Below are 55,920 nucleotides of genomic sequence, written 5' to 3'. Positions count from 1 at the left end.
GGGCCTCCCAGTGCGCAGCCCCGTAGGCGGTGCGGAAGAGGCGGGGCAGCTCCAGGAGCTGGCGCAGCACGGCGGCCCGGCCCGCGCGGAAGGCCTCGTCGGGGACGAAGCCGTACTCGGCGCGGACGGCTGCCGCGTAGGCGGCGTACTCCTCGGGCGTGCCAGCGAGGACGCCGAGGTCGGCGTCGCAGAGGAGCTCGCCGTTGGCGTCGCCGGGCGCGGGGTCGTGGGTGATCGTGAGCCGGACCAGGCGGGCCACCTCGGCGGTGCGGGCCCCGTCGATGCCGAGCTCGGGGAGGGCGCGCTCGGCGAGGGCGGCGCTGCGCTCCTCGTTCTCGGAGCGGTCGGGGCGGTACACGGCGTCGTGGAACCAGGCGGCGAGGTCCACGGCGGGGCGGTCCGGTGTCCCTTCCTGCGGGTGCTGCATGAGTACGTCGACGCGTGCGAGTACGTCGGCCAGGTGCGCGGTGGTGTGGTACTTGCGCTGCGGCTCCGCCCAGGCGGTGAGGAGGCGGTCGGCGTAGGGGGCGGGGTCGCGGTCGGGGGCGGCTCCGGCCGCGGCGGTGGTGGCGTGCCAGCGGGCGCGGAGGTTCTGTTCGCGGTGCGTGTCGGAACTCGTGGCGGATGTCATGCGCACATTGTGGTGGTGGCGTGATTGTGCTGGTGAAGGGTGGGCGAAGGCCCGTACCCTGAATATTGGACTAGACCTATTTTCAATGCCGGACGAAGGATGGGATTACATGAGCAACCGTGCGCTCCTGGAGGTGATCGCCCTCGACGCGGAGGACGCGGTCGCGGCCCAGGCCGGTGGAGCGGACCGACTCGAGCTGGTCACCGACATGGCCGCCGACGGGCTCACCCCGCCGCGCGAGACCTTCGCGGCGATCCGGGCGGCGGTCGACATCCGGCTGCGCGTGATGCTCCGGAAGGCGGACGGCTTCGCGGCGGGTTCCGCGCAGGACGTGGAACGCCTCGTGGAGGAGGCGCGGGCGCTGCGTGCGGAGGGGGCGGAGGAGTTCGTGCTCGGCTTCCTGAACCCCGACGGCAGCCCCGACCTCGCCGCCGTCGAGGCGGTCGTGGCGGAGCTGGGCGGTTGCGGGTGGACGTTCCACCGGGCGATCGACCGGGCGGCCGACCGTGACCAGCTCCGCAAGGCGGTCGCGGATCTGCCCGGGCTCGACACCTACCTGACCGCGGGTGCGGCGGGTGGGGTCGACGAGGGGCTGCCGGTGCTCTTGGCCGAGGCCGCGCGGGCGGGTACCCCCGGGTACGAGCAGCGGATCCTGGTCGGCGGCGGGCTGGCCCTCACCCACCTGCCGGTGCTGCGGGAGGCCGGTGTCGATGCGTTTCACATCGGTGGTGCGGCTAGGCCTCACGGGTGGGGTCGGCCGGTGTCCGCGGCGGCGGTGTCGTCCTGGCGGACGGCGCTGGGCTGACCCGCCCGTCGGGTGCGGCGCCGTTGCCGGGGACTCTGTCCCCGGGCCCCTGCGCCTCAAGCGCCGGCGGGGCTGGGTTGTGCCGGTGCACGGGCTGGCTGCGTGGGGTGGGGCGGTGCCGGGGTCGGGGTGGGGTGTTGGCCTGGACTGCATGATTTAGGCGCCCTGTCCCTTACGTTCGACAGTTTTGGCTTCCTTTAGCGCCACAAATCACGCTCTACGTCCAGGCCAACACCCCACCCCGCCCCCGTCCCCGCCCCTGCCGTCCGCAGCCACCCACCCGGGCGGGGAGCATCGACCTCGGGCGATGTGGGTCTTTGACCCCGGCCAGGTGGCATCGGCCCCGGCCGGGTGGTCTCTTGCCCCGGTCAGGGTTTGTCTTTTCAGCCGTCCGGCGTTTGAGGACCGGGGTCCGGGGCGGAGCCCCGGGGGTTTGGGCGCAGCCTGGTTCCTCGTTTTCGGTCGGGCTGCGCCAAATTCAGCCCCGCCGGCGTTTGAGGACCGGGGTCCGGGGCGGAGCCCCGGGGGTTCGGGCGCAGTCCGGCTCCCCGTTTTCGGTGGGGCTGCGCCAAATTCAGCCTCGCCGGCGTTTGAGGCGCGGGGTCTGGGGCGGAGCCCCAGGGGGGCCGGGCGCAGCCCGGGGCCCCTTCAGCCTGGCCGGCGTTTGAGGGCCGGGGTCCGGGCTGGCCCGGGGAACGGTGGAAGGGCGGGTAGGGGAACTCCGCCCCGGGCAGCGGTTAGGGGTGCCCTCGGGGACTTGGCCCGGGCAGCGGTTAGGGGTGCCCTCGGGGGGTTGGCCCGGGCAGCCGTTAGGGGGTTGTGGGGGTCAGGGGCTTTGGGAGGGGGGTGGTGTGGAGGACGGTGAGGCCGGAGACGGCTCGGGTGAGGCAGACGTAGAGGCGGCGCAGGCCGGTGCGTTCGTCGGGCTCGCCCGCGACGACCTCCGCCGGCTCGTGGAGGACGACGTAGTCGTACTCCAGGCCCTTGGCCAGGGACGCCGGCACCAGCGTGAGGCGGGACTCCGCAGTGGTCTCCTCGCCGGGCGAGAGGTAGGGCAGGCCGGCGGCCAGGAGGGCTTCGCCGAGCTCCGGGATGCGTGCGTCCGCCGCGATCAGGCCGATCGACCCTTCGTGGACGAGTGAGGCCCGGCAGGCCGCGATGACCGCCGAGGGGAGGTCGGAGGCGACCTCCGAGACGATCAGTGAGCCGGGGGTCTCTCGGACCGAGGAGACCGGGGACAGGCCGGGCGAGATCGAGGGCAGCAGCCGTGAGGCGTAGGCGATCACCTCGCGCGGCACGCGGAAGCCCGCCGTGAGTTCCTCCAGCACCGCGCCGGGCTTGCCCAGGTGCCCCAGCGCCTCGTCCCAGCTGCGCGTGGCCCACGGGGTGGTGCCCTGGGCGAGGTCGCCGAGGACGGTCGCCGAGCCGGTCGTGCAGCGCCGGCCGACCGCCCGGTACTGCATGGGGGACAGGTCCTGCGCCTCGTCGATGACGACGTGGCCGAGGGAGTGGGTCCGCTCCACCAGGTCCGTCGTCTCGTCGATGAGGACGAGGTCCGCCGCCGACCATTTCGCCGTTTTCGTGCTGCGCGCCGGCTTGGCCCAGAGGAGGAGTTCTTGTTCCGCGGCCGACAGGATTCCGTCCGCGTGCGCGGCGAGGAACTCCGGGTCGGAGAGGAGGCGCAGGACCAGCTTGGGCGGTTCGACCAGCGGCCACACCGCCTTGACCACGGCCTTTACCGCGGGGTTGCGCGCCACCGCGTCCTGGACCCGGTCGTCGGGGGCTTCGCCGGCCTGTTCCATGCGGACGAGGACCGCGTGCGCGATGCGCTGGGGGAGGGCGTCGCGGGCGGCGCCGTAGCGGATGTCGCGGTTCTGGAGTTCGGTGACGATCTCGGCGATCTCGTACGCGGGCACCCGCCAGCGGCGCGATCCGCGGACCACCATCAGCGGTTCGACGGGCTCCGACACGTGCGAGTGGACGGCGCGGCGCAGGACCTCCGCCATCCGGGCGTCGCCCTTGACCACGGCGGTTTCGGCGGGGTCCGTGCCGCGGACCTCCAGGTCCGCGCGGGCGACCAGGTCGTCGACCGTGGCCTGCTTGACCTCCAGCTCGCCCAGCGCGGGCAGGACCTGCTCGATGTAGTGCAGGAAGGAACGGTTCGGTCCGATGACCAGGGTGCCGGTGCGGGCCAGGCGGTCGCGGTGTGCGTAGAGGAGGTAGGCGACACGGTGCAGGCCGACGGCCGTCTTTCCGGTGCCGGGGCCGCCCTGGACGCAGACGGATCCGGACAGGCCGGAGCGGACGATCTCGTCCTGCTCGGGCTGGATTGTCGCCACGATGTCGCGCATGGGGCCGACGCGCGGGCGCTCGATCTCCTGCTGGAGCAGCTTGCTGACGGCCGCCGCCTCGGCGGGGTCGGAGAGGTGCTCGTCCTCGTACGCGGTCAGCTCGCCGCCCGTGTAACCGAAGCGGCGGCGCAGCCCGATGTCCTGCGGGTCGTTCTTGGAGGCCCGGTAGAAGGGCTGGGAGACGGGCGCGCGCCAGTCGATGACCATGGGGTCGCCGCCGGCGTCGTGGACGTGGCGGCGGCCGATGTAGAACTGCTCGCCCTCCGCGCCCTCGGCGAGCTCCGCGCCGGGCGCGTGCAGGTAGTTGAGGCGGCCGAAGAAGAGGGGGGTGTGGGCGAGGTCGGCGAGGGCCTTGATCCGGTCGTTGATCTGGGCCTGGAGGACGATCGCGTTGACCCAGTTCGCGGTGACGTCGCGGATGTCGAGGTTCTCCACGTCCTCGCGCATCGCGCGGAGCGCGGAGCGGGAGGCGGCGAGGTGGGCCCGCTCGCGGCCCAGGGGGTCGGTGGCGGCGGGTGCGTCGGCGGGGTCGGTGACGTGGGCGTGCGCGGGCACGGAACTGCCTCCATCTGCTGAGGACCTGCGTGATGCGGGCGGACGGGCCCGCCGGTTTCCGAGCGGCGGGCGGCGCTCCCGGTGACGCGGCGGGAGGCGGCAAGAGCGGAGATTCTAGCCATCGCGGCGGCTCTGCGCGAATGGATTCGACGGGATCCGGGAGGGCCGGAAGTCCTTTGTCGGGGTGGCCCCGTACGGGGGGTGTTCGGGCCGTGTCCTCCTTCGGGCAGAGCCCGTAGGGGGAGGCATGGGCCGGGAGGAGGAGGCCGGAGAGCCGGAGGTTCAGCCCTCAGGGCGATGTGACAAGCCGGGCGAAAACCGACCATGGATACATGAGCACCGCAACCTGCACCCCGGTCCAGGGTCGCCGCCCTCGCGGCGCCACCGCCACCTCCGCCACCCGCCGCCCCCGCCACAACGCCGGCAGCGTCCTGCGCGCCGCCAAGGTCTTCGCGGCGACCGCCGTGAGCGTCGTCGTCCTCGGTGAATACGCCGAGGACGCGGGCGTCATACGCCGCTGAGGCACCTGCACGCCAGGGCCGGGGCGTTGATCCACTAGGGTCGCGCCGTGACCCGGAGTTCCGAGCCCAGCCGCTCTCCGTCGCCCCGCGCCGGTGTGCTGCTCGCGGGCCTGCTGCTCGTGCTCGGCGTGCTCTGCGTCGCCCTGCGCATCCCGGTGGCCGATGCCCTCGCCCCCGGCCTCTCCGCCGCCGAGTGGAGCCCGCCCGCCGCATATCCGCCGTTCGCGGCCATCCTCTTCGCCCCGGCCGCCTGGCTGCCGACCGGCGTACTGAAGGCCGTCCTGGTCGGGGGCAGTGCGGGGCTGTTCGCCCTGCTGGTCCTGCTGTCGTGCCGGCTGACGCGGCTGCGGGCCCGGCCGGGCGCCGTCCTGGCCGCCACCGTCGCCGGGCTGTGTCTGGAGCCGCTGTTCCGGAGCCCGCTGTCCGGGCAGGTCGCCCTGGCCCTGGCCTGCCTGGTCCTGTGGGACTTGCACCGGCCGTGCGGTGCGCTCGGCAAGGGCTTCGCGCTGGGCACGGCCGCCGGGATCACCCTGGCCCCGGCGCTGCTCATCCCGTACCTCCTGCTGACCGGCCGGGTCCGGACCGGGCTGACCGCCCTGGCCGCCTTCGCGGGCAGCTGCCTGCTCGGGCTGCTGGTCCTCCCCGGGGCCTCCGCGGAGTTCTGGTCCCGCCACCCGCCCACGGGCGGCCGCTCGCTCCTGCTGGACCGGCCCCACCTGTGGGTCTGGGCCGTCCCGCTGCTCACGGCCCTGCTCGCGGCGGCCCTGCGCCACCGGTCCCGCTCCCGGCGGCGGCAGGTCCGCCCCGTCCGTCAGTCCCCGGCCAGCAGCTCGTCGGCGTCCATGATCCGGTAGGCGTAGCCCTGTTCGGCCAGGAAGCGCTGGCGGTGCGCGGCGAAGTCCTGGTCGATGGTGTCGCGCGCGACGACCGAGTAGAAGCGCGCCTCGTGGCCGTCCGCCTTCGGTCGCAGCACGCGGCCGAGGCGCTGGGCCTCCTCCTGGCGGGAGCCGAAGGTGCCGGACACCTGGATGGCGACCGTGGCCTCGGGCAGGTCGATGGAGAAGTTCGCGACCTTCGAGACGACCAGCACGCTGATCTCGCCCTCACGGAAGGCGTTGAAGAGCTTCTCGCGCTGCGCGTTGGAGGTCTCGCCCTTGATGACGGGCGCGTCGAGGTGCTCGCCGAGCTCGTCGAGCTGGTCGATGTACTGCCCGATGACCAGGGTCTGCTCGCCCGCGTGCTTGGCGACCAGCGCCTCGGTGACCTTCCGCTTGGTGGCGGTGGTCGCGCAGAAGCGGTACTTCTCCTCCGTCTCGGCGGTCGCGTAGGCGAGGCGTTCCGACTCGGTGAGGTTCACGCGGACCTCGACGCAGTCGGCCGGCGCGATGTAGCCCTGCGCCTCGATCTCCTTCCACGGGGCGTCGAACCGCTTGGGCCCGATCAGCGAGAACACGTCCGACTCGCGGCCGTCCTCGCGCACCAGCGTCGCCGTCAGCCCGAGGCGGCGGCGCGCCTGGAGGTCGGCGGTGAACTTGAACACCGGGGCCGGCAGCAGGTGCACCTCGTCGTAGAGGATCAGGCCCCAGTCCCGGGAGTCGAAGAGCTCCAGGTGCGGGTAGATGCCCTTCCGCTTCGTCGTGAGGACCTGGTACGTGGCGATCGTGACGGGCCGGATCTCCTTGCGCGTACCGGAGTACTCGCCGATCTCCTCCTCCGTCAGCGAGGTCCGCTTGATCAGCTCGTGCTTCCACTGGCGGGCGGAGACGGTGTTCGTGACGAGGATCAGCGTGGTGGCCTTGGCCTTGGCCATCGCCCCGGCGCCGACCAGCGTCTTGCCGGCGCCGCAGGGCAGCACGACCACGCCGGAGCCGCCGTGCCAGAAGCCCTCGACGGCCTGCTGCTGGTAGGGGCGCAGCGCCCAGCCGGTTTCGTCGAGCTCGATCGGGTGGGCTTCGCCGTCCACGTACCCGGCAAGGTCCTCGGCGGGCCAGCCCAGCTTGAGCAGGGTCTGCTTGATCTGTCCGCGCTCGGAGGGGTGCACGGCGACGGTGTCGGCGTCGAGGCGCGCGCCGACCAGCGGGGCGATGCGCTTCGACCGCAGGATCTCCTCCAGCACCGGCCGGTCGGTGCTGGTGAGGACCAGCCCGTGGACGGGGTGCTTGGACAGGGTGAGCCGGCCGTACCGGGCCATGGTCTCGGCGACGTCGACGAGCAGGGCGTGCGGCACGGGGTAGCGGGAGAACTCCACGAGCGCGTCGACGACCTGCTCGGCGTCGTGCCCGGCGGCTCGCGCGTTCCACAGCCCGAGGGGCGTGATCCGGTAGGTGTGGATGTGCTCGGGAGCACGCTCCAGCTCGGCGAAGGGCGCGATGGCGCGCCGCGCGGCCGCGGAGAGCTCGTGGTCGATCTCGAGGAGGAGCGTTTTGTCGCTCTGGACGATCAGTGGACCATTCACACGCAGCGCCCCGTTTCACTCTGGCCAAACCTCCAGTGTGCCGCATCCCCGCATGTTCAGGAACATGGCGCTCGGAGCACGCCGGACGCCGGGCGGTGCTACGCCCCGCCGGTGGCGAAGGCGAGGATCTCGGGGGCGGCCTCGCGCAGGGTGGGGAAGTGGCGGTGGGCCTCGGGGTGGGGCGCGGGGGTGTTGACCGTCCACACCGTCATGCCCGCCGCGAGGCCCGACCGGACCCCCGAGGGGGCGTCCTCGATGACCAGGCAGTGGGCGGGGTCGGCGCCGAGGAGGGCCGCGCCCCGCAGGTACGGGACCGGCGAGGGCTTGCCCTCGGTGACGGCGGCGGCGTCCACGAGCACCTGCGGCACGGGCAGGCCGGTGCGGTCGAAGCGGCCGCGCACCCGGTGCTCGTAGTTGGAGGTGACCAGGCCCCAGCTGCCCGCGGGCAGGGCGGACAGCAGCCCGGCCGCGCCGTCGAAGGCGGCGTAGCTGCCGGTGCGGACGTCCTCGTCCTCGAGTGCGTGCAGCGCGGCCAGGCACGCGTGCGGGTCCCGGTCCGGGGCGACGGCGGCGAAGGTTTCCATCGGGCGGGTGCGCAGGGCCACGGCGTACACCGCGTCCGGGTCCAGTCCGTGGCGGGCGGCCCAGGTGGCCCAGACCCGGCGCTGATTGGCGACGGCGTCGACGAGGGTGCCGTCGACGTCGAACAGGACGAACCGGGGCGCCGTAACGGGCGGGACGGACGGGACTGCCAGGACGGACGGGACGGGAGCGGTGGTTGCGTTGGTCACCGGCGGATCATGCCAGGCCGCGCAGGAGCAGCTCCAGGCCGCCCTCGAACTCCCGGTCCGGGGTGACCGAGCGGGCGTCGCGGGCGGTGGCCGTCATGTACGGGAACTCGTCCGGGGGGAGACCGGCGATGGCGGTGGTTCCGGGACCGGACAGCGGCCCGAGGTGTTCCAGCTGCGTGGCGCCGAGCACGTAGGAGATGAGCGCGCGCAGCGCGACCACCCGCGCCTCGGCCTCGATGCCTGCCTCGGTGAGGACGCCGAGCACGGTTTCCGACCAGCGCAGCCCGCTGGGCGAGCGGTGCCGGTGCGTCAGGGAGAGCGGCAGGACCTCCGGGTGGGCGCTCATGGTGTCGCGCAGGCGGCGGGCCAGGACCGTGATCCGCCCGGGCCACGGCCCGGAGGGCGGCGGGGTGGTGTCGACGCGGCTGAGGACGAGTTCCACGACGAGCGCTTCGAGTTCCTCGCGGCCCGGGACGTAGCGGTACAGGGCCATGGGGCTGGTGCCCAGTTCGGTGGCGACGGCGCGCATGGAGAGGCCGGCGAGTCCGTCGCGGTCGATGACGGCGAGGGCGGCGGCGGCCAGCTGGTCCGGGGTGTGCGAGCGGGGGCGCGGCATGAGGTTGACAGCGTACGGCATACGCCTACGCTGGAGAGGTAGGCGTACGTCATACGCCTACGCCTGTCGAGGAAGGGTCTCCCATGCTCGAACCCGGTTCCGTGATCCCCGCACGCCTGCTCACACCCGTCACACCCGTCACACCCGTCGCCGAAGGAGCCGCCCCCGTCCCCGTCCCCGTCCCCGATCCGGAGCGGCTCGTCCACCTGCAGTTCCGGCGCTTCGCCGGCTGTCCCGTCTGCCACCTCCACCTGCGCTCCGTCGTCCGGCGGCACGCCGAGATCGAGGCCGCCGGGATCCGCGAGGTCGTCCTCTTCCACTCCTCCGCCGAGGAACTGCGCACGCACACCGCCGGTTTCCCCTTCGCCGTCGTCGCCGATCCGCGGCAGCGGCTGTACCGGGAGTTCGGTGTCGAGTCCTCCCCGCGCTCCCTGCTGGACCCGCGCGCCTGGGGCCCGGTGCTGTGGGCGATCGTCCGGTCGGCGGTCGAAGTGGTGCGCGGCCGGGAGCGGCTCCCGGCCCCGCGGCAGCCGGCCGGACGGCTCGGGCTGCCCGCCGATCTGCTGATCGGGCCGGACGGCAGGGTCGTGGCCGCCAAGTACGGGGAGCACGTCTACGACCAGTGGTCCGTCGACGAGCTGCTCCGGCTGGCGTCGGCGGCCCGGAACCGCGTGGGCACCCGGGGAGCGCCTGCGTAGGGTCGTGGCATGAGCAGCGATCAGCAGAGCTTCGTACCGCCGGCCGAGGTGTTCGAGGTGCCCGTCCGGCTCGTCGGGGAGGGCTTCCGGCTGGAGCCCCTCGGGCCCGAGCACAACGAGGGGGACCTCGCCGCCTGGAGCGGGAGCATCGACCACGTGCGGGCGACGCCCGGCTTCCTGGGGGACTGGCCGCCGGAGGAGGGGATGAGCCCGGAGTCCAACCTCGCCGACCTGGTGCGCCACGCACGGGACTTCGCCGAGCGGCGCGGATTCACGTACAGCGTCCTGGAGGGCGAGCGGGACGGTACGGGCGAGGTCATCGGGTGCCTCTACATCTACCCCGCGCGGGAGCAGCCGGAGCGCGTGCACGTCACCTCCTGGGTGCGCGGCGACCGGGTCGCCTTCGACAAGGCGGTGTACGACACCGTCACGCGCTGGCTGGCCGAGGTCTGGCCGTTCGACGCGGAGCACATCGACTACGCGGCGAGGTGAGCCACGCCGAAGAGGCCCGGCCCACGCGGTGCGTGGACCGGGCCCCTTCGTGCCGTCGTACGGGGTGACTAGCCGCGGACGGTGCGCCGGCGGCGGCTGAACCAGGCGGCCGCGCCGCCGAGGCCGATGAGGACGGCGGCCAGACCGGAGTAGAGGGCGGTGTTGGAGTCGGCGCCGGTGTGGGCGAGGGAGCCGTTCGGGGCGGGGGTGTTGGCGGTGGCCGGGGTCGTCGCGGTCACCGGGACGGTGGTCGCGGAGCCGGTCGGGGCCGGGGTGGTGGGCGCCGGGGAGGTCGGCGCGGGGGAGGTCGGGGCCGGCGAGGTGGGCGCCGGGGTCGTCGGCGTGGTGGCCGGGGTGAGCTGGAACTGGGTGTCGGCGCCGGCGAACTCGTAGGTGTTGCCGTCGGCCAGGCCGACCGTCGCCTGCAGCTTGACGGTGGTGGCCTTCTTGAAGTCCGTGTTCGGGCCGAAGCTGGTGCGCAGGTGCAGGACACGCTCGCCGGCGGCGGCGCTGAAGCCCTTCGGGATCGTCGGCAGCATGAAGTTGTAGGGGTCGGAGGTGCCGTAGCCGACCCACTTGCCGTCGACCAGCACCTCCACCTGGAGGTTGGGGTTCTGGGCGTCCTGGTCGAAGCCCAGGCCCAGGTTGGTGGCGAGGGCCTCGCCGAACTCGCCGTCGCCGGTGAGCCGGTAGGTCAGGTCCATCTCCTTGCACTGGGGCGACGGGACCTTGCAGGCGCCGACGTTCTTGAAGGAGGTCTCCAGCTTGCCGGTCTTGACCGCCGGGTCCGTCTTGAAGGTCAGGGAGGCCGCGTTGGCGTCCGCGACCTCACCGGCGAAGCTCGCCGCGCGCAGCGTGAAGTCGCCGTTGGTCGTGGGGTAGCTCTTGGCGAGGCCGATCGTGATCTTCCAGGTGAGCTTTCCGCCGGCCGGGATCTCGAAGCCGTCGCTCGACTTCTTGCCGGCCGGGTAGAACAGGCCCTGCCACTCGCCGTCCTGCTGCCCGATCGTGTAGGTGGTGGCCGGGGCGCTCAGCGGCTCGACCTTGTAGACCACGTCGCTCTGCTGGAGCGGGCTGGCGCCGGTCGGGTCCAGGAGCATCCACGGGTGGTAGGAGGAAGACTTGTCCGTCGTGTTCGTCACCGTCAGGTCGAAGGTCTCCGTCGCGCCGCCGCGGGTGAGCGGGCCGCTCGGGACCGGAGCGCTCATGGTGGTCTTCAGCGCCTGGGGGTTGCCCTCGTCGGCGGAGGCGGTCATCGGCATCAGGACGGTACCGGCGATGGCGGCGGCGACGACGGCGGCGGAGGCGGTGCGGAGGGCGGCGGTGCGAGCGGACATGGTGGACTCCCCCAGGAATCTTCAAGATCAGACGGCAGTGGCGGCCGAGAGGCCGAGAGGCAGAGCGGAGGTTGAGCGGCCGAGCGAGGTGGCCGGCGGTAGAACGCCGGTCCGGTGGTGCTGGGTTCTCGCCGGCGGTCCGGTTTCTTTCCTCCCGGTCGCTGCTGCGATGAACTGATCTTCACACAGACCACATCCCCAATCCGTCGCCGGAATGTCACCGCCGTGCAACAGCCGAATGCGCTTCTTTGGGCGGCCTGACCTGCGGAGACAGCGGAACGGGCGGGACCTCTTCCACGCCGTCCGCTACGCGCCCAAGTGCTCCAGCGGCCCGGCCGGATAGGGGGTCTCCACCGGGAGCAGGACCCGCGCCGCTTCCGGTTCGCCGGAGCGCAGCAGTCCGTGGATCTCCCGCGCCAGCGGGGTCACATCGCGGATGGCGACCGTCCACTCGTCGGCGTAGGCGCGCGAGGCCGTTCCGGACAGGCCCAGTTGGAGCGAGCGGTACGGCAGCGGGTTCAGGTGCAGATCGCGCTCCGGGTCCCACTGCACCCGGGCGGGGGCGGTGCGCAGCGCCCGCTTCCAGGCCTCGCGGTCGGCGTGCACGCCGGGGACGTAGTGCGACAGGCAGGCGGAGTTCAGCGCCCGGTCGAAGCCGGCGCGGGTGATCTCGACGGCCAGGACCGTCTCCTGGTCGGCCTTGGCGGCCCAGCCGCAGCGGTACATCATCCACAGGAACGAAGGCTTCACCCAGGTCATCCGCTCCCGCTTCCAGGCGGGCGGGAAACGGCCCTCGCGGGCGGCCGGCACCCCGATCCGGGGGTGGTACGCCTGGTACACGGTGAGGGTGTCGGCGGTGTGCGCGGCGCGGATCTGATGGCGGGGGACGGGGTGGGCGCTCGCTTCGGTCATGGCCCCAGGGTGCGGGGCCGCGCCCCGTCCCTGCCAGGGGATTTCCCCGTCGCCCTCCCGCCCGGACGCCGACTAGATCTGGTCCTCCTCCAGTTCCGCTACCCCCGTGATCCGGTGCAGTGCGAAGGTCCGTACCTCGTCCGCCGTGTGGTCGTAGCCGGTGACGAAGCCGCCCTCGACCCGGACCGGGGCGATGACCCGCTGGCTCGCCGCCCCGTCGGCGTTGACGTAGCCGATCCACACCGCCGACCCGGTGAGCGCGGCCGCCTGCACGGTCGCCAGGGTCTCCGCCGCGCTCGTGCGCGGGAGTTCGCCCGGAGCGGCGGAGCCGCCCGCGCCGGAACCGGAGGGCCCGGCCGGGTCCTTGCGGACCGCCGTCGCCGCCAGGTCGCCCGCGCGGATGGCCCGTACGGCCGCCCCCAGCAGCGTCGGGTCCGGGACCGGCGGACCGTCCGGGACCGGTACGGGCAGGGCGCGGGCCGGAGTGCGGTGGGCATCGGCGCGGGAGACCAGGACGTCACCCGTACGGGATTCCGCGGCCGGGGCGTAGCCCATGGCCCGCAACCCGTCGAGCAGCGAGGTCGGTTCGGCCTGCGCGGCCAGTACGGTCGGCGCGAGGCGGCGCAGCCCGAGGCCCGCGGACCGCTTGTCGGCGAGGATCTCGTTCAGCATGCCGTCGTCGTCGCAGCGCACGTACGAGGAGGCCGCGCCGACCCGGAGGTGCCCGTGCCGCCGGGCCACGTCGTCGATGAGGTACGACAGCGGCTGCGGCACCGGGGTGCGGCTGTGCTCGGTGAGGAAGGACTGCAGGTCGACCGCGGTGTGCCCGGCGTCCAGCGCGCGGCGCACCGACCCGGGCGTGAAGCGGTACACGGTGGCCCCGCCCTTGGACTCCACCTCCGCCAGTACGGCCAGCACCTCGGCGAGCGCCCGCCGCAGCGGCCCGGGGGCCACCGCCGTCAGATCGGCCTGGAGCAGTACGTGGTCCACGGGCTCCGGCAGCAGCGGCGCGAGCAGCGGGGCCGGGTCGCGCCCCTCCAGCAGCGCCCGGCCGGGCGCGGCGAGCGCACCCCGGCCGGTGACCCCGAGGACCTCCGCCTCGGTCAGGGTCCAGCGGGCGAGGCGGGCGCGCAGTTCGCTCGTCCCGCGCACCGGGCGCTCCCAGTCCAGGCGGGCGAGGAGCGCGGCCGGATCGGGGGAGCCGCCCTCGGGGAGGCCGGCGAGCAGGCCGAGGATGCGGCGGCGGACCTCGGGGGCGGCGGAGCGGTCCAGTTCGGCGCCGAGCGCGGACAGGGTGCGGCCCTTGGCGTCCTGTTCGCCGACCAGGCCCGGGGTCCGGGTGGCGGTCAGCCAGGCCGCGGCCAGCACCGACCAGCGCTCGGCGGGCGGGAGTTCGAGCCAGCCGTCGAAGGCCGGGGTCGGGGCGTACCGTTCGTCGGCCTCGCCGTCGCTGGCCAGCAGCCCGGCCGCGTAGGACAGCTCGACCCAGAACGCCGCCGACGGCTCGTCGGTGTCGAGCGTCGACGCCGTCCGCTTCAGGTCGCGTACGGAGAGCCCGCCCGCCCGGAGCACGGCCGGACCGGCGTGCTCCCAGGACTTCACCAGCTCCTCGACCGTCGACAGCGCCGCCAGGGCCTGGCCGGCCGCGTTCGCGTCCACCAGGTGGGGACGGTGCTCGCGGTGTACGGGAACGGCCGGGGGCAGCGGCTCCGTCACCCGGTGCGCGAGCCCGCCGCGCAGGTACAGCGCCACCTCGCGGGGCAGCAGCACCGTGCGCGCCGAGGCCGGCAGCAGCAGCCCGCGGTCGCGCAGCCAGCGCACCGGAGGCGTCGGATGGGGCGTCACTTCCCCGTACGGCGGCCCCCACACGAGCCGGCCCAGCACCTGGTGCGCCTCCGCCGGAGCCTCGTCGAGCAGCGCCGACATCCGCTGCGGGTCGGTGAACAGGGCCGTCAGCGCGGTCACCGCCGACACCGGGTCGTGCGTCGCGGGCAGCCCGACGGCCGCCACGATCTCCTGGATCCGGGTCGGCGACATGCCGGCCGTGGCCTCGGCGACGGTGGGGCCGAGGCCGGTGGGCGAGGGCCGGGTGGCGGAGGGGGCGAGCAGCTCGCGGGCGGTGCGGACCAGGCGCAGCCGTTCGTCGTCGCCCCAGACCAGGGCCTGCTCGCGCAGGGTGGCCAGGGCCCGGGGGAGTTCGGCGCGGGCCCCGTTGTCGGCGCCGGAGGTGGTGCCGGTGTCACCGCTGAGCAGGGACTCCAGTACCGCGTACGGGCAAGGCTCCGGGCCCACCGCGAGGGCCTCGGCGGCCTGCAGGGCGAACCGGTCCAGGCGGTCCAGCGCGCGCACCACCGAAGCCCGCGTCCCGGCCCGGGTGGCGAGCTGCGTCACGTCTCCGGGAACCGGGCTCAGCAGGTCCGGCCGGGCGCGCAGCAGGGCGCCGAGCCCGTCGTCGTCACGGGCGCGCAGCGCTTCGGCGAGGGAGCGCGGAGCGCTTCCCGCGGTGCTCGGGTCAGGCACGGTCGTCGCCTCCTGGTCGCGTCGGCCGGTCAGTCGGCCGGTCCCCATCCGGTCAACGGTATCCGCTGCGCCCCCGGCCGCTCCACGGGCGTACGCGCTACCTTCGCTGGAGGTGGCACGGGAGGAGCCGGGGCGTGGGGATCGAGAGCGACCATCTGGTCTACGAATATCTCAGCCGGGTCGGGGACTTGGCGCAGCGCAGGCAGCTGTCGTCGGGGGACCGGATGCGGCTGGTGGCGGGGCTGCGGGACGAGATCGACCGGAGCCGGGCGAAGTACGAACCGGAGACGCCGGCGGCGGTGCGGCGCATCTTGCAGCGGATCGGGACGCCGGAGGAGGTGCTCGACGCGCGGTCCGCGGCGGGCGGGTCGGGGCCGTCGGATGCCTTTTCCGCCTCCTCCGCCGCCTCCCCCGCCCCTGCTGCGTCGGCGGTGCCCGTGCAGCGGGGGGCGGCGCCGCCGCATCTCGCGGGGCTCGACGAACTGGGGGCGGGGGAGCGGCTGGAGCCCGACTGGTGGACGGTCGGGCCGGGGTCGACGGTGGAGGGCTTCGTGGGCGGGATCGAGATCCCGGAGCTCCTGAAGGCCCCGGCGACGGAGGCTGACGCGGACTCCGACTCCGGCTCCGCGTCCGCCTCCGACGGGCAGCCTGCGGCGGGCCGGAGCACGCTCATGGGCTACCTCCGGGAGCGGCGGCGCCGGGCGAAGGAGGAAGCCGCGGTGGCCGTGGCGGCTGCGCCGCGGCCGAAGCCGTACGCGTTCCTGCTGCTCGCGGCGGTGGCGCTGCTGGCGGGGGCCGTCTCCGGCTACTGGCTGCTGCTCGCCGCGGGCTGGCTGCTGGCGTACGCCTCGCGGGTGCTGGGTCCTGCGGAGCGGAAGTGGGTGGTCTTCGGGCTGCCCGGGGTGGTGTTCGCGGGGGCGGTGGTGTGGCTGTGGGGCCGGCTGAACGGGCGCTGGGGTGCGGCGCTGGCGTCCGAGGCGCTGAGCGGGACGTTCCAGGACCTGCTGCCCTGGCTGGCGCGGGCTGCGGCGGTTGCCTCGGCGCTGTATCTGCTCTGGCGCTCGCGCCGCCGCTGACGCCCGTCGGGTGCGGCGCCGTTGCCGGGGACTCTGTCCCCGGGCCCCTGCGCCTCAAGCGCCGGCGGGGCTGGGGTTGGCCTGGGCGCGGGCTGGCTGCGGCTGGGGGTCGGTGCCGGGGGCGGGGTGGGGTGTTGGCCTGGACTGCATGATTTAGGCGCCCTGTCCTTTACGTTCGACAGTTGTGGCTTCCTTTAGCGCCACAAATCACGCTCTACGTCCAGGCCAACACCCCACCCCGCCCCCGTCCCCGCCCCTGCCGCAGCTGCCGACACCGGCCGGGTGACATTCGGTCCCGGCCAGGTGACCCCGGGTGGGTGGTCTCTTGCCCCGGGCGGGGTTTGTCTTTTCAGCCGTCCGGCGTTTGAGGACCGGGGTCCGGGGCGGAGCCCCGGGGGTTTGGGCGCAGCCTGGTTTCCCGTTTTCGGTGGGGCTGCGCCAAATTCAGCCTCGCCGGCGTTTGAGGCGCGGGGTCTGGGGCGGAGCCCCAGGGGGTCCGGGCGCAGCCCGGGACCCCTTCCCAGCCCGGCCGGCGTTTGAGGGCCGGGGTCCGGGCAGCGCCCGGGGAACGGTGGAAGGGCGGGTAGGGGACTTCGCCCCGCAGGGTCGACCGTGCAGGGGGGCGGCGGAGTCGGGAAGCGCGGGCCGCGGTGGGCCAGTGGTGCGTCAGGTAGGGGGTGGGGGCGTCCACGGGGATGTGGGGACGATCAGGGGGGAGCCTGTCACCGGGTCGGGGATGACGATCGAGGTGAGGCCGAAGACCTCCTGGACCAGGGTGGCGGTGACGACCTGCGAGGGCGGGCCCTCCGCGACGACGCGGCCCGATTTCATCGCCACGAGGTGGTCCGCGTACCGCGCGGCCTGGTTGAGGTCGTGGAGGACGGCGACGACGGTGCGGCCCCGTTCGTGGTTCAGGCGGCGGACCAGGTCGAGCACCTCGACCTGGTGGGCGATGTCCAGGAAGGTCGTCGGTTCGTCCAGGAGCAGGATGTCGGTGTCCTGCGCGAGGGCCATCGCGATCCAGACCCGCTGCCGCTGTCCGCCGGACAGCGCGTCCACGGGCCGGTCCGCGAGGTCCGCGACGGAGGTCCGGGCCATCGCGTCGGCGACGGCCCGTTCGTCCGCCTCCGACCACTGCTGCCACCAGTGCTGGTGCGGCTGGCGTCCGCGCGCGACGAGGTCGGCGACGGTGATCGCCTCGGGGGCGGAGGGGGACTGGGGGAGCAGTCCGACGGTCTGGGCGATCCGCCGGGTGGGGAGGGAGGCGAGGGCTTCGCCGTCCAGGACCACCGATCCCGAGCGGGGGCGCAGGAGGCGGCCCAGGGCGCGCAGGGTCGTCGATTTGCCGCAGGCGTTCGGGCCGACGATCACCGTGACCTTGCCGTCGGGGACGGACAGGTCCAGGTCCTCGACGACGACCCGGTCTTCGTAGGCCAGGGTCAGGCCCTGCGCGGACAGGCGGCTCACGGCTTGCCTCCACTACGGCTGCGCATGATCAGCCAGATCAGGTACGGGGCTCCGACGGCGGCGGTCAGGACGCCCACCGGGAGTTCGGTCGGGGAGAGGAGCTTGCGGGCGAGGAGGTCGCCGAGGACGACGATCACCGCACCGGTCAGGGCGGAGCAGAGGAGCGGGATCTGGGCGGTGCGGGTCATCCGGCGGGCGATCTGCGGGGCGAGGAGGGCCACGAAGTCCACCGGGCCGGCCGCGCCCGTGGCCACGGAGGCGAGGATCACGCCGAGGGCGACGAGGCCGAGGCGGATCCGGCCGAGCCGGATGCCGAGGGCGGTGGCGGTGTCGTCGTCGAGGGAGACCGTGCGCTGGGCGCGGGCCGCCCACAGGATGCCGGGGAGGAGGGCGAGCAGGACCCAGGCGAGGGGGGTGGCCACGTCCCAGCCGCGGCCGTTGAGGGAGCCCGTCATCCAGATCTGTGCCTGCTGCGCGACGAGGTAGTCGCCCTTGGTCATGAGGAGGGTGGTGACCGACCGCAGGGCGATGGCGAAGCCGATGCCGATGAGGACGAAGCGGGTGGCGTGCAGGCCGCCCCGCCAGGCGAAGAGGTACACGAGCGCGGCCGCGGCCGTTCCGCCGAGCACCGAGAGGTAGGGCAGGACGGTGTACGAGGTGACGCCGAAGGTCAGGGCTGCGACCGTGACGGCGCTCGCGCCCTGGCTGATGCCGATGATGTCGGGGGAGGCGAGCGGGTTGCGGGCGACGGTCTGGATCAGTGCGCCGGCCACGCCGAAGGCCAGGCCGACGAGGAGGCCGACCGTCATGCGGGGCAGCCGCAGGGTGCCGACGACCAGGTCGTCGGGGGAGGGCTGTCCGAGGAGGACCTTGACCACTTCGGCGGGGGAGACGAAGGACTCGCCGAGGGAGAGGTACGCGACGCAGACCGCTGCGAGGAGTGCGGTCAGGCCGAGCGCGACGGCTGCCGCGCGGCGGTGCAGGAGGAAGGAGCCGCGGCCGGAGCGGGGGCGGACGAGGGCGTAGCCGGCGGGGAGGACCCGCGGTGCGGCGGTCATGCCGCCACCGTCTTGCGGCGCACGAGGGTGATCAGGAAGGGGACCCCGATCAGGGCGGTCATCACCCCGGCGGGGACCTCGCCGGGCGGTACGACGATCCGGCCGAGGACGTCGGCGACGAGGAGCATCACGGGGCCGATGAGGGCGGCCATCGGCAGTACCCACCGGTGGTCGCTGCCGACCAGGGCCCGGGCGAGGTGGGGGACGGCCAGCCCGATGAAGGCGATCGGTCCGGCGGCCGCGACTGCGGCGCCGGTGAGGACGGTGGCTCCGAGGCCGCCGACGATGCGTACGGCGGCGACGTTCTGCCCGAGTCCCTTCGCGAGGTCCTCGCCGAGGGAGAGGGCGTCGAGGCCGCGGGCCACCGACACCACGAGGACCGCGCCGATCAGGAGGAAGGGCCAGATCTGGTGGACCACGGCGGCATCGCGCCCGGCGATCGAGCCGACCTGCCAGAAGCGGAACTCGTCCAGGGCCGAGGCCTTCGTCGTGAGGACGCCCATGGTGACCGACACCAGCAGGGCGTTGATCGCGGCCCCGGCCAGGGCCAGCTTCACGGGGGTCGCTCCGCCGCGGCCGCCGGCGGCGACGGCGTACACGGCCACCGAGGCGATCCCGGCGCCCGCGAAGGCGAACCACACGTAGCCGCTGAGGGTGTGCACCCCGGCGAAGGCGATGGCGCAGACGACCGCGACCCCGGCTCCCTGGCTGATGCCGAGGATGCCGGGGTCGGCGATCGGGTTGCGGGTGATGCCCTGGAGGGCGGTGCCGGCGAGGGCGAGGCCCGCGCCGACCATCAGGGCTATGAGGGTGCGCGGTACGCGCAGGGTGCGGACGACCTCGGCGTTCGGTCCGGTCGCGCCGCGGAAGAGCGCGTCGAAGACCTCGCCGGGCGCGATGGGGCGGGAGCCGACGGCGAGGCTGAGGAGCACCGCGCACAGCAGTGCGGCGAGGCCGGCCGCCGTCCATGCGGTGCGACGGGCCGTCAGGGCGCGCCGGACCACGGCGGGGGCCGCGGGGACGGGCTGCGCGGGAGCCGCGGGAGCGGGGGCTGACATGTCACCAAATTTCACTGTCTGGTAAGGCAAGCCTCAGTCTACGTTCCCGTCGGTGGAGCCCCTCTCGGCACAATGGGGGCATGAGCTCTGATACGCAGCTGACCGTCGGATTCGACCTCGACATGACCCTCATCGACTCCCGGCCGGGCATCAAGGCGGCCTTCCAGGCGCTTTCGGCCGAGACGGGCACGTTCATCGACGCCGACCAGGCCATCACGCGTCTGGGTCCGCCGCTGGACCAGGAGCTCGCGTACTGGTTCCCGGAGGCGGAGATCCCCGTCATGGCCGACCGCTACCGGGAGATCTATCCCACACACGCCATCGGGCCGACCCCGGCGATGCCCGGCGCCCGCGAGGCGGTCGAAGCGGTCCGGGCCCTCGGCGGCCGCGCGATCGTGGTCACCGCCAAGCACGAGCCCAACGCCCGCCTGCACCTGGACCACCTGGGCATCAAGCCCGACGCGGTCGTCGGCTCGCTGTGGGCGGAGGCCAAGGCGGTCGCCCTGCGCGAGTACGCCGCCCAGGTCTACGTCGGCGACCACGTCGGCGACGTCCGCGGCGCCCGCACCGCCGGAGCGCTCTCGGTGACGGTGCCGACCGGCCCGTGCCCGGAGCCGGAACTGCGGGAGGCGGGCGCGGACGTGGTCCTGGCGGACCTCACGGAGCTGCCGGCCTGGCTCGCGGAGTACGAGCGCACCCGGACCGCGTAGCCGCCCGATGGGCAGGCCGTACTAGGCCTGCGAGGCGCGGGCCGCCGTGCGCTGCGCGGCGGCCGAGCGCAGCACGCCCGCCGCCGAGATCAGGAAGCCGACGCCCATGAGCATGCACACGGCCCATGCGTACGAGGGGAACGGGTCCACGTCGAGGAAGAGCGGGGTCATCGTGGCGAGCGTGGCGACGGCGCCGGCGATGAAGACGATGCCGCCGGCCTTGACGAGCGCGTCGCCGGGGCGGGCCGCGTCGGGGCCCGCGTCGGGAGCTGTGCCGGGACCGGGCTGAGGAGTAACAGTCACCCGACCAGGGTAGTTCCCTGGCCGGAGCGGTCACCCGCGAAGGACCGGGGAACGTCTTGTCACCCGGAGAGGGCCAACTAGCCTGAGAGGTGCGGGTCCGAGGGCCCGCTTCCCACCCGACGAACGCAAGGACAGAGGACGGACGTGCCTACCGGCAAGGTCAAGTGGTTCAACAGTGAGAAGGGCTTCGGCTTCCTCTCCCGCGACGACGGCGGCGACGTCTTCGTCCACTCGTCGGTGCTCCCCGACGGGTTGGACGCGCTCAAGCCCGGCCAGCGCGTCGAGTTCGGTGTCGTCGCAGGGCAGCGCGGTGACCAGGCACTTTCGGTGATCGTCCTGGATCCGGCCCCGTCCGTCGCGGCCGCGCAGCGGCGCAAGCCGGACGAACTCGCGTCCATCGTGCAGGACCTCACGACCCTGCTGGAGAACGTCACGCAGCAGCTGGAGCGGGGCCGGTACCCCGACAAGGCGCACGGCGGGAAGATCGCCGACATGCTGCGCGCGGTGGCCGACCAGCTCGACGTCTGACCTCTGCGCACGACCGTGCCCCGCCGCCCACGTGGGCCGCGGGGCACGTCCGTGTCCTACGGGAAGGCCAGCGCGTCGGCGGCGATGGCCGGAACGAGCCCCTCGGCGGCCGCCCGGGTCAGCAGCCCGCGCACCGCCGCGTAGCCGGCTTCGCCGAGATCGGCGGTGAACTCGTTGACGTACAGCCCGATGTGCTGGTCGGCGACGGCCGGGTCCAGCTCCTGGGCGTGCGCCCGGACGTAGGGCCGGGACGCCTCCGGGTCCGCCCAGGCCATCCGGACCGAGGTACGGGCCGACTCGGCGAGCGCGCGCAGCGCGTCCGCGCCCAGGGAGCGCTTGGCGATGATCGCGCCGAGCGGGATCGGCAGGCCGGTCGTGGACTCCCAGTGCTCGCCCATGTCGGCCAGGCAGTGCAGTCCGTAGTCCTGGTAGGTGAAGCGGGCCTCGTGGATGACCAGTCCGGCGTCCACCCGGCCGTCGCGCACGGCGGGCATGATCTCGTGGAAGGGGAGGACGACCACCTTGCCGACCCCTTCGGGCAGCACGTCGGCGGCCCACAGCCGGAACAGCAGGTAGGCGGTGGAGCGTTCGCTCGGGACGGCGACCGTCTTGCCGGTCAGGTCGAGCCCCGGCTCCCGCGTGAGCACCAGCGGTCCGCAGCCGCGGCCCAGTGCGCCGCCGCAGGGGAGCAGCGCGTACTCCTCCAGCACCCACGGCAGGACGGCGTAGGACACCTTCAGCACGTCGAGCTCGCCGCGCTCGGCCATGCCGTTGGTGATGTCGATGTCGGCGAAGGTGACGTCGAGGGCGGGCGCGCCGGGCACCCGTCCGTGGGCCCAGGCGTCGAAGACGAAGGTGTCGTTCGGGCAGGGCGAGTACGCGATCCGTACGGGCGCTGCGGCATCGGCTGCGGTCATGAAGGTCCTCCCCAGGAAGCGAGTACGGGGCCCAGGGCCCGGAAGCCGTCGGCCAGCGCCGTCAGCGCCTCGCCGATCCGCCAGGCGTCGCGGTCCCGCGGGCCCACGGCGTTGGAGACGGCACGGACCTCCAGTACGGGCAGCCCGTGGGCGGCGGCGGCCTCCGCGACCCCGAACCCCTCCATCGCCTCGGCCCCGGCGAGCGGGTGGCGGGCGGCGAGCTCGGCCGTACGGGCGGTGGTGCCGGTGACGGTGGAGACGGTCAGGACGGGCGCGAGCAGCGCCCCGGTCGCCTCGGCGGCGCGCGCGGCGAGCTCTGCGGGAGGCAGGTGCACGCTGCGGCCGAAGCCGAGTTCGGTGACGGTCAGGAACCCCTGCGGGGTCCCGGCGCCCAGATCGGCGGCGACGATCGCGTCGGCGACCACGAGGGAGCCGATCGGGGCGGCGGGCGCGAACCCGCCGCCGATGCCGGCGGAGACGACGAGGCCGTAGCCGTCGGGGGCGGGCGCGAGCGCCAGCGCGGTCGCGGTACCGGCGGCCGCGGCGGCCGGGCCGACACCGGCGACCAGCACGTCGAAGGCTCCCCGGCGGTGGATGAGGTAACCGCCGGGGAGGGTGCGCGGCCCGTGGCCGTCTTCGCGGGCGTGGTCCGGGCCGGGGGTGTGGTCCGGATGAGGGACCGGACCGGACAGGCCTCGGACGACGGAGTCCGCCTCCGCCGTCACCGCGGTCACGATGAGCGCGCGCATGGTGGGTACGTGACTACTTGAGCTTGACGTTGAAGGCCCAGACGGCGAGGGGCTTGCCGTCCTCGGAGACCTGGACGATGTTCAGCTTCTTGGAGGCCGGGGCCTCGCCCTGGCCGCCGGTGGCGAACAGGTCGGCGCCGGGGAAGCTGCGGTACGTGTTGGAGGAGGGCTCGGTGATCGGCTGTCCGTCGAGGACCGCCTGCCACTTCTTGCCGTCCTCGACGACGTCCGGCTCCACACCGAGGCGCAGCGTGTCGCCGCGGCCGTAGTCGATGTTCTTGGCGTGCTTGAGGTCGGCGAAGCACTCCTGGACCTTGTCGGCCGTGAGCTCCTTGCCGTCGCTGCAGGCGGCTTCGGCGGACACCGACGAGGTGCCGACCGTCACGGTCGCCAGCGGCGTCGGCTTGTCACAGGCGGACAGGAGGAGGAGGCCGGCGGAAACGGCTCCGAGGGCCGCGACGCTGCGGCGGGCCCTACCCGAGAAAAGCGGTGCGGTCATGAGCCGAAGGCTATCGGGCGGGTGGCGTGCCTTGCTGCACGGGGTCCTACGGTGCGGCGTGCTGCGCGGGCGGGGCGTGCATCGGGTGCGGCGCCGTGGCGCGGAGCGCCCCCGGCTGCGCCGGGCTTTCCGGGGCGCCGCCCCGGACCCCGCTCCTCGAACGCCGGAGGGGCTGGATCGGGCTGATGCCGTCCCACACCCGGGGTCCCCTACGCCACCCGCGGCCGTGAGGACGTGTGCTGCTGGTTCCGTGAGGACGTGAGGAAGCCGCGCAGGGCCATCGTCGTGCCGAGGGCCACCATCACGGCGGCGACGGCCATGCCCAGGACGCCGTTGAGGGGGAGGGCGATGCCGATCGATCCGCCCAGCACCCAGGCCACCTGGAGCAGGGTCTCCGAACGGGCGAAGGCCGACGTGCGGACGGCCTCGGGCACGTCGCGCTGGATCATCGCGTCCAGCGAGAGCTTCGCGAGGGCCTGGCAGAAGCCGGCCACGGCCGCCAGGATGGCCATGAACACCCCGCTGAAGAAGACCGCCGCGAGGACGGCCACCGCCAGGGTCAGGGACAGGACGGCGGCGATGATCGCCTCGGGCGCGCGGGCCCGGAGCCAGGCCCCGACGGCGGTCCCGCAGGCGTTGCCGACGCCCGCCGAGACGCCGACGATGCCCAGGGACACCGCCGCGCTCTGCCCGGCGAGCGGGTGCTCGCGCAGCAGGAACGCCAGGAAGAAGATCAGGAATCCGGACAGTCCGCGCATCGACGCGTTCGCCAGCAGCCCGCACAGCACCGGCCGGCTGACCGTCCGCAGCCCCGGCCGCTTCGAGTGCGCCTCGTGGGTGGAGAGCCGGGCCCGGCGCTCGCCCTTCGCCTCGTCGACCTTGTGCGGCAGCGTGAACGCCGCGAAGGCGCCCCAGATGAAGATCGCGCACGCCCCGTAGAGCGGCCACGGCGGACCGATCGAGTGCAGGGCGGCGCCCACGGGCGCGGCGGCGCCGGTGGCCAGCAGACCGGCGAGGGTCACCCGGGAGTTCGCCTTGACCAGGGAGAACCCCGGTGGGAGGAGCCGGGGGACCACGGCGCTGCGCACCACCCCGTAGGCCTTGGAGGCGACGAGGACGCCGAGGGCGGCCGGGTACAGCTCCAGGCCGCCGGTGGCCACCGCGCCCGACATCATCACGGCCAGCAGGGCCCGTGTGAGCATCGCGCCGGCCATCGCGGCCCGCCGTCCGTGCGGCAACCGGTCCAGCAGGGGGCCGATCACCGGGGCCAGCAGGGTGAAGGGGGCCATCGTGATGGCGAGGTACAGGGCCACCCGGCCGCGCGCCTCGTCCGTGGGGACGGAGAAGAAGACGGTGGAGGCCAGCGCGACTGTGATCATCACATCACCGGCGCCGTTGATCGCGTGCAGCTCGATCAGTTTCCCGAGGCCCGATTCACCCGCGCCGTGCGCGTGCGTGGCCCGCCGGATTCCGCGCGCCGTACCGGTGAACGGCAGGTGCAGGGCACGCCCCATGGCCCGGCCGGCCCGCCTGGCCGGTCCCGAGCCGTCATCGGACGACCGTACGGGTGCCACGTGGCCATAGTGCCCCACTTGGTCGTCCGGAACCTGCTTCCGGCGCGTCGCGGGGACCCGGCCGGGCCCCGGGTTGGCCTCCGGTGTCCGCGAATCGGACCTTGCATGTGGGCCGGAGGCGCCGGAGGAGGTAGCGTGCGTAGCGCGCCACCGGCGGTTGCTCCTGGCCGCGCGCCTCTTCGCGATCCCGCAGAATGGATCGCAGGTAGGTGCGCCCTGGAACCCGATCGGGCGCGGACGTCGACGCGGCCCCCAGGTCCGCTCCGCCCGCGCTACGTAGGGACAGCCGACGGGTCGTTGTGGACGACAAGACGGACGGCGCACTCGTGAGACGGCGTAGGAGAGAACGAGACCTGTGAGTGCTGCGACGACGCGAAGCCGTACCCCCGACCGCCTGTGCGTCGAGGCGGTAGACCTCGCCCGAGCGGCGGCCGAAGAGGCCGCCTACCCCGGAGTGGTGGGCGAGCACACTGCCGCCCTCGCGGAAGGTGACCGGGTCGTCACGCACTTCTTCGAGTGCAAGGACCCCGGCTACCGCGGCTGGCGCTGGGCCGTGACGGTGACGCGTGCGTCCCGCGCGAAGAACGTCACCCTCGACGAAACTGTGCTCCTCCCGGGCGACGACGCGCTGCTCGCGCCCGAGTGGGTGCCGTGGAGCGAGCGGCTGCGGCCGGGCGACATGGGGCCGGGCGACCTGCTCCCCACGGACGCCGAGGACCTGCGGCTGGAGCCCGGCTGGTCGGGCGAGGACGCCCCGCCGCCGAACTCGGTGGTGTCCAGCGAGATGGCCGAGCTGGTCGAGGCCGAGGACGCCGACGTCACCGACCGCGCGGTGGTGCCCGTACGCGGCTCCATCACCTCGGTGGCCGAGGAGCTGGGCATGCGCCGCGCGCGGGTCCTCTCCCGCTACGGGCTGCACAGCGCGGCCGACCGTTGGGACGAGTCCTTCGGCGCGAAGACCCCGATGGCGCAGGCCGCCCCGGCCTCCTGCGTCTCCTGCGGGTTCCTCGTCGCGATCGGCGGCTCGCTGGGCCAGGCCTTCGGCATCTGCGCGAACGAGTTCGGACCGGCCGACGGCCGGCTGGTCTCCCTGTCCTACGGCTGCGGCGGCCACTCGGAAGCCGCGGTCATGCCGAAGCCCCCGCGACCGGCGCCGCCCGTCCTGGACTCGATGGGCTCGGACGAGTTCTCCCTCCGCCCGTCCGCCGACACGGGCTCGGTCCCGACGGCGGACGAGCTGGCCGCGGACCTCGGCCACTCGTAGCGGCCCCGCCCCGCGCGGGCACCATCCCGGCGCGGCCCCGCCCCGCGCGGACCCCGTCCCGGCGCGGCCCCGCCCCGGCGCGGCCCCGTCTCGCCCGGTTGGGCGACTCGGGGCGCGACGGGCCGTCAGGCGTGATCCGCTGGGCGGGATGAAGACCTCCGTACGCCCCGAGACCCACACCGGCCAGGCGCCCCCCACCCGGACCCGCCTGTCCTGGGTGGACTTCGCCGTGGCGGCGGCCTTCCTGGTGCTCGGGTACGCGATCCTCCAGGTCGGCAAGGGCACCACGGTCAACTTCGACCCCGCCGACGTCCCCGACGTGGACACGGACCCCTCGAAGCTCCCGTACTACGCCGCCCGCAGCGTCCTGCGCATGTTCATCGCGCTGATCGCCTCCGTCGTCTTCACCTTCGGCTACGCCTACGCCGCCGCCCGCAGCCGCCGCCTGGAACGGGTGCTGATCCCGGCCCTGGACATCCTCCAGTCCGTCCCCGTCCTCGGCTTCCTCTCGGTCCTCGTCACCTTCTTCGTCGCCCTGTTCCCCGGCTCGCTCCTCGGCCTGGAGTGCGCCGTCGTCTTCGCCATCTTCACCTCGCAGGCCTGGAACATGACCTTCGGGTTCTACGCCACCCTGACCTCGCTGCCCCGCGAACTCGACGAGGTGTCGCGCTCGTTCGGCTTCACCCGCTGGATCCGCTTCTGGCGGGTGGAGGTCCCCGCCGGGGTCATCGACCTGGTGTGGAACGGCATGATGAGCTTCGCCGGCGGCTGGTTCATGCTCGTGGCCTCCGAGGCCGTCTCCGTCTCCGGGCAGCAGTACGCCGTCCCCGGCCTCGGCTCGTACGCGGGCACGGCGATCGGCGAGGGAGACCTCGGCAAGGTCGGCTGGGTCATCCTCGCGATGACCGTCACCATCGTCACCGTCAACTTCCTCTTCTGGCGGCCCCTCACGGCCTGGGCGGAGAAGTACAAGAACGAGCAGTCGGAGTCCACCGACGTCCAGCGCAGCTACGTCCTGGACTTCCTGCGCCGCTCCCACTGGCCCCGCCTCCTCGGCCGCGCCACCGCCCCCGCCCGCGACGCCACCGGCCGGGCCGCCCGGGTGCTGGGCCGCGACGACATGGCGCTGTCCGTGGACCCGGCGCGCCGCCGGACCGGAGACGTGGTCTTCGCCGTCGTCGCCGGAGCCGTCATCCTGTGGGGCCTGTACGACCTGGTGCGCTACCTCCAGCGCGAGACCGGCCTCGGAGTGTTCGGGGAGCCGCTGCTGCTCGGGCTGATCACCTTCGTCCGGGTGATCGTGCTCGTCGCCGCCGCCACCGTCGTGTGGGTGCCCGTGGGCGTGTGGATCGGCTCCTCGCCCCGGCTCACCAAGATCGCCCAGCCCGTGGTGCAGGTCCTGGCGAGCTTCCCCGCCAACCTGCTCTTCCCGGTGGCCGTCTGGTTCTTCCTCAGGACCGGGCTGAACATCAACATCGGCTGCGTCCTGCTGATGGCCCTCGGCGCCCAGTGGTACATCCTCTTCAACGCCATCGCCGGAGCCATGGCCATCCCCTCCGACCTCAAGGAGGCCATGGACGACCTCGGCGTCCGCGGGCTCCAGCGCTGGAAGCGCCTGATTGTCCCGGCCGTGTTCCCCTCGTACGTCACCGGCGGCATCACCGCCTCGGGCGGCGCCTGGAACGCCTCCATCGTCGGCGAGGTCGTCACCTTCGCCGGGACCACGCTGTCCGCGACCGGCCTGGGCGCGTACATCTTCCACGCCACCGAGGCCGGGGACTTCCCGAAGCTGATCGCCGGGATCGCCGTCATGAGCCTGTACGTGGTCGGCCTCAACCGGCTGTTCTGGCGGCCCCTGTACCGGCTGGCGGAGCGCCGCTACTCCCTCTGAAGCCCGCTGCCGAAGCCCGCAGCCGAAGCCCGCAGCCGAAGCCCGCCGACCGCCCGACCGACCCGAGGAGCCCGCACCGATGACCGCGCCCCCGTCCGCGCCCCCGTCCGCGACCACGATCCTCCGGGCCGCCGCCCTCACCAAGTCCTACGCGGGCGCCGACGGGGAACTGCCCGTGCTCGGCGGCATCGACCTGGAGATCCGCGAGGGCGAGATCGTCGCCCTCCTCGGCAAGTCCGGCAGCGGCAAGTCCACCCTGCTGCGCTGCCTCGCCGGACTGATCCCCGCCAGCTCCGGCTCGGTCACCTACCGGGGCGAGGAGCTGCGCGGAGCCAACCCGGGCACGGCGATGGTGTTCCAGACCTTCGCGCTGCTGCCCTGGCTGACGGTGCAGCAGAACGTGGAACTGGGCCTGGAAGCCAAGGGCATGGACCGCGAGGCCCGGGCCCGGCAGGCGGTGGAGGCCATCGACCTGATCGGCCTGGACGGCTTCGAGTCGGCCTACCCGAAGGAGCTCAGCGGCGGGATGCGCCAGCGCGTCGGCTTCGCCCGGGCGCTGGTCGTGGAGCCGGACGTGCTGATGATGGACGAGCCGTTCTCCGCCCTGGACGTGCTCACCGCCGAGAACCTGCGCGGCGAGCTGATGGAGCTGTGGGCCTCCGACCGCTTCCCCGCCAAGGCGGTCGTTCTGGTCACGCACAACATCGAGGAGGCCGTGCTGATGGCCGACCGGGTGGTGGTGCTGGGATCGCGGCCCTACGGAACCATCAAGGAGACCTTCGCCGTGGACCTGGCCCGCCCCCGGGACCGGTCCGGCGCCGACTTCGAGCGGATCGTGGACGCCGTGTACGCGGTGATGACCGGCCGCACCGCCCAGACCACCGCCAGCACGCCCACCGCCCCGCCGGCCAAGCGCACCCCGGCCAACACCCCGCTCCCGGCGGCCAGCGTCGACGGGATGGCGGGACTCGCCGAGATCGTGCTCCAGCGGGGCACCGGCGACGGCAGCGTGGACCTGGCCGACCTCGCCGAGGAACTGGGCCTGGAGGTGGACGACGTACTGCCCCAGGTGGACGGGCTGGAACTGCTCGGCCTGGCCGAGGTACGGGACCTGCACCTGGTGCTGACCGCCCGCGGCACCGCCTTCGCGGGGGCCGACGTACAGGAGTCGAAGGAACTGTTCGCCGAGGGGGCCATGGAGGTCCCGCTGGTCCACCTGATCCACACCACCCTGGAGCGCTCGCGGGGCGGCACCCAGCGGGCCGGCTTCTTCCGCGACCTGCTCTCGCACCACTACACGAGCGAGCAGGTGGAACAGCAGCTGGAGACGGCCACGGACTGGGGCCGCTACGGGGAGCTGTACGGCTACCACGCCGACGGCGAGGAATACCGGCTCGACGAGGACCCCGGCCGGGGGTAGCCCCGTACGCTCGGTGCATGGGGGAATCGGACATGGTGGGACTGGACGGCCGGGTCACCGGAACGGTCGGGCCGGGGCTGGTCGGCGAGGTCATCGTGCGCATCCGGGGCGGAGCCGAGCACTTCCTCGCGCACCCGGCACCGGGGACGGGCCGGCTGGCGGTCGGGACGGTGATCACGGTGGTCGAGTACCTGCCGCCGCGGACGGTCTACGTGATGGCCGCGTACGGGGACGGCTGACCGTATCAAGATGGCGACAAGATTCGGCCGCCGTCTTCACGCCGCCCTGACGCGGGCGCACACTCGCCTTCTTCGGTGGTGAACGCCACCGCGTACGAGGGGGAGTTGCCGATGTCTGTCGGCGTACTGGCAGGGATTGTCGTGGGTGCGATCGCGGCCGCGATCGGCCTGTTCAAGCTCATGTGGCGGGTGGCCGAGCCCAATGAGGCCCTGGTCATCTCGGGCTCCGCGCACAAGACCGAGGGCATCGCGGAGGGCATGGGCTTCCGGATCGTCACCGGCCGCGGAACGCTGGTGCTGCCCGGCGTGCAGGCCGTGCGGAAGCTGTCGCTGGACCTCAACGAGACCCAGCTGAACGTGGACTGCGTCACCCACCAGGGCATTCCGCTCCGGGTCAAGGGCGTGGTCATCTTCAAGATCGGCGACGACTTCGTGTCCATCGCCAACGCGGCCCGCCGCTTCCTGGACCAGCAGAAGATGATGCCCGAGCGGGTGCACATCGTCTTCGCCGGCCACCTGCGGTCCATCGTGGGCGGGCTGACGGTCGAGGACATGATCCGCGACCGCGAGAAGCTGACCGGGCAGACCCGGGCGGCGTGCGGGACGGAGATGGAGAAGCTCGGCCTGATCGTGGACTCCCTCCAGATCCACGAGATCGAGGACCCGACGGGCTACATCAAGAACCTGGCCATGCCGCACGCGGCCGCCGTCCAGCGGGACGCTCGGATCGCCCAGGCCGCCGCCAACCTGCTGGCGACCGAGGCCGAACAGGCCGCCTTCGCGCGGATGTCGGAGGCCACCCGGGACAGCGAGATCCTCCAGGCCGGCTACCAGGCCGAGCGGGACAAGGCCGCCGCGACCGCCCGGCAGGCGGGCCCGCTCTCGGAGGCGGCCGCGCGCCAGGAGGTCGTGGTCCAGGAGACCCGGGTGGCCGAACTGGAGGCGCACCGGCGCGAGCAGCAGCTCCAGGCGGACGTGCGCAAGCCCGCGGACGCGGCGGCGTACGAGACCCGGACCCGGGCCGAGGCGGACCGCGACGCACGCATCTCGGCGGCGCAGGCCAAGGCGAAGGAGACCGAACTGGCGGCCGCGGCCGAGGCCACCCGCGTCACGACGGCGGCCTCGGCCGACGCGAAGGCCACGGAGGCGCGGGGCCTGGCGGCTGCGACCGCCACCCGCGCGACCGGCGAGGCGGAGGCGGCGGCGACCCAGGCCAAGGGCCTCGCGGAGGCGGCGTCGGCCCAGGCGAACGGGCTCGCACTGGCGGAGGCCGCCAAGGCGAAGGGCCTCGCGGAGGCGACGGCCATCAAGGCGCGGGCCGCCGCGCTCGCGGAGAACCAGGAGGCGGTGGTCGCGCAGCAGCTCGCCGAGAACTGGCCGGCGATCGTGGAAGCGGGCGCGGGTGCCTTCGGCAACGTCGAGCACATGATCCTCCTGAACGGTGCGGAGGGCATGTCGGAGATGTTCGCGAAGGCCCTGACGATGGGCGGCACGGGCCTGGGCCTGGCCCGCCAACTCCTGTCGACGATGTCCCAGCCGACCCCGCCCGCCACCCCGGTGAACGGCTCCACCCCGTCGGAGTCCCACCAGATCCCGATCCAGGGAGCCTGAACAGCCCGGCGCCGCCCCGGGGACCAGCTCCTCGAACGCCGGAGGGGCTGGATGCGGCCGGCGTGGTCCGTGACGCGCGGCGCCGTTGCGGGGGCCAGCCCCCGCACCCCCGCTCCTCAAACGCCGGAGGGGCTGGATCTTGGCCGACGTCCGCCATCCACGCGCGGGCCGAGCCCGGCCATATCCAGCCCCTCCGGCGTTCACGTGCGGGCCGAGCCCGGCCATATCCAGCCCTCCGGCGTTCACGCGTGGGCCGAGCCCGGCCAAATCCAGCCCCTCCGGCGTTTGAGGAGCGGGGTCTGGGGCGGAGCCCCAGGGGGTCCGGGGCACAGCCCCGGGGAACGGGCGAAGGGCGGGTAGGGGACTTCGCCCCGCGCAGCGGGCAAGGGGGCTGCGGGGACCTTGTCCCGCGCAGCGGCCCATGCGCAGACGGGCGTCAGCTTCGCGCAGCGGTCCATCCGCAGCCGGGCCGGCCGGTGGCCGGGGAGCCGGGGCCGGAGGGTCAGGGACGGGGGCGGCGGCGGAGGAGGCGTTTCGCGGCCAGGGTGAGGGCCAGGGCCGCGACCAGGACGAGCGCGCCCTTCGTGAAGCTCCCGCCGGAGGGCGTGGCGGGAGCCCCGGGGGACGGAGCCGGAGCCGGAGCAGCCGCCCCGGAGGCGGACGCCGAGGGCTTCGCGTCCGGGGCCACCGGAACGGCGACGACCCGGCTGTTGGCTCCCTCCGCCCCGAACAGCAGCGTCGATCCGTCCGCCGAGTACGTCACGGACTCCGCCTGTCCCTGCCACGGCGCGGCCACCGCCTCCCCGTCCCCGGAAGGCCGCCCGTCCTTCCACGGGTACGTCTTCGCCCACAAGTAACCCCGCAGCGCGAGCCGCCCCCCGTCCGGGGAGAACGCCCCGTCGGTGACCCACGGGACGTCCCCGATCCGCCGGAAGGTGTTCGTACCGGAGGTGGACAGCGACTCCGGGCCCTCGTAGAGCCCGCCGGCCTTTTCGTCCTTGCTCGCGATGTACACCCGCCCCGTCACCGGGTGCACCATCAGCGCTTCCGCGTTCCGCGGTCCGTCGGCGTACTTCACGGTGAACTGCTCGGCCTTGAGGGTGGCGTCGCCGAGGGTCTTCGGTTCGGGGAAGCGGTAGATCCACACGTGGTCCCAGGAGCCGCCGAGGTTGTCGCCGATGTCGCCGACGTACAGCCGCCCGTCCGGGCCCAGTGAGATCCCCTCGATGTCCCGGGGCTTGCCGATGCCGGTCAGGGTGATCCGTGCGACGGTCTTGCCGGTCGCGGAGTCCACGGCGTACACGTAGGGGCCGTCGTCGCTGTCGTTGTGCGTCCAGTAGACGCCGGGGTGGATCCGGCTGGCCGCGAGCCCGCTCGACTCCTTGATCCGCGGGTCGGTGATCGTGAACCCGGAGGCGGGCCCGGACGCGGGCCCGGAGGCGGCCGCGGCCGAGGGCAGCAGGGCGAGAACACCGGCCGCGGCGGCGGCGGTCAGGGGCAGCAGGTGCGGGCGCATCCCCCTACCCTGCCAGCCCGCCCCGCGTGTCCGGCATCACAGGGGCCGCGGCCCGGTGATCCGCGAAGATGACCGGATGCGTTTCATGTTCGTCGGGGATTCCATGACCATCGGACGCGCCGGCGACTACACCTGGCGCTACCGCATGTGGCAGCACCTCGACACCACCTTCGGCGGCCCGTACGAGATCGTCGGCCCCCGCAGCGGTCTCTACGACGCCCGCACGGACGGCCCGACGAGCGACTCGTACGCCGATCCGTCCTTCCCCGCCGGGGCGCGCCGCCACCTGGCCGGCTGGGGCGAGGGCTGGCAGCACATGGCCCCGCTCGTCGGCCCGGCCGCCGGCGCCGCCGGGGCCGACGTGCTGCTGGTCTCCCTCGGCCTGATCGACCTGGGCTTCTACACCGCCGCCGAGGGCACCGCCGCCAACGTCCGCGCCTTCATCGCGGGGGCCCGGGCCGCCCGGCCGGGGATCCGGATGGTCCTGCTGCCCGTCATACCGAACATCAGGGCCCGGGACGACGAGCCCTTCGCGCGGCAGGTCGAGCTGTTCAACGAGCTCCTCGCCAAGGCCGTGGCCGATCTGTCGACCCCCGCCTCGCCGATCCTGCTGGCCGCGCGCCCGCAGGCGTACGAGATCGACCGGGACACCTACGACGGCACGCACCCCAACGCCTCCGGCGAGCACCGCCTCGCGGGGGAGTTCGCGGCGGTCCTCCACCAGGCCTGGGACCTGGGCGGCCCGTACCGCCCGCGCCGGGACACGTAACACGCCCGCCACGGGCGGGTCTTGCTTCGAGTGCACTCCAGGCAGTTGGCTAGTGGCCCATGGAGTACACGCAGCTCGGACGCACCGGTCTCAAGGTCAGCCGACTTGTCCTCGGCACCATGAACTTCGGCCCCCAGACGGGAGAGCCGGAGAGCCACGCCCTCATGGACACGGCGCTCGACGCCGGCATCAACTACTTCGACACGGCCAACGTGTACGGGTGGGGCGAGAACAAGGGCCGTACCGAGGAGATCATCGGTACCTGGTTCGGCCAGGGCGGCGGCCGTCGGGAGAAGACGGTCCTCGCCACCAAGGTCTACGGGAGCATGGCCGCGGAGGGCGACCCGTGGCCCAACTACGACCGCCTGTCGGCGCTGAACATCCGGCGGGCCGTCGACGCCAGCCTCAAGCGCCTGAACACCGACTACATCGACATCTACCAGTTCCATCACGTGGACCGGCTGACTCCCTTCGAGGAGATCTGGCAGGCCGTCGAGGTCCTGATCCAGCAGGGCAAGATCCTGTACGCGGGCTCCTCGAACTTCCCCGGCTGGAAGATCGCCCAGGCCAACGAGGCCGCGGCGCGCTCGGGGCGGCTCGGTCTGGTCAGCGAGCAGTGCCTCTACAACCTCGCCGAGCGGCGGGCGGAGCTGGAGATCATCCCGGCGGCCGAGGCGTACGGGCTCGGGGTCATCCCGTGGTCCCCGCTGCACGGCGGGCTGCTGGGCGGGGCCATCCGCAAGGCGTCGGAGTCCGGGCGCACGGCGACCGGCCGCTCGGCGGACGCGCTGGCGAACAGTTCCGTACGGGCGCAGGTGCAGGCGTACGAGGACCTGCTGGACAAGCACGGACTGGAGCCCGGCGAGGTCGCCCTGGCCTGGCTGCTGACGCGTCCCGGGGTCACCGGCCCGATCGTGGGGCCGCGTACGCCGGAGCAGCTCGCGTCCGCGCTGCGGGCGGTGGAGCTGGAGCTGTCGCCGGAGGTGCTGGCGGGACTGGACGAGGTCTTCCCGGGTCCGGGTCCGGCCCCGGAGGCGTTCGCCTGGTAGGCGCCGGGCGGGGGTGGCGGGTGGCGGGCCGGGGCTACTGGCCTACGACCGCGGCCACCGCCACCACGACGAACATCAGTACGAGCACACCGGCCATGACGCGGTTTCTGGTCTTGGGATCCACCCGTCGAGCCTAACGCGACCGGGCCCGCCCTTCCGACGGAGGGGCGGGCTCTCCCAGTTCCCAGGAGCCGACGACCTCGTAGCGGGGCTGCTCGCCGGGGACGCCGGAGACGGGCAGGTTGCTGCGGACCAGGCTGAGCTCGCCGACCTGCCAGGCGCTGCCCTCGAAGGGGGCCAGGGCCGCGCAGTAGGGGCGGACGTCGTCGCCCTCGTCGCGGAGCCGGCCGAGGGTGAGGTGCGGGGTGTAGCGGTGGTGCTGGTCCATGGGCACCCCGGAACGCCGCGCGGCGGCGTCGGCCCGCTCGGCGAGCATGCGCAGGGCGTCGAGGTCCCCGGCGGCGCCGGCCCACAGGGTGCGGTGGCCGAAGTGGCCGGAGCCGTGGATCCGGAGCGGGAAGGGTGCGGTGTGCGCGGCGGCGCGGGCCAGACGGGTGTGGAGTTCGGGGAGGACCTCGTCGCGGACCTCGCCCATGAAGGCGAGGGTGAAGTGCCGGCCGGCTTCCGCGGTCCAGCGCAGCCGGTCGTCCTCGAGGCCGCGTACGGCCCCGGCCAGTTCCGAGAGGGCCGCCTCGGGCGGGATGACGGCTGCGAACAGTCTCATGGTGCCGAGCCTAGCCAGGTGGCAGCCGTGCGGCGCCGTTGCCGGGGACCAGTCCCCGGACCCCTGCTCCTCGAACGCCGGAGGGGCTGGATTGTGCCGGCGCCGGCCTGCACGTGAACTCCGGCGGGGCTGGATCTTCCAGCCCCGCCGGGGCTCAGGCCGCCGTGACCAGCTGGCGACGTTCCGACGGGACGAACGTCACGCCGTGGCGGCTCACGCTGAGGCGGAGGTTGCCGATGCGGGAGAGGACCAGGCCGATGGCGAGCGCGGCGGCCAGGGAGACCGCTCCGCCCGCGGCCATGCCGATCCGTGCGCCGTAGGTGTCCGTGACCCAGCCGACCAGCGGGGCACCGATCGGGGTGCCGCCGGTGAAGACCATCATGAACAGGGCCATCACCCGGCCCCGCATCTCGGGGTCGGTGGCCATCTGGACGCTCGAGTTGGCGGTGACGTTCACCGTCAGTCCGAAGACGCCGATGGGCACGAGCAGCGCCGCGAACAGCCAGAAGCTCGGTGCGAAGGCCGTCACCAGCAGGAGGACGGAGAAGAGCACCGCCGCCGCGACCAGCAGCCGCAGGCGGGAGAGGCCCCGGCGGGCCGCCAGCAGGGCGCCCGCCAGGGAGCCCGCCGCGATCAGGGTGTTGAAGAGTCCGTAGGTGCCCGCGTCGCCGTGGAAGACCTTGCTGACGAAGGCGGACAGCCAGATCGGGAAGTTGAAGCCGAAGGTGCCGATGAATCCGACGAGCACGATCGGCCAGATCAGCTCGGGCCGCCCGGCGACGTACCGCAGGCCTTCCCGGAGCTGGCCCTTGGCGCGGGGCTGGACCTCGACCTGGTGCAGTTCACGGGTCCGCATCAGCAGCAGGGCCGCGATCGGGGCCGCGAAGGACAGGCCGTTGAGCAGGAAGGCCCATCCGGAGCCGACGGCGGTGATGAGGACACCGGCGATGGCCGGGCCGACCAGCCGTGCGGACTGGAAGTTGGCGGAGTTCAGGCTGACCGCGTTGGCGACCTGGTCCTTGCCGACCATCTCGGAGACGAAGGTCTGGCGGGCCGGGTTGTCCACGACGGTGACCAGGCCGAGGAGGAAGGCGGCGAGGTAGACGTGCCAGACGTTGACGTGGCCGGCGAGGGTCAGGACACCGAGGGCGAGGCCGGTGAGGCCCATCGCCGCCTGGGTGAAGAGCAGCAGCGGCCGCTTGGGGAGCCGGTCGGCGAGGACGCCGCCGTAGAGCCCGAACAGCATCATCGGCAGGAACTGCAGCGCGATGGTGATGCCGACCGCGGAGGCGGATCCGGTGAGCGACAGGACCAGCCAGTCCTGGGCGATGCGCTGCATCCAGGTGCCGGTGTTCGAGACGGCCTGGCCCGTGGCGAAGAGCCGGTAGTTGCGGATCTTCAGCGAGCCGAACATCGAGGTCTTCGTGTTCTCTGTGGTGCCCGGCGCGCGCGTAGTGGTGGATGTGTGGCCGGGGGCGGAGTCTGCTCCGGGTCCCGTACTCAAAAGGTTCGCCTCCTGGCGTCGTTCCTATAGGTGCGCGAGCTTGTCCAGGACGGGCGCGGCCTCGCGGAGCTTGGCCCATTCGTCCTCGGTCAGCCCGGCCACGAGCCCGGCGAGGAAGGCGTTGCGCTTGCGACGGCTCTCTTCGAGCATCGCTTCGGCCTCCTCCGTCTGGCGGACCACCTTCTGGCGGCGGTCGTCGGGGTGCGGTTCCAGCGTGACCAGTCCCTTGGCTTCCAGCAACGCGACGATGCGCGTCATGGACGGCGGCTGCACGTGCTCGCGCCGGGCCAGCTCACCGGGGGTGGCGTGGCCGCAGCGGGCGAGGGTGCCGAGCACCGACATCTCGGTCGGGCTCAGCGATTCGTCGACGCGCTGGTGCTTGAGGCGCCGGCCCAGCCGCATGACGGCGGAGCGGAGGTCGTTCACGGCGGCTGCGTCGTCACCATGGGAAAGGTCATGCATGTATTTAGAGTAACTCATTACTCTGCCTAAGGAACACCACTTAACTGGTGTCACTCGTACGGGTGAGTCGGCTCCGGAAAGTGACACGCGTCCATGCCCTGTGCCCCGACCCTTTCGGCATGGGGACACATGTGCTGAGCATGCGCATAGACGGGGAGCTCCTCGACAGGCTCCGGACTCATGCCGCCAAACGCGGAATGAGCGTCCAGGACTATGTGGTCCGGACGCTCATTCGCGACGATTTCGACGAGCGCTTCAAGGCGGCCGTCGACGAGACGGAGAAGTTCTACGGCCTCACGTGAGGCCGCCCTGTGCGGGGCCGCCCTGCGCGGGACTGCTTTACGCGACGCCGCCTTACGTGAGGCCCAGGGCCGGCATCGCGTAGTAGAAGACGAAGACCGCGGACACGACGTACATGGCCACCGGGACCTCGCGGCCCCGGCCGGTCGCCAGCCGCAGTACGGAGAAGGCCACGAAGCCGATGCCGATGCCGTTGGTGATCGAGTACGTGAACGGCATCATCACCATGGCCAGGAAGGCCGGGACGGCGATGGTGAAGTCGTTCCAGTCGATGTCCCTGACCGAGCCGGCCATGATCAGGAAGCCGACCGCGATCAGAGCGGGCGTGGCCGCCTGCGAGGGGACCATCGTGGCGAGCGGCGTGAGGAACAGGGACACCGTGAACAGGCCGCCCGTCACGATGTTCGCCAGGCCCGTCCTGGCCCCCTCGCCGACGCCCGCCGTGGACTCCACGAAGCAGGTGGTGGCCGAGGAGGAGGAGGCGCCGCCCGCGGCGACGGCCAGGCCGTCGACGAACAGCACCCGGTTGATGCCGGGGAAGGAGCCGTCCGGCTTCGTCAGCTTCGCCTCGTCGCCGACGCCGAGGATGGTGCCCATGGCGTCGAAGAAGCAGGACAGCAGCACGGTGAAGACGAACAGGATGCCGGTCAGCATCCCGACCTTGCCGAAGCCGCCGAACAGGCTGACCTGACCGATGAGCCCGAAGTCGGGCGCGGCCACCGGGTTGCCCGGCCACTGCGGGACGGTCAGGCCCCAGGCGGCGTCCGGGAGCTTGGTGACCAGCTGGATCACCAGGGCGGCGACGGTCATGGCCACGATGGAGATCAGGATCGCGCCGGGGGTCTTGCGGATGATCAGCGTCAGCGTCAGCAGGACGCCGACCACGAAGATCAGTACGGGCCAGCCGTGCAGGTGGCCGTTGCTGCCGAGCTGGATCGGGACCGTGGTGTGCGCGAGGTCGGGCATGCGGGTGACGAAGCCCGAGTCGACCAGGCCGATCAGCAGGATGAACAGGCCGATGCCGATCGCGATGCCCTTGCGCAGGCCGAGCGGGACGGCGTTCATGACCCGCTCGCGCAGGCCGGTGGCGACCAGCAGCATCACGACGAAGCCGGCCAGGACCACCATGCCCATGGCGTCGGGCCAGCTCATGCGCGGGGCGAGCTGGAGGGCGACGACGGTGTTGACGCCGAGCCCGGCGGCGAGCGCGATCGGGACGTTGCCGATCACGCCCATCAGCAGGGTGGTGAAGGCCGCGGTCAGCACGGTGGCGGTGACCAGCTGGCCGCCGTCGAGCTGGTGCCCGTACATGTCCTTCGCGCTGCCCAGGATGATCGGGTTCAGCACGATGATGTAGGCCATCGCGAAGAAGGTGGCGAAGCCGCCGCGGACCTCGCGGCCGATGGTCGAGCCGCGCTCGGAGATCTTGAAGTAGCGGTCCACAGGGGCCGTCGTGCTCATGGGGGTCCTGGTCCTCAGTGGTGGTTTCATACGACGAAAACGGGCCAAGCCCAAACCGTTTCAGTATGAACACATGAACGAGAGGGCGTCTATCTCCGCGCGTAGACCCTCCGCCGACCGGCCTAGACTGGTCTCCATGGCGAAATGGACTGCGACGCACGAGGCCCCCGAGCCCCTTGAGGGTCCGATCGTCGGCACCGTGACCGGTGGCACGATCATCTGGTTCGCCCTCTTCCTCTTCCAGCTCCCCTTCTACGGGTGGTTCGCGGACCGGGGCATGCTGTGGTGGGTCTGGACCTGCGCCGTCGGCGGGGTCCTCGGCCTGATCGGCCTCTGGTACGTCCGCGGCCGCGATGCGGCGCTGAAGCGGCACGCGGCCGAGCTGGCCGCCCGGAACGAGGACACCCCGGCGGGCGGCCCCGCTCCCCAGGCGGGCTAGCCCGCCTTCCGGCTCGGGCGGTGCGTGAGGGGCTACCCGAGGAGGATCCGGCTCATCCAGAAGTCGGATCTTCGGACTTTTCGGCGGGTGCGGGAGTGAAACGCCCTTTACCGTCGGAACCATGACGGAGCGGGCGCAGATCGAATCAGAGGGACCGGAGCGGGGCGGCGGCGGCAGCGCCGCTCCCGTCGGGACCGCCATCGACGCGGGGGCAGAGCTCGATCCCGTCCACCCGATGCAGCCACCCGCGCCGCGGTTCAAGCCGGCCGGGCTGACCACCGCCGAAGTCGCCGAGCGCGTCGCCCGCGGGGCCGTCAACGACGTCCCCGTCCGCAGCAGCCGCTCCACGTCCGAGATCGTCCGCGCCAACGTCTTCACCCGCTTCAACGCCATCATCGGCGTCCTCTGGGTGATCATGTTCTTCGTCGCGCCGATCCAGGACAGCCTCTTCGGCTTCGTGATCATCGCGAACACCGGCATCGGCATCATCCAGGAGATGCGCGCCAAGAAGACCCTCGACGGCCTCGCCGTCATCGGCGAGGCCAAACCCAGCGTGCGCCGCGACGGCCGCACCGCCGAGATCTCCACCTCCGCGATCGTCCTCGACGAGGTCATCGAGCTCGGACCCGGCGACAAGGTCGTCGTCGACGGGCTCGTCGGCGAGGCCGACGGCCTGGAGATCGACGAATCCCTCCTCACCGGCGAGGCCGACCCCGTCCTGAAGAAGCCCGGCGACCCGGTCATGTCCGGCTCGTTCGTCGTCGCCGGCGGCGGCGCCTTCACCGCCACCAAGGTCGGCCGCGAGGCCTACGCCGCCCAGCTCGCCGAAGAGGCGTCCCGCTTCACGCTCGTCCACTCCGAGCTGCGCTCCGGCATCTCCACCATCCTGAAGTACGTCACCTGGATGATGATCCCGACCTCCATCGGCCTGATCATCAGCCAGCTGATCGTCAAGGACAACAACCTCAAGGACGCCATCGCCCGCACCGTCGGCGGCATCGTCCCGATGATCCCCGAGGGCCTCGTCCTCCTCACCTCCGTCGCCTTCGCCATCGGCGTCATCCGGCTCGGCCGCAAGCAGTGCCTGGTGCAGGAGCTGCCCGCCATCGAGGGGCTCGCCCGCGTCGACGTGGTCTGCCTCGACAAGACCGGCACCCTCACCGAGGGCGGCATGGACGTCACCGAGTGCCGTCCGCTCGGCGGCGCGGACACCGCGTACGTCAAGAAGGTCCTCGGCGCGCTCGGCGAGAGCGACCCGCGCCCCAACGCCAGCCTCCAGGCGATCATCGAGGCCTACCCCGACAGCGCCGAGTGGCGCTGCACCGAATCGCTGCCCTTCTCCTCCGCCCGCAAGTACAGCGGCGCCAGCTTCAGCGAGGGCGACGGGGAGAACAACACCTGGCTGCTCGGCGCCCCCGACGTGCTGCTCCCGGCCGGGGACCCGGCCCTGGAGGAGATCAACGAGCTCAACGAGCAGGGCCTGCGGGTCCTCCTGCTGGGCCGGGCCGCCCGCGAACTCGACGACCCGGCCGTGGCCACCGGGGTCAGGCCGACCGCCCTCGTCGTCCTGGAACAGCGGCTGCGCCCCGATGCGGCCGACACCCTGCGCTACTTCGAGGACCAGGACGTCAAGGCCAAGGTCATCTCCGGGGACAACGCCGTCTCGGTCGGCGCGGTCGCCGGCAAGCTGGGGCTGCCCGGCGCCGAGAACACCGTCGACGCGCGCAGCCTCCCCACCGACCGGGCGGAGATGGCCGAGGTCCTCGACCAGAACGCCGTCTTCGGGCGGGTCACCCCGCAGCAGAAGCGCGACATGGTCGCCGCCCTCCAGTCCCGCGGCCACACGGTCGCGATGACCGGCGACGGGGTCAACGACGTGCTCGCGCTCAAGGACGCGGACATCGGCGTCTCGATGGGCTCCGGCTCGGAGGCCACCCGGGCCGTGGCGCAGATCGTCCTGCTCAACAACAGCTTCTCCACCCTGCCTTCGGTGGTCGCCGAGGGCCGCCGGGTCATCGGCAACATCACCCGCGTCGCCACCCTCTTCCTCACCAAGACGGTCTACTCGGTGCTGCTGGCCGTCCTGGTGGTCTGCTCCCAGGTCGAGTACCCGTTCCTGCCGCGCCACCTGACGCTGCTGTCCACGCTGACCATCGGCATCCCGGCCTTCTTCCTGGCGCTGGCGCCGAACAAGGAGCGGGCCAAGCCGCACTTCGTGAAACGCGTGATGCGGTACGCGATCCCCGGCGGGGTCATCGCCGCCGTCGCCTGCTTCGTGACGTACGTGCTCGCCCGCCACCACTACTCCGGCCCCGACGCCCTCAAGGCCGAGACCAGCGCCGCGACGCTCGCGCTGTTCCTGACCTCGATGTGGGTGCTGGCGATCATCGCCCGCCCCTACACCTGGTGGCGGGTCGGCCTGGTCGGCGCGATGGGCGGGGCCTTCCTGATCGTGCTCGTCGTGCCCTGGCTCCAGGAGTTCTTCCAGCTCAAGCTGGAGGGAGCCGTGATGCCGTGGACCGCCGTGGGCATCGCCGCGGCGGCGTCCGTCCTGATCGAGTTCACCTTCCGGTGGGTGGACCGCCGGTTCCCGGCGTAGCGGTTTGCCCCTTACGGGTGATGACAGCGCCCGCGAGCCGTGGCCATACTCGACTTATGGCAACTAAGAAGGTCACGATCACCTTGCCTGACGAGGTGCTGGAATACATCAAGGCTTCGGTGGACGAGCGCGGCGTTTCCGCGTACGTGACCGCCGCTGTGGAGCACAAGGTGGCCATGGACAAGCTGCGCGGGCTGTCGGACCTCTTGGACGAGGAGTACGGCCCGCTCACCGATGAGGAGCTCCGCGCCGCGGATGCTCGTCTGGATGCCATGGACGCCTGGCACGCGGGGAGGGACGAAGGCGGACGCGAGGGCGTGGTGGACCCGCTCGAGAGGAAGGCGGCCGCATGACGCCGCGCACCGCGCCGGGCCCGATGGTGCAGCCACGGATCCTCGTACTCGACTCCGAAGCGCTGTCCAAGGCCGCCCGAGGTGATCGCGAGGTACGGGGCATGATCAGGCGAGCGCCCAACCGCGAGATGCGCGTGGTCACCTCGTCACTCACGACGCTGGAGGCGTGGGACCCCCGGGTCGGTGTCCGTCAGCAGGCGTGGGATTGGTTCCTGTCGAGCATCGACATCGTGCACACCGATGACGAGATCATTGCGACGGCCCGCTCCCTCCTGAGGGAGGCGGGGCTGCACGGTCACAAGTACGCGATCGATGCGGTGCTCGCGTCGATCGCCGTCACCGCATCGCGGCGGGGCGACCTGGTCAATGTCCTCACCTCCGATCTGGACGACATGAAGCGTCTGCTCGGCGCCCACCGCATCCGGATCGAATCCGTCTAGCCGGTGTCGTGCTGGGCGTCGCCACCTGGTGGGCTCGGCCGCTTCAGGCAACCAGCGCGTGCTCCGTACGGACCGTGATCCGGCCGCGCAGGCCCAGGGTCGCCGCCGAGGCGAGCAGGCCGGCGACGAGGGCGCCCCACCACAGGGCGGCCGCCCCGACCCCGGCGTAGAGGGCCACGCCCGCCGTGAGGGCGGAGAAGCGGGCCACGCCCCAGGTCCAGCTGAAGGCACCCTGGTAGCGGCCCCGGGCGTCGGCGGGGGCCAGGTCGGCCACCACCGAGGCCGCGATTCCGGCGACCGCCACCTCACCGAGCGACCAGACGACCACCGAGACCACGTACCCGGTGACGGAGTCCGCGAGCCCCGTCAGCGCCACCCCGCCGGCGATCAGGGCGCCGCCCGCAGCCTGCACCGGCAGCTGCGGCAGTCCGGACAGGCGGGCCGACGCGTACGGCTGCAGGGCCACCACCAGGACGGCGTTGACCGCCGCCAGGGCCCCGTACACGGCCGGCGAGAGCCCGCTGTCACGGACGGCCAGCGGCAGCGCCACCTCGGTCAGCGAGTACACGAACAGCTGGATCCCGAGCAGGGGGAGCAGCAGGAGCAGCAGCCGGTCGCGCAGGACCACCCCGTAGCCCAGTCCCGAGGCCTTGGCCGGTGCGGTGCGGGCCGGTTCGCGCAGCCGGGTCGCGACCACGGCGGCGTAGACGAGGGCCGTACCGGCGTCGACGGCGAAGAGCAGCCAGTACCCGTGCGCGGCGAGGAACCCGCCGAGGACCCCGGCGACGGCCGTGCCGATGTTCACGCCCCACCCGAACAGGGCGTACGCGCGCTGCCGCCAGCCGGTGTCCACGGAGTCGGCCAGCAGGGCGTAGGCGGCGGGCCCGACGGTGGCTCCGGCGGTGCTGAGCAGCAGTGCGGAGGCGGCCATCGTCCAGATGCCCGGGGCCAGGAACAGGGCGCCCTGGGCGACGGCGGAGCCGATGAGCCCGATCAGCATGGTGGGGCGGCGGCCGATCCGGTCGGCGAGCAGTCCGCCGACGGCCGGGCCGAGCAGGTTGCCGGCGCCCAGTGCGCCGAGCACGAAGGAGATGTCGGAGCCGGTGATGCCGCGGTCGGCGAGGAGGAAGACCAGGAAGGGGGTGACGAGGTAGCCGAGCCGGTTGACGACCGTACCGGCGAAGAGGGTCCAGACGAGGGGCGGAAGACCGCGGAAGGAGGAGGGCATGACAAGAGCGTGGGCTCGGACGGCCGCGGTTCCCATTGATTAAGGTGGGGCCGAATCCAAGGGGCGCCGACGGGGGTACGCAGGGCCATGGAATACGAACTGAACTTCTCCGCAGCCGATTTGGCGCAGACCCGCTTCGCGGTCTCCCCGATGTGGGAGGTCGTCACCAGCTTCCGGCTGCTGCACGCGGAGGCCGACCCGCCGCTGCACCGCCGCTGGGCGGCGCAGGTGCGGCCCCGGCTGGGGAGCGCGGGCCTGGACCGGGGCTGGCTCGCCGCCCTGATCCCCGGGGGCGGCTACCTCGCGGACTTCCTCAACCCGACCCCCTCCGGCCCCTTCCCGGAACTGGAGGCCGAGCTGGCGGCCATCCGCGCCAGCAGCCCGGAGAACGTACGCACCGACCTGGACACGATCACGGCCAAGCACCGCCCCGCGGACCGCCAGGCAGCCCGACTGAGGCTGCTGTACGAGGACCCCGGGACCGTCATGGAGAAGGTCGCCGACGAGATCCAGACCTACTGGGAGCTCGCGCTCGCGCCCTACTGGCCCCGGATCCACCAGCTCCTCGAAGCCGACGTCTTCCACCGGGCCCGGCAGGTCGCCGAGCACGGCTCCGCGCACGTCCTCAACGAGCTCCACTCCACCGTCAGCTGGGACGCGGGCACCCTGCGCATGGTCCGCACGCACTGCGCGCTGACCCGCGACAAGATCGGCCCCGGGCTGCTGCTCGTCCCCTCCGCCTTCGCCTGGCCCCGGGTCCTGACCCGCTCGGTGATCCCCGAACCGCTCCAACTGGCCTATCCGGCACGCGGTATCGGCACCCTGTGGGAGCCGCGCGCCACCAAGGCCACCGACGCGGTGGCCGCCGTACTGGGCCGCTCCCGGACCCTGCTCCTCGCCGAGCTGGACACCCCGGCCTCCACCACCCAACTGGCCCGCCACAGCGGCCTGTCCACCGCCGCGGTCTCCCAGCACCTCACGGCCCTGCGCGACGCGGGCCTGGTCACCGGCCACCGCGCCGGCCGCTCGGTCCTGTACGCCCGCACGGCCATCGCGGACGCGCTGCTGACGCCGGTGGCGTGAGCGGGGCCGCCGGGGATCCGCTCGGGGTGCTACGGGGTGACGAGGACCTCGTCCTCGCGGCTGTACGGGGAGTTGAAGTGCGTGGTGTCGGGTGTGTCCGCCACGAAGCGGGCCTTCCAGATTCCGCTCTCCCTGGCGGTGAAGGTCCGGCTGAAGGCGCCGCCGGCGGTGCTCTTCGAGGAGCCCATGGACTTCCAGTAGGTGGCCCCGGTCGCACGGAACCAGTACTGGACGAGCCCGCCGGTGTAGGGCTTCCAGGTCGGGACCGCCTGGGTGAGCTTGCCGCTGACCGTGATGGGCTTGCCCTTCTTCACCGGCTCGGGAGCGGCGTTGAAGTCGGTGATGGCCGTCTCGGTCCGCCGGGGGATCGCGAGGGCGGCCGGTTCGGGGGCGTGGATGTCCGGGGAGCCCGCGTACCGCAGCCGGACGAAGCCGGTGCCCGGGTTGGAGAACGTCGTCTCCGCCGCGTCCGCGCCGTCGGACCCCGGCCTCGTGGTGACGCCAAGGTCCGTGCGCGTGGTCCAGCCGGTCTTGCCGTCGGCGGAGGTCTGGACGTCCATCCTCAGCCGTGTGACCCCGGCCGGGAGCTCACCCCAGGTGAACCAGGACCTGACCGTCAGCTTCCGCGCGCTGTCGATCTCGGCGCTGAGGTGCGACGTGGTGAAGCCGGGCGTGGTGTCCACCGACAGGGTCGCCGGTTCGGCGTCCAGCCAGGGCGTCAGGCTCTCGGCCTCCCACACGAAGTCCCCGGCGAACCGGCCGAGCGCGGTGAACCGGCCGGCACCGTCCGTCGTGCCCGTGCCCCCGTGGAAGCCCAGGCCGACCGCGGCTCCGGCGGGCACCGGCTTCCACGTGCCGTCGGGGGCCTTCCAGGTGACGGTGCCGCTGACCTTGGACTCCGTTCCGAAGGCGCCCGTCAGCTTCGGGGAGTCCAGTGCGATGTGCGCCGCCACGGGCGTCACCGGGACGCCGAGGAGCGCGTCCTTCGTGATGCCCGGCAGCGCGGCGGTGAAGCGGACGTCCGTCGTGGCACTGCCCGGCTCCTCGCTGCCCGCGGCGCCGGAGACCGTGAGCCCGGACTGGAAGTGCCCCTTGGCGTCCGCCGTCAGGGGGGTGGTGACGGTCCCCGTCGTGGCCGTGAACGCGCCGGTGAACGGCTTGGCCGTACCGGTGCGGGGGTCATAGGCCTTGATGTCGCCCGAGACCACGGTGTCCCGGGACGTGAAGGACACCCCGTTCGCGGCCTTCAGGTTCTCGAAGTACGGCCGGACGCGGTAGTTCAGGGTGGCCCGGTCCTTGTGCAGGACGGTCTCGCCCATGGTGCCGGTGTACTGCACGTCGACGCTGTACTCGCCGAGCTCCGGGAGCCTCGGCACCTCGGCCTTGAGGGGGTGCGGCAGGACGTCCCCGCAGGACGGCTCGCAGATGTCCTCGTCCTTGATGTGGGGGGTGAAGGAGGTGAGCGTGGCGACCGGCGCGCTGCCGCCCTTCCTGCGCAGGATCACCTTCAGGCCCTTGGGCCGCTCCAGCGTGTCGAAGAACACGACGACCCGCTCGTCGCCCGCACTCGTGCTGAACCCCTTCGCGTAGGGGTCGGCGGCTTGGGCGGCCGTGGGTACGGCGAGCACGGCCGCCATGGCCGTCATCGTGCAGAGTGCGGCGCTGATGCGCTTGTTCATGTATCCCCCCGGGAATTCCTTCGACGAACACCCAAGGGGACCTCCCACGCCATCCGATGGTTGTACGGGCGGACGCACGGACCGGGCCGAAAGGGGACGGGCTAGTCGAACCAGCGGTCCCGGGCCAGCTCCGCCGTCCGCGACGGGTCCTCCAGGAGGGCCGCGACCTCGAAGCGGCGCGGCCACTGGCCGGCCGCCCAGGCGAGGGCCGCCGCGACGCCCTCCAGGGTGGAGGCGTGCAGGGTGCCGTCCGGGGTGCGGCGCCAGTCGAGTTCGGTGCCGCCCGCCTGGAGTTCCTCGTGCTCCACGTAGCTCTTCGGGGTGGCCGGGCCCAGGAGCTGGTGCACGGACTCGGGGACCTCGTGCTCCTCGCCCTCGGTGGTCACCTCCGCCGGGACCGTCTCCGAGAGGCGCCGGACCTGGAAGAGCTCCGCCAGGTCGGCGGCCCGGGACGGGGCGACGGGGAGGAGCGGGAGGCCCGCCGTCAGCGGGAGTAGGTCCGGGGCGTCCGCGATCAGCGCCTCGGCGGCGTCCACCACGACGACCTCGCCGTCCACGACCGCGCGCAGCTCGTCGGGCAGGGTGACCTGTTCGGGGTCGAGGTCCGCCAACGCCCCGTACAGGGCGTGCAGTTGGCGTCCGCCGATGTCCCGGTCCGGGTCGGCGAGGCGGCCGAGCAGCTCGGCGGCGCCGCCCGGCTCCTCCAGCAGGGCGGGCACGGAGGTGCGTACGCCCAGGGCCCGCAGGACCTGCTCGTCCTCGAAGCCGGTGGCGTCCGCCGGGGTGTAGAGCCCCGCCAGCAGCGGGTCGCCGCCCGCCGAGCGCAGCCCGGCCGGACGGCGGCCGTCCAGCACCGGGTGGTCGCGCAGCCACCAAGCGGTGTACGAGCGCACGGACCGGGTGGTGCCGTCCGGGAGCAGGACCCGCACGGGCTGGGTCAGGGCGTCCCGGAAGGGCGGCTGGGCCAGCATGGCCAGGGCCTGGGGCCAGCAGTCGTCGTCGACCAGGTCGAGGTCCCGTACGGCGACCAGCTCGGTGGCGACCGGCGGCACGGGGGTGTCGGGCAGCTGGTCGAGGAGGTCCTCGCACCACACGTCGACGGCGTCGAGCAGGCCGGCGTCGTCGGGCTCGGCGAAGTCCCCGTCGCGGGGCTCCAGTTCGTCGGGGTCCAGGACCACGTCGGTGGCGCGGACCAGCTGGAAGGTGGCGAGGACGCCCACGGCGGTGAGGGTCCGCTCGTCCCAGCGCTCCACCAACTCGGCGTCCAGGTAGGGGATCTCGTCCTCGCGGACCACGGAGGCCAGCGGGGAGCCGGGCAGCAGCAGTTCGCCGGCCGGGGTCGGCTCGCCGTCCTCGTCGGGCAGGGCGAGGGCGCCCAGCCACGGTTCGTCACCGGGGGAGAGCTCGGCGCCCTGGACCAGGCCGAGGACGATGTCGGCGAGCTCCTCGGGGTCGAGGGCGTCCTCGTCCCAGATCTCCCCGGAGTCCAGCGAGGCCGCGACGGCCGCCCGTACCTGCGGGGTGGTCAGGACGGCGCGCGGGCTCGCCGGGAGCGCGCCGAGCTTCTCCAGCAGCGGGTGCACCGCGTCCGGGTGGGCCACCTTGAGGCCGAGCCGGGCCAGGCTCTGCGGACTCCCCGCACGCGGCGTGCCCGAGTGCGGTGCGTCCGCGCCGGGCAGCAGCAGGTGCCGGGGGCCGATCGCGGTGCGTCCGTCGGCCAGCGGCACCGGGAGGCCGGAGAGCCGGTCCGGGTCGACCCCGGCGAGGCTGTCGTAGAGCCGGTACCACCACTCGGGGGTCCGCTCGATGCCCGCGATCCGCTCGATGGCCTCGCCCAGCGGCAGCCGGCCCACGCCCAGGGTGCGCAGTTCGGGGCGCCGCTCCAGCCCGGCCGGGAGCAGGGTCGGCAGCACCTCCGCGAGGACCCGTACGGTGTCGGCGCCCGCGCCCTCCACCACCTCGGCCTCGAAGGGGCGTAGGGCGGCCCGCTCCTCGGGTTCCCCCTCGGCCGGCGCCTCGGCCGGGGCGGCCGGGGCGAGGAAGGCGGTACGGGGCAGGCGCGCGATGACGGCGGCGCGCAGGGCCCCGTCGAGCTCGCCCTTGCCGAGCGGGCCGGGTACGAGGTCCACGAGCGCGGTGCTCACCGGCTCCCAGGAGCCGAGCAGTTCGGCGTACGCGTCGGCCGCGCGCTCCACGAGGAAGTCGGTCAGCGGCCCGGGCGCGGGGTGCCGGCGGGTGGTGTCCAGCGGCAGGGTCGCGATGAGCAGCGCGGGGATGCCGAGGGGTTCGTCGGTCGGGGTCGGCGCGTGGACCACGGGGGCGGTCGCCGGGCGCACCGGGGCGCCTTCGGCGTCGACGGGCACGGACCAGGACACCGCCCAGACGGGCCGCAGCCGTTCCTCGACGGGCCGGTCGGCGAGCAGCGCCTTCTCGATGGGGCCGGAGTGGCGCACGGTGCGCCAGCGCTTGACGTCGGAGGCGGAGTCGGCGATGACGGTGTACGGGCCTTCGGTGCGGCGGGTCAGCGTCCGCACGCCCCCGGCCGGTGTGTCGATGACGACCTCGGCGAGCCCCGGCAGGGTCAGCAGAAGGGCGTCGTCCACGGCGGCCAGCAGCCGCCCGGCCAGCTCCTCGGCGGCGGCGTCGCGCAGCGGGAGGACCACGACGGTGTCGTAGCCCTCGGGCGCGGTCCCTTCGGCGGGCAGCGGGAGGCGCAGCAGCGGGACGTGGCCGTCGCGGCGGCGCAGTTCCTCGCCGAGCCCGGAGCTGCCGACGGAGGCGCCCCGGGCGAGCTCCCGGGCCTCGGCCAGGGACCAGCGGACCCCGCCGTGCCGGCCGAGCACGGCGGGCTCGTCGGAGACGGCCAGGACCGCGGCGAAGCCGACGCCGAAGCGGCCCACGCTCCCGGAGGAGTCGTCGCGCTTGGCGGAGGCGCGCAGCGTGGACAGCGACTCCACGCCGGTGGCGTCCAGCGGGGAGCCGGTGTTGGACACGGCGAGCACCGCGTGCCCGTCGGGCCGGTCGGTGCCGGCGTGCAGGGTGAGCCGCAGCCGGCCGGGGACCCCGGCGCGGGCGGCCGCGTCGGCGGCGTTCTGCGCGAGTTCGACGACGAGCCGGTCGCGGTAGCCGCCGAGCGCCAGGTCCTCCTCGGCGTTGGCGTCCTCGCGGAAGCGGGCCGGGCCCGCTCCCCAGGCGTCGAGCACCCCGCGTCGCAGCCGGGCCGTGCCGAAGGGGTCCACGCCGTCCTGGGCCGCCGTCACTCGCACGCTCACGCTGCTGCCTCCAAGCTGTACTGCGCTCAACTGCGCTGTACGGCGTCCGGGGAACGCCGGATGCCGAGGCCCTGAAGGTATCGCGTGCGTCGAGCGCCTCCGCAAACGAACCGGCTTCAGGCAGACTGCAGGAGTCGGTATCGCACAGCTATTTGTGAGGATTGCGCATGATCACGCTCACCAAGGAAGACGGCCCCGCGGACCTGGGCGGCGTAACCCACCTGTCCATCGGCGTCTCGTGGGACCCCACCGTGGGCAGCAGCGGCGGCCTGATGGGCAAGTTCAAGCGGAAGATCGGGACCGACCTGGACCTGATCGCCATTGCGATGCAGGGCTCGGACCCGGTCCGGCTCGCGGGTCTCGACTCCCTGGACCCCATGGGCAACGGCTCGCTGCTCCACAGCGGTGACAACCAGACCGGCCACGGCGAGGGCGACGACGAGACGGTGACCGTCGAGTTCGCCCGGATACCGGGCAACGTCACGTCCATCGTCTTCGTCGCCGCCGCGTACAAGAAGGGCAGTTCCTTCCAGAGCGCCCGCAACATCAGCTTCAAGGTGTACGACGCCACGGGCGGCAGCAGCCAGCAGGTCGCCGACATCTGGCCGAGCCTGCTCGGTACGGACAACGGCTGCGCCGTGGCCAAGGCGATCCGGGACGGGGCCGGCTGGAAGCTCCAGGTCATCAACCAGACCGGGAAGATCAAGCCGGGCGACGAGCAGGCCCTGATGCGGTTCGCCGTGGCGAAGTAGCCGGCCTGCGCGCTGCGCGCCGGCGGTGCTATTCCTTGCCGACGAGGTGCGCGAAGACGACCACGTTGGAGTCCCAGTGGCGGTCTTTGGTGAGGTTGCCTCCGCAGGTGATGACGCGGAGTTCGGCTTTGCCGTGGGTGTCCCCGTAGACCTTGTCGGTGGGGAACTGGTCCTTCTTGAAGGTGTCGATCTCGTCGACGGCGAAGACGGCGGTGGAGCCGTCGTCGCGGTGGACCTCGATCTTCTCGTCCTTCTTGAGTTTCTTGAGGTTGTAGAAGACGGCCTCGGGTGCCTGGGGGGTGTCCATGTGCCCGACGACGGCGGCCGCGCCCTTCTCCCCGGGGGTCGGGCCGTCCTTGTACCAGGCTGCGTCCTTGGGCTTGGCGAAGTCGGGCTCCTGCATGGTGCCCTGGGCGTCGAGTCCGACGGTGTCGAGCGGGGCGTCGACCTTGATGTCCGGGATCACGATGCGGTCCGGGACGGAGGCGTTCAGCACGGAGGCGTTCTTGGCGGTGGCCGGGTCGTTCCTGGCCGCGCCGGTGTCACCGCCGGAGCTGCAGGACGTGATGAGGAAGGCCGTGAGGCCGGCGGCGCCCGCCAGGGCGGCCACGCGCAGGGCGCGGCCGCTCCGGCGGGGGGCGCGTTCGGGGGTGGACTGCTCAGCCATGGTTCGCGGCGTCCGAGGGGAGCCAGCCGAGCGGGGCCTGGCCGGTGTTCACGGAACCCTTGGGGGTCTTGTGGTGGCTCGGGTCGACCGGGACCGGCTTCGGCTTCGGGGTGACCGGGCCGGTGGCGTCGGTGGAGAACTTGACGGTGTCGAACTTCTTGCCGCCCGCGAAGGCGTCGACCCCGTAGTAGCCGGACTTGACGTTCTTGGCGACGACCGCGGTGCCGGTCCAGACGCCCTTGCCGTCGTTCTTCAGGTTGACCTGGCCGCCGAAGGCGTCGGACTTGATAAAGGCGCTCTTCTCGTTCGGCGCCGTCTTGATGGTGACCTGGATCTTGTCGCCGGGCTTGCCGTTGTCCTTGGACAGGCTCAGCGTGGAGGTGGTCGGCGCCGGGGCGGGCTTGCCGTCCTTGACCGTGAGCTGGGCGGTGGCCTGGATCTTCTTGCCGTCGGGGCCCGTGCCGGTGAGGGAGACGCCGTAGTTGCCGTCGGCGACCTTGGCGATCGTGGCGGTGGCGCCGCGCCCGTCGGTCATCTTGACGTCGTTCAGGGCCTTGGAGGAGATCGACAGGCCGGTCGAGCCGTCCGGGACCTCCATCGACATCTGGACGGAGTCGCCCGGCTTGCCGGAGGAGACCGACAGCTTCAGGGCGGCCGGGGCCGGCGCCGGCGTCGGGGTGGCGCTGTTGTGCGCGGCCGGGGTCGCGTCGGCGGCGAACGCGGCGGTCGGGACGGCCAGGGCCATAGACGAGGCGAGGGCGATCGCCGAGAAGGTAAGTGCCTTGCGCATGGGATTCCTCCTGAACGGGCCGGGGTTCTTTCCCGGCACACCAGACATGAGGGACATCCTGGGGTGGTTGGTTGCGCCCCTCCGAGGGTCCGGAACAGCCCCCTGCCGAAGGTCCCGCGGCATGAAACCGCAGGCGGAGGAGGGGGTGGGGATCTTCCGTTTGCGGGCTCTTTGCCCCGATTTTTGGGACCAAGGTCCCGGGGTTCCGGGCGGGCGGCGGGCCTCGGCCTTCAGGGCTCGTTCAGGACTCGTTCAGGACGGGCTCAGGGCCCCTTCAGCACGGGTCCGGACGAGGCGCAGCCCCCGGTGACGAGATGTCACCGGGGGCTGCGGAGCGTGCGGAACGGGTCGGACCCGTCGGTCAGAGGGCTTCGATCACGAAGTCCACGCAGGCGGTGAGCGCCTGCACGTCCGCCGGGTCGATCGCCGGGAACATCGCGATGCGGAGCTGGTTGCGGCCGAGCTTGCGGTAGGGCTCGGTGTCCACGATGCCGTTGGCGCGCAGCACCTTGGCGACCGCGGCCGCGTCGATGTCGTCCGAGAAGTCGATCGTGCCGATGACGGCCGAGCGCTTCGCGGCGTCCGCGACGAACGGGCTGGCGTACTTCGAGGCCTCGGCCCAGCCGTACAGGTGGGCCGCGCTGGCCGCCGTACGGCCGGTCGTGAACTCCAGACCGCCCTGGCTGTTCATCCACTCCAGCTGCTGGTCCAGCAGGAAGAGGGTGGAGAGCGCCGGGGTGTTGTACGTCTGGTTCTTCAGCGAGTTGTCGATCGCCGTCGGCAGCGAGAAGAACTCCGGGATGTGCCGGCCGGAAGCGTGCACGCGGGCCGCGCGCTCCAGGGCCGCCGGGGAGAACGCCGCCAGCCACAGACCGCCGTCGGAGGCGAAGGACTTCTGCGGGGCGAAGTAGTAGACGTCGGTCTCGGTGATGTCCACCGGCAGACCGCCGGCACCCGAGGTCGCGTCCACCAGGACGAGGGAACCCGCGTCGGCGCCCGCAACGCGCTTGATCGGCGCCGCGACACCCGTCGAGGTCTCGTTGTGGGTGTACGCGTACACGTCCACGCCCGCCTCGGCCACCGGGTCCGGGTGGGTGCCCGGGTCGGAGGAGATCACCGAGGGTGCGTCCAGCCACGGCGCGGACTTCGCGGCGCTGGCGAACTTGGAGGAGAACTCACCGAAGGTGAGGTGCTGCGACTTCCGCTCGATGAGACCGGCGGTCGCGATGTCCCAGAAGGCGGTGGAGCCGCCGTTGCCCAGGATCACCTCGTAGCCCTCGGGGAGGGAGAAGAGGTCCCGGAGGCCCTGGCGCACCGATCCGACCAGGTTCTTTACCGGAGCCTGGCGGTGGGAGGTTCCGAGCAGGGAGGTACCGGTGGCGGCGAGGGCGTCCAGCGCCTCGGTCCGCACCTTGGAGGGGCCCGCGCCGAAGCGTCCGTCGGCGGGCTTGATGTCAGCGGGAATCTGGATCTCGGCCACAAGCGGAGCGTATCCGGTCCGGGTCCACCCCTTGGAGCCGCGTCCACCCGATGAGATGACGCGCGGGTGGATGGGGGTGGGTGCCGGTGGTCTCGGGTGGATGCGAGCCGGTGGGGGCGTCGGGCGGGAGCCGGTGGGAGGCTGTCGGCGTGACCTCACCCGGTGAACTCGAACGCGCCCTGCGCGAGAACCTGCGCGGAGAGGTCGACTTCGGCGCCGCCGCCCGGGCCCTGACGACGATGGACGCCTCGAACTACCGCCGCGTCCCCGTCGGCGTCATCGCCCCGCGCGACGCCGAGGACGTGGCCGCCGCGCTCGCCGTGTGCGCCGCGGCCGGGGTCCCGGTCGTGCCGCGCGGCGGCGGCACCTCCATCGCGGGCCAGGCCACGGGGATCGGCGTGGTCCTCGACCTCACCCGCCACATGAACGCCCTCGTCTCCCTGGACCCGGCCGCCCGCACCGCCGTCGTCCAGCCCGGCCTGGTCCTCGACCGGCTGCGGGACGCGGCCCGTCCGCACGGGCTGACCTTCGGCCCGGACCCCTCCACGCACTCCCGGTGCACCCTCGGCGGCATGATCGGCAACAACGCCTGCGGGGCCCACTCGGTCGCCTGGGGCACCACCGCCGACAACGTCGCCGAGCTCGCCGTGACCGCGTACGGCGGCTCCGCGCACCGGCTCGGCACCGGCTGGCAGGGCGCGCCCGCCGGACTGCGGGAGCTGGTCGCCGAGAACCTGGCCGTCCTGCGCACCGGCATGGCCGGCGGCCCCGCCGACGGCTTCGCGCGGCGGATCTCCGGCTACGGCGGCCTGGACGCCCTGCTCCCCGAGCGGGGTACGGAGCCGGCCCGGGCGTTCTGCGGCAGCGAGGGCACGCTCGGCGTGGTCACCGAGGCGGTCGTACGGCTCGTGGAGCTGCCCGCCGCCCCGGCACTGGCCGTCCTCGGGTACGCCGACGAGAGCGCGGCCGCGCAGGCCGCAGCGGGGCTGCTGGAGTACGGGCCGCTGACCGTGGAGGGGATGGCCGCCGACCTGGTCGGCGCTGCGGCCGGCCGGCTCCCCCGGGGCGGGGCCTGGCTGTTCGTGGAGATGCCCGACGCGGGCGCCGCCCGGGCCCTGCTGCGGGCCTCCGACGCGGTGGACGGACTGCTCCTCACCGACCCGGCGGCGCAGCGGGCCCTGTGGCGGATCCGCGAGGACGCGGCGGGCACCGCGACCCGGATGCCCGACGGGAGCATGGCCTGGCCCGGCTGGGAGGACTGCGCCGTGCCGCCCGCCCGGCTCGGCGCCTACCTGCCGGAATTCCGGGCCCTGCTGGCGGAGCACGGGCTGCGCGGATCCCCGTACGGCCACTTCGGCGAGGGCTGCGTCCACGTACGGATCGACTTCGACCTGGTGACGGCCCCGGGCGTGGCCCGCTTCCGGGCCTTCTCCTCGGACCTCGCCGACCTGGTGGTCTCCCACGGCGGCTCCCTGTCCGGAGAGCACGGGGACGGACAGGCGCGGGCGGAGCTGCTGCCGCGGATGTACGGGCCCGCGGTGATCGGCCTCTTCGAGGCCTACAAGCGGGTCTGGGACCCGGCGGGCGGCATGAACCCCGGGATCCTCGTCCGCCCGGCCCGCCTCGACGAGAACCTCCGCTTCGCGGTGCTGCCGTCCTCCGTGTTCGCGGGGGAGGTCGCCCGCTGCGTCGGCGTCGCGAAATGCCGCTCGACGGAGGTCGGGGGGCCGGGGGTGATGTGCCCGTCCTACCGGGCCACCGGCGAGGAACGGCACTCCACGCGGGGGCGGGCCCGGCTGCTCCACGAGATGCTCGCCGGGGAGGTCGTCACCGGGGGCTGGCGCTCGGCGGAGGTAGCCGAGGCGCTCGATCTGTGCCTCGGCTGCAAGGGCTGCCGCAGCGACTGCCCGGTGGGGGTCGACATGGCCTCCTACAAGGCGGAGTTCCTCCACCGGCACTGGGCGGGCCGGCTCCGCCCCCTCTCCCACTACGCCCTGGGCGGCCTCCCCGGCTGGCTCCGCCTGATCGCGGCCCTCCGCCTGGCCGGCCCCCTGAACCTGGCCTCCCGCTTCCTCCGCGTCCCCGGCCTGGAACGGGCCCGCCCCTTGCCCCGGCTGGCCCGGACCCCCTTCACCCGCGGGTGGCGCGCGCTGGTCCGCTCCGCGATCCGCTCCGCGGGGCGAAGTCCCCTCCCCGCCCTTCGCCCGTTCCCCGGGCTGCGCCCGGACCCCTTCTGGGGCTCCGCCCCAGACCCCGCTCCTCAAACGCCGGAGGGGCTGGATTGTGCCGCTGCGCGGCACACCAG

The 55,920-nt window shown here is 73.1% G+C and carries 50 protein-coding genes (1 of these 50 only partly in view); 23 read left to right on the top strand and 27 right to left on the bottom strand.

The annotated features are described in order from the left end of the window. A protein-coding gene (locus ACIA8F_RS34205) for a hypothetical protein (protein ID WP_399384736.1) crosses the window boundary here: on the bottom strand, positions 1-631 show its 5' portion. The gene continues 101 nt to the left of window position 1, outside the view; 631 of the gene's 732 nt are visible here — the first part of the coding sequence; its start codon is at positions 629-631; its stop codon lies off the left edge, out of view. 109 nt (positions 632-740) lie between these two features. On the opposite strand from ACIA8F_RS34205, the gene ACIA8F_RS34200 reads away from it, so the two are divergent. Next, positions 741-1,436 (top strand): copper homeostasis protein CutC, encoded by a 696-nt coding sequence (locus tag ACIA8F_RS34200; protein ID WP_399384734.1) that lies wholly within the window; start codon positions 741-743, stop codon positions 1,434-1,436. Positions 1,437-2,245: 809 nt separating this feature from the next. Here the strand turns inward: ACIA8F_RS34200 and ACIA8F_RS34195 are convergent. Further along, positions 2,246-4,342, bottom strand: coding sequence for a HelD family protein (locus ACIA8F_RS34195; RefSeq protein WP_399384732.1), 2,097 nt, complete (start codon positions 4,340-4,342; stop codon positions 2,246-2,248). A gap of 332 nt (positions 4,343-4,674) precedes the next feature. Here ACIA8F_RS34195 and ACIA8F_RS34190 point away from each other — a divergent pair, with 332 nt between their 5' ends. Then, positions 4,675-4,863: a hypothetical protein gene (locus tag ACIA8F_RS34190; RefSeq protein WP_399384731.1), complete on the top strand. Its 189-nt coding sequence runs from the start codon at positions 4,675-4,677 to the stop codon at positions 4,861-4,863. Positions 4,864-4,910: 47 nt separating this feature from the next. Beyond that, positions 4,911-5,717, top strand: coding sequence for a glycosyltransferase family 87 protein (locus ACIA8F_RS34185; RefSeq protein WP_399384729.1), 807 nt, complete (start codon positions 4,911-4,913; stop codon positions 5,715-5,717). Here the strand turns inward: ACIA8F_RS34185 and ACIA8F_RS34180 are convergent. The 3 genes from ACIA8F_RS34180 to ACIA8F_RS34170 all read right to left on the bottom strand — a co-directional run bounded on the left by ACIA8F_RS34180 (position 5,675) and on the right by ACIA8F_RS34170 (position 8,725). Beyond that, positions 5,675-7,318 carry a DNA repair helicase XPB gene (locus ACIA8F_RS34180; protein WP_399384727.1) on the bottom strand — a complete coding sequence of 548 codons (1,644 nt, stop codon included), beginning with the start codon at positions 7,316-7,318 and terminating at the stop codon, positions 5,675-5,677. The two genes, ACIA8F_RS34185 and ACIA8F_RS34180, sit on opposite strands and share 43 nt — an antisense overlap. 98 nt (positions 7,319-7,416) lie before the next feature. Then, a complete protein-coding gene (locus ACIA8F_RS34175; protein WP_399384777.1) occupies positions 7,417-8,073 on the bottom strand; it encodes an HAD family hydrolase in 657 nt (218 codons plus the stop codon). A 43-nt stretch (positions 8,074-8,116) separates the two neighbouring features. Then, on the bottom strand, positions 8,117-8,725 hold the full coding sequence (locus ACIA8F_RS34170; protein ID WP_399384776.1) for a TetR/AcrR family transcriptional regulator: 609 nt from the start codon (positions 8,723-8,725) through the stop codon (positions 8,117-8,119). Positions 8,726-8,808: 83 nt separating this feature from the next. Between ACIA8F_RS34170 and ACIA8F_RS34165 the strand changes: the two genes are divergently transcribed. Together ACIA8F_RS34165 and ACIA8F_RS34160 are read left to right on the top strand one after the other, a co-directional pair. Beyond that, positions 8,809-9,423 (top strand): peroxiredoxin-like family protein, encoded by a 615-nt coding sequence (locus ACIA8F_RS34165; RefSeq protein WP_399384725.1) that lies wholly within the window; start codon positions 8,809-8,811, stop codon positions 9,421-9,423. A gap of 9 nt (positions 9,424-9,432) precedes the next feature. Beyond that, complete coding sequence (locus tag ACIA8F_RS34160) at positions 9,433-9,915, top strand: N-acetyltransferase (protein WP_399384723.1); 483 nt, start codon at positions 9,433-9,435, stop codon at positions 9,913-9,915. Between the two features lie 68 nt (positions 9,916-9,983). Here ACIA8F_RS34160 and ACIA8F_RS34155 read toward each other — a convergent pair whose 3' ends face one another. From ACIA8F_RS34155 to ACIA8F_RS34145, 3 genes are all read right to left on the bottom strand, one after another. Further along, positions 9,984-11,252, bottom strand: a complete 1,269-nt coding sequence (locus ACIA8F_RS34155) for an LAETG motif-containing sortase-dependent surface protein (RefSeq protein WP_399384722.1) — start codon at positions 11,250-11,252, stop codon at positions 9,984-9,986. Positions 11,253-11,558: 306 nt separating this feature from the next. Beyond that, complete coding sequence (locus ACIA8F_RS34150) at positions 11,559-12,164, bottom strand: DUF4291 domain-containing protein (protein WP_399384720.1); 606 nt, start codon at positions 12,162-12,164, stop codon at positions 11,559-11,561. Positions 12,165-12,236: 72 nt separating this feature from the next. Next, positions 12,237-14,732, bottom strand: coding sequence for a helicase C-terminal domain-containing protein (locus ACIA8F_RS34145; protein WP_399384718.1), 2,496 nt, complete (start codon positions 14,730-14,732; stop codon positions 12,237-12,239). Positions 14,733-14,818: 86 nt separating this feature from the next. Between ACIA8F_RS34145 and ACIA8F_RS34140 the strand changes: the two genes are divergently transcribed. Next, positions 14,819-15,760, top strand: a complete 942-nt coding sequence (locus ACIA8F_RS34140; protein WP_399384717.1) for a hypothetical protein — start codon at positions 14,819-14,821, stop codon at positions 15,758-15,760. A 666-nt stretch (positions 15,761-16,426) separates the two neighbouring features. Here ACIA8F_RS34140 and ACIA8F_RS34135 read toward each other — a convergent pair. Genes ACIA8F_RS34135 through ACIA8F_RS34125 form a run of 3 tightly spaced genes read right to left on the bottom strand, consistent with a single transcriptional unit; the run spans position 16,427 to position 19,343 of the window. Next, on the bottom strand, positions 16,427-17,227 hold the full coding sequence (locus ACIA8F_RS34135) for an ABC transporter ATP-binding protein (RefSeq protein ID WP_399384716.1): 801 nt from the start codon (positions 17,225-17,227) through the stop codon (positions 16,427-16,429). Then, positions 17,224-18,285 (bottom strand): FecCD family ABC transporter permease, encoded by a 1,062-nt coding sequence (locus ACIA8F_RS34130; protein ID WP_399384714.1) that lies wholly within the window; start codon positions 18,283-18,285, stop codon positions 17,224-17,226. The genes ACIA8F_RS34135 and ACIA8F_RS34130 overlap by 4 nt, the downstream gene beginning before the upstream one ends. Beyond that, positions 18,282-19,343 (bottom strand): FecCD family ABC transporter permease, encoded by a 1,062-nt coding sequence (locus ACIA8F_RS34125; protein ID WP_399384713.1) that lies wholly within the window; start codon positions 19,341-19,343, stop codon positions 18,282-18,284. The genes ACIA8F_RS34130 and ACIA8F_RS34125 overlap by 4 nt, the downstream gene beginning before the upstream one ends. A gap of 80 nt (positions 19,344-19,423) precedes the next feature. Between ACIA8F_RS34125 and ACIA8F_RS34120 the strand changes: the two genes are divergently transcribed. Then, positions 19,424-20,053: an HAD family hydrolase gene (locus ACIA8F_RS34120; RefSeq protein ID WP_399384711.1), complete on the top strand. Its 630-nt coding sequence runs from the start codon at positions 19,424-19,426 to the stop codon at positions 20,051-20,053. 21 nt (positions 20,054-20,074) lie between these two features. On the opposite strand, the gene ACIA8F_RS34115 is transcribed toward ACIA8F_RS34120, so the two are convergent. Then, positions 20,075-20,356, bottom strand: coding sequence for a hypothetical protein (locus ACIA8F_RS34115; RefSeq protein ID WP_399384710.1), 282 nt, complete (start codon positions 20,354-20,356; stop codon positions 20,075-20,077). A 144-nt stretch (positions 20,357-20,500) separates the two neighbouring features. Between ACIA8F_RS34115 and ACIA8F_RS34110 the strand changes: the two genes are divergently transcribed. Continuing rightward, the gene (locus ACIA8F_RS34110) at positions 20,501-20,884 is read left to right on the top strand and encodes a cold-shock protein (RefSeq protein WP_399384708.1); all 384 of its coding nucleotides are present in this window, start codon (positions 20,501-20,503) and stop codon (positions 20,882-20,884) included. Positions 20,885-20,940: 56 nt separating this feature from the next. Here the strand turns inward: ACIA8F_RS34110 and ACIA8F_RS34105 are convergent, their stop codons facing one another. The 4 genes from ACIA8F_RS34105 to ACIA8F_RS34090 all read right to left on the bottom strand — a co-directional run bounded on the left by ACIA8F_RS34105 (position 20,941) and on the right by ACIA8F_RS34090 (position 24,563). Next, positions 20,941-21,801, bottom strand: coding sequence for a 1,4-dihydroxy-6-naphthoate synthase (locus ACIA8F_RS34105; RefSeq protein ID WP_399384706.1), 861 nt, complete (start codon positions 21,799-21,801; stop codon positions 20,941-20,943). Further along, positions 21,798-22,550, bottom strand: a complete 753-nt coding sequence (locus ACIA8F_RS34100; protein ID WP_399384705.1) for a futalosine hydrolase — start codon at positions 22,548-22,550, stop codon at positions 21,798-21,800. Before ACIA8F_RS34100 ends, ACIA8F_RS34105 begins: the two co-directional genes overlap by 4 nt. Positions 22,551-22,563: 13 nt before the next feature. Then, positions 22,564-23,049: a DUF2771 domain-containing protein gene (locus ACIA8F_RS34095; RefSeq protein ID WP_399384704.1), complete on the bottom strand. Its 486-nt coding sequence runs from the start codon at positions 23,047-23,049 to the stop codon at positions 22,564-22,566. Between the two features lie 209 nt (positions 23,050-23,258). After that, entirely contained in the window at positions 23,259-24,563 is a 1,305-nt protein-coding gene (locus ACIA8F_RS34090) for an MFS transporter (RefSeq protein WP_399384774.1), read from the bottom strand. Between the two features lie 415 nt (positions 24,564-24,978). On the opposite strand from ACIA8F_RS34090, the gene ACIA8F_RS34085 reads away from it, so the two are divergent. The 5 genes from ACIA8F_RS34085 (at position 24,979) to ACIA8F_RS34065 (ending at position 31,048) form a co-directional block, all read left to right on the top strand. Continuing rightward, entirely contained in the window at positions 24,979-25,887 is a 909-nt protein-coding gene (locus tag ACIA8F_RS34085) for a DUF3027 domain-containing protein (protein WP_399384703.1), read from the top strand. Between the two features lie 148 nt (positions 25,888-26,035). Next, positions 26,036-27,778, top strand: coding sequence for an ABC transporter permease (locus ACIA8F_RS34080; protein WP_399384701.1), 1,743 nt, complete (start codon positions 26,036-26,038; stop codon positions 27,776-27,778). A gap of 79 nt (positions 27,779-27,857) precedes the next feature. Next, positions 27,858-29,198 carry a nitrate/sulfonate/bicarbonate ABC transporter ATP-binding protein gene (locus ACIA8F_RS34075; RefSeq protein ID WP_399384700.1) on the top strand — a complete coding sequence of 447 codons (1,341 nt, stop codon included), beginning with the start codon at positions 27,858-27,860 and terminating at the stop codon, positions 29,196-29,198. A gap of 17 nt (positions 29,199-29,215) precedes the next feature. Further along, on the top strand, positions 29,216-29,437 hold the full coding sequence (locus ACIA8F_RS34070) for a hypothetical protein (protein ID WP_399384698.1): 222 nt from the start codon (positions 29,216-29,218) through the stop codon (positions 29,435-29,437). A gap of 111 nt (positions 29,438-29,548) precedes the next feature. Continuing rightward, positions 29,549-31,048: an SPFH domain-containing protein gene (locus ACIA8F_RS34065; RefSeq protein WP_399384697.1), complete on the top strand. Its 1,500-nt coding sequence runs from the start codon at positions 29,549-29,551 to the stop codon at positions 31,046-31,048. Between the two features lie 502 nt (positions 31,049-31,550). Here ACIA8F_RS34065 and ACIA8F_RS34060 read toward each other — a convergent pair. Further along, positions 31,551-32,564 carry a WD40 repeat domain-containing protein gene (locus ACIA8F_RS34060; RefSeq protein WP_399384695.1) on the bottom strand — a complete coding sequence of 338 codons (1,014 nt, stop codon included), beginning with the start codon at positions 32,562-32,564 and terminating at the stop codon, positions 31,551-31,553. 76 nt (positions 32,565-32,640) lie between these two features. On the opposite strand from ACIA8F_RS34060, the gene ACIA8F_RS34055 reads away from it, so the two are divergent. Both ACIA8F_RS34055 and ACIA8F_RS34050 read left to right on the top strand, forming a co-directional pair. Then, complete coding sequence (locus ACIA8F_RS34055; protein ID WP_399384694.1) at positions 32,641-33,333, top strand: GDSL-type esterase/lipase family protein; 693 nt, start codon at positions 32,641-32,643, stop codon at positions 33,331-33,333. 59 nt (positions 33,334-33,392) lie between these two features. Further along, positions 33,393-34,382, top strand: a complete 990-nt coding sequence (locus tag ACIA8F_RS34050) for an aldo/keto reductase (protein ID WP_399384693.1) — start codon at positions 33,393-33,395, stop codon at positions 34,380-34,382. Positions 34,383-34,515: 133 nt separating this feature from the next. Here ACIA8F_RS34050 and thpR read toward each other — a convergent pair whose 3' ends face one another. The 3 genes from thpR to ACIA8F_RS34035 form a co-directional block, all read right to left on the bottom strand. Beyond that, a complete protein-coding gene (gene thpR, locus ACIA8F_RS34045) occupies positions 34,516-35,106 on the bottom strand; it encodes an RNA 2',3'-cyclic phosphodiesterase (protein WP_399384691.1) in 591 nt (196 codons plus the stop codon). A gap of 154 nt (positions 35,107-35,260) precedes the next feature. Further along, positions 35,261-36,610 carry an MFS transporter gene (locus ACIA8F_RS34040; protein ID WP_399384690.1) on the bottom strand — a complete coding sequence of 450 codons (1,350 nt, stop codon included), beginning with the start codon at positions 36,608-36,610 and terminating at the stop codon, positions 35,261-35,263. Positions 36,611-36,634: 24 nt separating this feature from the next. After that, positions 36,635-37,072, bottom strand: a complete 438-nt coding sequence (locus ACIA8F_RS34035; RefSeq protein WP_399384688.1) for a MarR family winged helix-turn-helix transcriptional regulator — start codon at positions 37,070-37,072, stop codon at positions 36,635-36,637. Positions 37,073-37,191: 119 nt separating this feature from the next. Here ACIA8F_RS34035 and ACIA8F_RS34030 point away from each other — a divergent pair, with 119 nt between their 5' ends. After that, positions 37,192-37,374, top strand: a complete 183-nt coding sequence (locus ACIA8F_RS34030) for a hypothetical protein (protein WP_030156886.1) — start codon at positions 37,192-37,194, stop codon at positions 37,372-37,374. 52 nt (positions 37,375-37,426) lie between these two features. Here the strand turns inward: ACIA8F_RS34030 and ACIA8F_RS34025 are convergent, their stop codons facing one another. Continuing rightward, positions 37,427-38,833 (bottom strand): NCS2 family permease, encoded by a 1,407-nt coding sequence (locus ACIA8F_RS34025; RefSeq protein WP_399384686.1) that lies wholly within the window; start codon positions 38,831-38,833, stop codon positions 37,427-37,429. A 136-nt stretch (positions 38,834-38,969) separates the two neighbouring features. Here ACIA8F_RS34025 and ACIA8F_RS34020 point away from each other — a divergent pair, with 136 nt between their 5' ends. From ACIA8F_RS34020 to ACIA8F_RS34005, 4 genes are all read left to right on the top strand, one after another. Continuing rightward, the gene (locus tag ACIA8F_RS34020) at positions 38,970-39,272 is read left to right on the top strand and encodes a DUF2530 domain-containing protein (protein ID WP_399384684.1); all 303 of its coding nucleotides are present in this window, start codon (positions 38,970-38,972) and stop codon (positions 39,270-39,272) included. A 121-nt stretch (positions 39,273-39,393) separates the two neighbouring features. Next, on the top strand, positions 39,394-41,871 hold the full coding sequence (locus ACIA8F_RS34015; RefSeq protein ID WP_399384682.1) for a cation-translocating P-type ATPase: 2,478 nt from the start codon (positions 39,394-39,396) through the stop codon (positions 41,869-41,871). Positions 41,872-41,927: 56 nt separating this feature from the next. Further along, positions 41,928-42,224, top strand: coding sequence for a hypothetical protein (locus ACIA8F_RS34010; RefSeq protein ID WP_399384681.1), 297 nt, complete (start codon positions 41,928-41,930; stop codon positions 42,222-42,224). Then, positions 42,221-42,664, top strand: coding sequence for a hypothetical protein (locus tag ACIA8F_RS34005; protein ID WP_399384680.1), 444 nt, complete (start codon positions 42,221-42,223; stop codon positions 42,662-42,664). The genes ACIA8F_RS34010 and ACIA8F_RS34005 overlap by 4 nt, the downstream gene beginning before the upstream one ends. A 43-nt stretch (positions 42,665-42,707) precedes the next feature. Here the strand turns inward: ACIA8F_RS34005 and ACIA8F_RS34000 are convergent, their stop codons facing one another. Beyond that, a complete protein-coding gene (locus ACIA8F_RS34000; RefSeq protein ID WP_399384678.1) occupies positions 42,708-43,892 on the bottom strand; it encodes an MFS transporter in 1,185 nt (394 codons plus the stop codon). Between the two features lie 87 nt (positions 43,893-43,979). On the opposite strand from ACIA8F_RS34000, the gene ACIA8F_RS33995 reads away from it, so the two are divergent. After that, on the top strand, positions 43,980-44,975 hold the full coding sequence (locus ACIA8F_RS33995; RefSeq protein ID WP_399384676.1) for a DUF5937 family protein: 996 nt from the start codon (positions 43,980-43,982) through the stop codon (positions 44,973-44,975). Positions 44,976-45,004: 29 nt separating this feature from the next. Here the strand turns inward: ACIA8F_RS33995 and ACIA8F_RS33990 are convergent, their stop codons facing one another. Next, entirely contained in the window at positions 45,005-46,654 is a 1,650-nt protein-coding gene (locus tag ACIA8F_RS33990) for a hypothetical protein (protein ID WP_399384674.1), read from the bottom strand. A gap of 101 nt (positions 46,655-46,755) precedes the next feature. Then, a complete protein-coding gene (locus ACIA8F_RS33985; protein ID WP_399384672.1) occupies positions 46,756-49,926 on the bottom strand; it encodes a sacsin N-terminal ATP-binding-like domain-containing protein in 3,171 nt (1,056 codons plus the stop codon). Between the two features lie 167 nt (positions 49,927-50,093). On the opposite strand from ACIA8F_RS33985, the gene ACIA8F_RS33980 reads away from it, so the two are divergent. Further along, positions 50,094-50,678 (top strand): TerD family protein, encoded by a 585-nt coding sequence (locus tag ACIA8F_RS33980; RefSeq protein WP_399384670.1) that lies wholly within the window; start codon positions 50,094-50,096, stop codon positions 50,676-50,678. A gap of 28 nt (positions 50,679-50,706) precedes the next feature. Here ACIA8F_RS33980 and ACIA8F_RS33975 read toward each other — a convergent pair whose 3' ends face one another. The 3 genes from ACIA8F_RS33975 to serC all read right to left on the bottom strand — a co-directional run bounded on the left by ACIA8F_RS33975 (position 50,707) and on the right by serC (position 53,615). Further along, positions 50,707-51,345, bottom strand: coding sequence for a class F sortase (locus ACIA8F_RS33975; protein ID WP_399384668.1), 639 nt, complete (start codon positions 51,343-51,345; stop codon positions 50,707-50,709). Beyond that, positions 51,338-52,135, bottom strand: a complete 798-nt coding sequence (locus tag ACIA8F_RS33970; protein WP_399384666.1) for a hypothetical protein — start codon at positions 52,133-52,135, stop codon at positions 51,338-51,340. Before ACIA8F_RS33970 ends, ACIA8F_RS33975 begins: the two co-directional genes overlap by 8 nt. Positions 52,136-52,496: 361 nt before the next feature. Then, entirely contained in the window at positions 52,497-53,615 is a 1,119-nt protein-coding gene (gene serC / locus ACIA8F_RS33965) for a phosphoserine transaminase (RefSeq protein WP_399384665.1), read from the bottom strand. A 149-nt stretch (positions 53,616-53,764) separates the two neighbouring features. On the opposite strand from serC, the gene ACIA8F_RS33960 reads away from it, so the two are divergent. Beyond that, positions 53,765-55,920: FAD-binding and (Fe-S)-binding domain-containing protein (locus ACIA8F_RS33960; protein ID WP_399384663.1), on the top strand; the 2,156-nt coding region annotated here is incomplete at its 3' end.

The sequence above is a fragment of the Streptomyces sp. NPDC051563 genome (assembly GCF_044454225.1).
GTDB lineage: Bacteria > Actinomycetota > Actinomycetes > Streptomycetales > Streptomycetaceae > Streptomyces.
This window is presented reverse-complemented; position numbering and strand designations above follow the sequence as displayed.

Coding starts and splice junctions, on each gene's coding strand:
- ACIA8F_RS34200 (WP_399384734.1), top strand. CDS start 741: ATGAGCAACCGTGCGCTCCTGGAGGTGATCGCCCTCGACGCGGAGGAC.
- ACIA8F_RS34190 (WP_399384731.1), top strand. CDS start 4,675: ATGAGCACCGCAACCTGCACCCCGGTCCAGGGTCGCCGCCCTCGCGGC.
- ACIA8F_RS34170 (WP_399384776.1), bottom strand. CDS start 8,725: ATGCCGCGCCCCCGCTCGCACACCCCGGACCAGCTGGCCGCCGCCGCC.
- ACIA8F_RS34165 (WP_399384725.1), top strand. CDS start 8,809: ATGCTCGAACCCGGTTCCGTGATCCCCGCACGCCTGCTCACACCCGTC.
- ACIA8F_RS34160 (WP_399384723.1), top strand. CDS start 9,433: ATGAGCAGCGATCAGCAGAGCTTCGTACCGCCGGCCGAGGTGTTCGAG.
- ACIA8F_RS34155 (WP_399384722.1), bottom strand. CDS start 11,252: ATGTCCGCTCGCACCGCCGCCCTCCGCACCGCCTCCGCCGCCGTCGTC.
- ACIA8F_RS34150 (WP_399384720.1), bottom strand. CDS start 12,164: ATGACCGAAGCGAGCGCCCACCCCGTCCCCCGCCATCAGATCCGCGCC.
- ACIA8F_RS34145 (WP_399384718.1), bottom strand. CDS start 14,732: ATGGGGACCGGCCGACTGACCGGCCGACGCGACCAGGAGGCGACGACC.
- ACIA8F_RS34130 (WP_399384714.1), bottom strand. CDS start 18,285: ATGACCGCCGCACCGCGGGTCCTCCCCGCCGGCTACGCCCTCGTCCGC.
- ACIA8F_RS34125 (WP_399384713.1), bottom strand. CDS start 19,343: ATGTCAGCCCCCGCTCCCGCGGCTCCCGCGCAGCCCGTCCCCGCGGCC.
- ACIA8F_RS34120 (WP_399384711.1), top strand. CDS start 19,424: ATGAGCTCTGATACGCAGCTGACCGTCGGATTCGACCTCGACATGACC.
- ACIA8F_RS34105 (WP_399384706.1), bottom strand. CDS start 21,801: ATGACCGCAGCCGATGCCGCAGCGCCCGTACGGATCGCGTACTCGCCC.
- ACIA8F_RS34100 (WP_399384705.1), bottom strand. CDS start 22,550: ATGCGCGCGCTCATCGTGACCGCGGTGACGGCGGAGGCGGACTCCGTC.
- ACIA8F_RS34095 (WP_399384704.1), bottom strand. CDS start 23,049: ATGACCGCACCGCTTTTCTCGGGTAGGGCCCGCCGCAGCGTCGCGGCC.
- ACIA8F_RS34090 (WP_399384774.1), bottom strand. CDS start 24,563: ATGGGGCGTGCCCTGCACCTGCCGTTCACCGGTACGGCGCGCGGAATC.
- ACIA8F_RS34080 (WP_399384701.1), top strand. CDS start 26,036: ATGAAGACCTCCGTACGCCCCGAGACCCACACCGGCCAGGCGCCCCCC.
- ACIA8F_RS34075 (WP_399384700.1), top strand. CDS start 27,858: ATGACCGCGCCCCCGTCCGCGCCCCCGTCCGCGACCACGATCCTCCGG.
- ACIA8F_RS34070 (WP_399384698.1), top strand. CDS start 29,216: ATGGGGGAATCGGACATGGTGGGACTGGACGGCCGGGTCACCGGAACG.
- ACIA8F_RS34065 (WP_399384697.1), top strand. CDS start 29,549: ATGTCTGTCGGCGTACTGGCAGGGATTGTCGTGGGTGCGATCGCGGCC.
- ACIA8F_RS34060 (WP_399384695.1), bottom strand. CDS start 32,564: ATGCGCCCGCACCTGCTGCCCCTGACCGCCGCCGCCGCGGCCGGTGTT.
- ACIA8F_RS34055 (WP_399384694.1), top strand. CDS start 32,641: ATGCGTTTCATGTTCGTCGGGGATTCCATGACCATCGGACGCGCCGGC.
- ACIA8F_RS34050 (WP_399384693.1), top strand. CDS start 33,393: ATGGAGTACACGCAGCTCGGACGCACCGGTCTCAAGGTCAGCCGACTT.
- thpR (WP_399384691.1), bottom strand. CDS start 35,106: ATGAGACTGTTCGCAGCCGTCATCCCGCCCGAGGCGGCCCTCTCGGAA.
- ACIA8F_RS34035 (WP_399384688.1), bottom strand. CDS start 37,072: ATGCATGACCTTTCCCATGGTGACGACGCAGCCGCCGTGAACGACCTC.
- ACIA8F_RS34030 (WP_030156886.1), top strand. CDS start 37,192: ATGGGGACACATGTGCTGAGCATGCGCATAGACGGGGAGCTCCTCGAC.
- ACIA8F_RS34025 (WP_399384686.1), bottom strand. CDS start 38,833: ATGAGCACGACGGCCCCTGTGGACCGCTACTTCAAGATCTCCGAGCGC.
- ACIA8F_RS34020 (WP_399384684.1), top strand. CDS start 38,970: ATGGCGAAATGGACTGCGACGCACGAGGCCCCCGAGCCCCTTGAGGGT.
- ACIA8F_RS34015 (WP_399384682.1), top strand. CDS start 39,394: ATGACGGAGCGGGCGCAGATCGAATCAGAGGGACCGGAGCGGGGCGGC.
- ACIA8F_RS34010 (WP_399384681.1), top strand. CDS start 41,928: ATGGCAACTAAGAAGGTCACGATCACCTTGCCTGACGAGGTGCTGGAA.
- ACIA8F_RS34005 (WP_399384680.1), top strand. CDS start 42,221: ATGACGCCGCGCACCGCGCCGGGCCCGATGGTGCAGCCACGGATCCTC.
- ACIA8F_RS34000 (WP_399384678.1), bottom strand. CDS start 43,892: ATGCCCTCCTCCTTCCGCGGTCTTCCGCCCCTCGTCTGGACCCTCTTC.
- ACIA8F_RS33995 (WP_399384676.1), top strand. CDS start 43,980: ATGGAATACGAACTGAACTTCTCCGCAGCCGATTTGGCGCAGACCCGC.
- ACIA8F_RS33990 (WP_399384674.1), bottom strand. CDS start 46,654: ATGAACAAGCGCATCAGCGCCGCACTCTGCACGATGACGGCCATGGCG.
- ACIA8F_RS33980 (WP_399384670.1), top strand. CDS start 50,094: ATGATCACGCTCACCAAGGAAGACGGCCCCGCGGACCTGGGCGGCGTA.
- ACIA8F_RS33975 (WP_399384668.1), bottom strand. CDS start 51,345: ATGGCTGAGCAGTCCACCCCCGAACGCGCCCCCCGCCGGAGCGGCCGC.
- ACIA8F_RS33970 (WP_399384666.1), bottom strand. CDS start 52,135: ATGCGCAAGGCACTTACCTTCTCGGCGATCGCCCTCGCCTCGTCTATG.